The 57,020-nt window shown below is 47.6% G+C and carries 57 protein-coding genes, 7 tRNA genes, 2 rRNA genes, 1 pseudogene and 1 riboswitch (2 of these 68 only partly in view); of the genes and pseudogenes, 49 read left to right on the plus strand and 18 right to left on the minus strand.

From position 1 onward, the window contains the following. From VJ374_RS00885 to VJ374_RS00975, 19 genes are all read left to right on the plus strand, one after another. Positions 1-1,392, plus strand: a 23S ribosomal RNA gene (locus tag VJ374_RS00885) (it extends 1,526 nt beyond the left edge of the window). A gap of 46 nt (positions 1,393-1,438) precedes the next feature. Next, positions 1,439-1,554: ribosomal RNA gene (gene rrf / locus VJ374_RS00890) — 5S ribosomal RNA — on the plus strand. An 11-nt stretch (positions 1,555-1,565) separates the two neighbouring features. After that, a tRNA-Asn gene (locus tag VJ374_RS00895) sits at positions 1,566-1,640 on the plus strand. Between the two features lie 2 nt (positions 1,641-1,642). Further along, positions 1,643-1,717 (plus strand) — tRNA-Glu (locus VJ374_RS00900). Positions 1,718-1,730: 13 nt separating this feature from the next. Then, positions 1,731-1,803: transfer RNA gene (locus tag VJ374_RS00905), tRNA-Thr, on the plus strand. 38 nt (positions 1,804-1,841) lie between these two features. Next, positions 1,842-1,925: transfer RNA gene (locus VJ374_RS00910), tRNA-Tyr, on the plus strand. Positions 1,926-1,929: 4 nt separating this feature from the next. Next, positions 1,930-2,002: transfer RNA gene (locus tag VJ374_RS00915), tRNA-Lys, on the plus strand. Positions 2,003-2,008: 6 nt separating this feature from the next. Further along, positions 2,009-2,080, plus strand: a tRNA-Gly gene (locus VJ374_RS00920). Positions 2,081-2,089: 9 nt separating this feature from the next. Then, a tRNA-Ala gene (locus VJ374_RS00925) sits at positions 2,090-2,165 on the plus strand. 211 nt (positions 2,166-2,376) lie between these two features. Then, on the plus strand, positions 2,377-3,285 hold the full coding sequence (gene rocF, locus VJ374_RS00930) for an arginase (RefSeq protein WP_056064598.1): 909 nt from the start codon (positions 2,377-2,379) through the stop codon (positions 3,283-3,285). 124 nt (positions 3,286-3,409) lie between these two features. Beyond that, the gene (gene sigW, locus VJ374_RS00935) at positions 3,410-3,973 is read left to right on the plus strand and encodes an RNA polymerase sigma factor SigW (protein ID WP_056064595.1); all 564 of its coding nucleotides are present in this window, start codon (positions 3,410-3,412) and stop codon (positions 3,971-3,973) included. 16 nt (positions 3,974-3,989) lie between these two features. Further along, positions 3,990-4,610, plus strand: a complete 621-nt coding sequence (locus tag VJ374_RS00940; protein ID WP_308102266.1) for an anti-sigma factor — start codon at positions 3,990-3,992, stop codon at positions 4,608-4,610. A gap of 79 nt (positions 4,611-4,689) precedes the next feature. After that, the gene (gene cdaA / locus VJ374_RS00945; RefSeq protein WP_056064589.1) at positions 4,690-5,550 is read left to right on the plus strand and encodes a diadenylate cyclase CdaA; all 861 of its coding nucleotides are present in this window, start codon (positions 4,690-4,692) and stop codon (positions 5,548-5,550) included. After that, positions 5,550-6,836 carry a CdaR family protein gene (locus VJ374_RS00950; RefSeq protein ID WP_056064586.1) on the plus strand — a complete coding sequence of 429 codons (1,287 nt, stop codon included), beginning with the start codon at positions 5,550-5,552 and terminating at the stop codon, positions 6,834-6,836. Before cdaA ends, VJ374_RS00950 begins: the two co-directional genes overlap by 1 nt. A 29-nt stretch (positions 6,837-6,865) precedes the next feature. Beyond that, a complete protein-coding gene (gene glmM / locus VJ374_RS00955; RefSeq protein ID WP_029343107.1) occupies positions 6,866-8,221 on the plus strand; it encodes a phosphoglucosamine mutase in 1,356 nt (451 codons plus the stop codon). A gap of 411 nt (positions 8,222-8,632) precedes the next feature. Next, positions 8,633-10,429, plus strand: coding sequence for a glutamine--fructose-6-phosphate transaminase (isomerizing) (gene glmS / locus VJ374_RS00960; protein WP_329469760.1), 1,797 nt, complete (start codon positions 8,633-8,635; stop codon positions 10,427-10,429). Between the two features lie 75 nt (positions 10,430-10,504). Then, positions 10,505-11,071 carry a hypothetical protein gene (locus VJ374_RS00965; protein ID WP_329469762.1) on the plus strand — a complete coding sequence of 189 codons (567 nt, stop codon included), beginning with the start codon at positions 10,505-10,507 and terminating at the stop codon, positions 11,069-11,071. A 23-nt stretch (positions 11,072-11,094) separates the two neighbouring features. Beyond that, positions 11,095-11,862, plus strand: coding sequence for an alpha/beta hydrolase (locus tag VJ374_RS00970; RefSeq protein ID WP_329469764.1), 768 nt, complete (start codon positions 11,095-11,097; stop codon positions 11,860-11,862). 38 nt (positions 11,863-11,900) lie between these two features. Beyond that, the gene (locus VJ374_RS00975) at positions 11,901-12,500 is read left to right on the plus strand and encodes a short chain dehydrogenase (RefSeq protein WP_329469766.1); all 600 of its coding nucleotides are present in this window, start codon (positions 11,901-11,903) and stop codon (positions 12,498-12,500) included. A 39-nt stretch (positions 12,501-12,539) separates the two neighbouring features. Here VJ374_RS00975 and VJ374_RS00980 read toward each other — a convergent pair whose 3' ends face one another. After that, positions 12,540-12,713, minus strand: coding sequence for a hypothetical protein (locus VJ374_RS00980; RefSeq protein ID WP_155960197.1), 174 nt, complete (start codon positions 12,711-12,713; stop codon positions 12,540-12,542). A 129-nt stretch (positions 12,714-12,842) separates the two neighbouring features. Here VJ374_RS00980 and VJ374_RS00985 point away from each other — a divergent pair, with 129 nt between their 5' ends. From VJ374_RS00985 to VJ374_RS01000, 4 genes are all read left to right on the plus strand, one after another. After that, the gene (locus VJ374_RS00985; protein WP_308102262.1) at positions 12,843-13,403 is read left to right on the plus strand and encodes an isochorismatase family protein; all 561 of its coding nucleotides are present in this window, start codon (positions 12,843-12,845) and stop codon (positions 13,401-13,403) included. A 13-nt stretch (positions 13,404-13,416) separates the two neighbouring features. Beyond that, the gene (locus VJ374_RS00990; protein ID WP_290776627.1) at positions 13,417-13,899 is read left to right on the plus strand and encodes a GNAT family N-acetyltransferase; all 483 of its coding nucleotides are present in this window, start codon (positions 13,417-13,419) and stop codon (positions 13,897-13,899) included. Next, positions 13,896-14,789: a phosphotransferase family protein gene (locus VJ374_RS00995; protein WP_308102261.1), complete on the plus strand. Its 894-nt coding sequence runs from the start codon at positions 13,896-13,898 to the stop codon at positions 14,787-14,789. Before VJ374_RS00990 ends, VJ374_RS00995 begins: the two co-directional genes overlap by 4 nt. A gap of 64 nt (positions 14,790-14,853) precedes the next feature. Beyond that, positions 14,854-15,846, plus strand: a complete 993-nt coding sequence (locus tag VJ374_RS01000) for an NAD(P)/FAD-dependent oxidoreductase (protein ID WP_056064559.1) — start codon at positions 14,854-14,856, stop codon at positions 15,844-15,846. A 59-nt stretch (positions 15,847-15,905) separates the two neighbouring features. On the opposite strand, the gene VJ374_RS01005 is transcribed toward VJ374_RS01000, so the two are convergent. After that, on the minus strand, positions 15,906-16,238 hold the full coding sequence (locus VJ374_RS01005) for a winged helix-turn-helix transcriptional regulator (protein WP_369814222.1): 333 nt from the start codon (positions 16,236-16,238) through the stop codon (positions 15,906-15,908). A gap of 122 nt (positions 16,239-16,360) precedes the next feature. Here VJ374_RS01005 and VJ374_RS01010 point away from each other — a divergent pair, with 122 nt between their 5' ends. From VJ374_RS01010 to VJ374_RS01065, 12 genes and pseudogenes are all read left to right on the plus strand, one after another. Further along, entirely contained in the window at positions 16,361-17,215 is an 855-nt protein-coding gene (locus tag VJ374_RS01010; RefSeq protein ID WP_035411591.1) for an SDR family oxidoreductase, read from the plus strand. A gap of 74 nt (positions 17,216-17,289) precedes the next feature. Next, positions 17,290-18,144 carry a PPK2 family polyphosphate kinase gene (locus VJ374_RS01015; protein ID WP_035411588.1) on the plus strand — a complete coding sequence of 285 codons (855 nt, stop codon included), beginning with the start codon at positions 17,290-17,292 and terminating at the stop codon, positions 18,142-18,144. Between the two features lie 194 nt (positions 18,145-18,338). Continuing rightward, positions 18,339-18,764: a DMT family transporter gene (locus tag VJ374_RS01020; RefSeq protein WP_035411585.1), complete on the plus strand. Its 426-nt coding sequence runs from the start codon at positions 18,339-18,341 to the stop codon at positions 18,762-18,764. A gap of 12 nt (positions 18,765-18,776) precedes the next feature. Beyond that, positions 18,777-19,439 (plus strand): Crp/Fnr family transcriptional regulator, encoded by a 663-nt coding sequence (locus VJ374_RS01025; protein WP_056064548.1) that lies wholly within the window; start codon positions 18,777-18,779, stop codon positions 19,437-19,439. A gap of 12 nt (positions 19,440-19,451) precedes the next feature. Beyond that, a complete protein-coding gene (locus VJ374_RS01030; RefSeq protein ID WP_035411580.1) occupies positions 19,452-19,922 on the plus strand; it encodes a DMT family transporter in 471 nt (156 codons plus the stop codon). 2 nt (positions 19,923-19,924) lie between these two features. Continuing rightward, a complete protein-coding gene (locus VJ374_RS01035; RefSeq protein WP_329469776.1) occupies positions 19,925-20,626 on the plus strand; it encodes a YjjG family noncanonical pyrimidine nucleotidase in 702 nt (233 codons plus the stop codon). A gap of 107 nt (positions 20,627-20,733) precedes the next feature. Then, a complete protein-coding gene (locus tag VJ374_RS01040; RefSeq protein WP_374120248.1) occupies positions 20,734-21,171 on the plus strand; it encodes a GNAT family N-acetyltransferase in 438 nt (145 codons plus the stop codon). A gap of 102 nt (positions 21,172-21,273) precedes the next feature. Beyond that, positions 21,274-21,816, plus strand: a complete 543-nt coding sequence (locus VJ374_RS01045; RefSeq protein ID WP_312452036.1) for a sigma-70 family RNA polymerase sigma factor — start codon at positions 21,274-21,276, stop codon at positions 21,814-21,816. After that, the gene (locus tag VJ374_RS01050; RefSeq protein WP_329469780.1) at positions 21,791-23,146 is read left to right on the plus strand and encodes a DUF4179 domain-containing protein; all 1,356 of its coding nucleotides are present in this window, start codon (positions 21,791-21,793) and stop codon (positions 23,144-23,146) included. The genes VJ374_RS01045 and VJ374_RS01050 overlap by 26 nt, the downstream gene beginning before the upstream one ends. A 65-nt stretch (positions 23,147-23,211) precedes the next feature. Beyond that, positions 23,212-23,694, plus strand: a complete 483-nt coding sequence (locus VJ374_RS01055) for a GNAT family N-acetyltransferase (RefSeq protein ID WP_308102257.1) — start codon at positions 23,212-23,214, stop codon at positions 23,692-23,694. Positions 23,695-23,791: 97 nt separating this feature from the next. Continuing rightward, positions 23,792-24,859, plus strand: coding sequence for a YcjF family protein (locus tag VJ374_RS01060; protein ID WP_056064534.1), 1,068 nt, complete (start codon positions 23,792-23,794; stop codon positions 24,857-24,859). A 118-nt stretch (positions 24,860-24,977) separates the two neighbouring features. Next, positions 24,978-25,559: pseudogene (locus tag VJ374_RS01065) on the plus strand (peroxiredoxin-like family protein). A gap of 60 nt (positions 25,560-25,619) precedes the next feature. Here VJ374_RS01065 and VJ374_RS01070 read toward each other — a convergent pair. Further along, entirely contained in the window at positions 25,620-26,738 is a 1,119-nt protein-coding gene (locus tag VJ374_RS01070) for a glycosyltransferase family 4 protein (protein WP_308102256.1), read from the minus strand. A 193-nt stretch (positions 26,739-26,931) separates the two neighbouring features. Here VJ374_RS01070 and ypfJ point away from each other — a divergent pair, with 193 nt between their 5' ends. Both ypfJ and VJ374_RS01080 read left to right on the plus strand, forming a co-directional pair. Beyond that, entirely contained in the window at positions 26,932-27,774 is an 843-nt protein-coding gene (gene ypfJ / locus VJ374_RS01075) for a KPN_02809 family neutral zinc metallopeptidase (protein ID WP_056064528.1), read from the plus strand. A gap of 83 nt (positions 27,775-27,857) precedes the next feature. Then, on the plus strand, positions 27,858-28,025 hold the full coding sequence (locus VJ374_RS01080) for a hypothetical protein (RefSeq protein ID WP_155960196.1): 168 nt from the start codon (positions 27,858-27,860) through the stop codon (positions 28,023-28,025). 272 nt (positions 28,026-28,297) lie between these two features. On the opposite strand, the gene VJ374_RS01085 is transcribed toward VJ374_RS01080, so the two are convergent. Both VJ374_RS01085 and VJ374_RS01090 read right to left on the minus strand, forming a co-directional pair. Next, positions 28,298-28,666 carry a nuclear transport factor 2 family protein gene (locus tag VJ374_RS01085; RefSeq protein ID WP_308102255.1) on the minus strand — a complete coding sequence of 123 codons (369 nt, stop codon included), beginning with the start codon at positions 28,664-28,666 and terminating at the stop codon, positions 28,298-28,300. 22 nt (positions 28,667-28,688) lie between these two features. Then, positions 28,689-29,174 (minus strand): Rrf2 family transcriptional regulator, encoded by a 486-nt coding sequence (locus VJ374_RS01090; RefSeq protein ID WP_308102254.1) that lies wholly within the window; start codon positions 29,172-29,174, stop codon positions 28,689-28,691. 208 nt (positions 29,175-29,382) lie between these two features. Between VJ374_RS01090 and cydD the strand changes: the two genes are divergently transcribed. From cydD to VJ374_RS01105, 3 genes are all read left to right on the plus strand, one after another. Further along, positions 29,383-31,113: a thiol reductant ABC exporter subunit CydD gene (gene cydD, locus VJ374_RS01095; protein WP_308102253.1), complete on the plus strand. Its 1,731-nt coding sequence runs from the start codon at positions 29,383-29,385 to the stop codon at positions 31,111-31,113. Continuing rightward, positions 31,110-32,819 (plus strand): thiol reductant ABC exporter subunit CydC, encoded by a 1,710-nt coding sequence (gene cydC / locus VJ374_RS01100; RefSeq protein WP_308102252.1) that lies wholly within the window; start codon positions 31,110-31,112, stop codon positions 32,817-32,819. Before cydD ends, cydC begins: the two co-directional genes overlap by 4 nt. A 124-nt stretch (positions 32,820-32,943) precedes the next feature. Then, positions 32,944-33,582, plus strand: a complete 639-nt coding sequence (locus VJ374_RS01105; RefSeq protein ID WP_308102251.1) for a cyclase — start codon at positions 32,944-32,946, stop codon at positions 33,580-33,582. 37 nt (positions 33,583-33,619) lie between these two features. On the opposite strand, the gene kynB is transcribed toward VJ374_RS01105, so the two are convergent. Genes kynB through kynU form a run of 4 tightly spaced genes read right to left on the minus strand, consistent with a single transcriptional unit; the run spans position 33,620 to position 37,787 of the window. Then, complete coding sequence (gene kynB / locus VJ374_RS01110) at positions 33,620-34,243, minus strand: arylformamidase (protein ID WP_308102250.1); 624 nt, start codon at positions 34,241-34,243, stop codon at positions 33,620-33,622. A 13-nt stretch (positions 34,244-34,256) separates the two neighbouring features. Then, positions 34,257-35,096, minus strand: coding sequence for a tryptophan 2,3-dioxygenase (gene kynA / locus VJ374_RS01115; RefSeq protein ID WP_329469787.1), 840 nt, complete (start codon positions 35,094-35,096; stop codon positions 34,257-34,259). 23 nt (positions 35,097-35,119) lie between these two features. After that, the gene (locus tag VJ374_RS01120; protein ID WP_035411537.1) at positions 35,120-36,499 is read right to left on the minus strand and encodes an amino acid permease; all 1,380 of its coding nucleotides are present in this window, start codon (positions 36,497-36,499) and stop codon (positions 35,120-35,122) included. A gap of 10 nt (positions 36,500-36,509) precedes the next feature. Next, on the minus strand, positions 36,510-37,787 hold the full coding sequence (gene kynU / locus VJ374_RS01125; RefSeq protein ID WP_035411535.1) for a kynureninase: 1,278 nt from the start codon (positions 37,785-37,787) through the stop codon (positions 36,510-36,512). A 108-nt stretch (positions 37,788-37,895) separates the two neighbouring features. Between kynU and VJ374_RS01130 the strand changes: the two genes are divergently transcribed. From VJ374_RS01130 to VJ374_RS01140, 3 genes are all read left to right on the plus strand, one after another. Beyond that, positions 37,896-38,525: a TetR/AcrR family transcriptional regulator gene (locus tag VJ374_RS01130; RefSeq protein WP_290756060.1), complete on the plus strand. Its 630-nt coding sequence runs from the start codon at positions 37,896-37,898 to the stop codon at positions 38,523-38,525. A 49-nt stretch (positions 38,526-38,574) separates the two neighbouring features. Further along, positions 38,575-39,027: a DUF4385 domain-containing protein gene (locus tag VJ374_RS01135; protein ID WP_056064504.1), complete on the plus strand. Its 453-nt coding sequence runs from the start codon at positions 38,575-38,577 to the stop codon at positions 39,025-39,027. A gap of 67 nt (positions 39,028-39,094) precedes the next feature. Further along, positions 39,095-39,394: a hypothetical protein gene (locus VJ374_RS01140; protein ID WP_329469789.1), complete on the plus strand. Its 300-nt coding sequence runs from the start codon at positions 39,095-39,097 to the stop codon at positions 39,392-39,394. Positions 39,395-39,473: 79 nt separating this feature from the next. On the opposite strand, the gene VJ374_RS01145 is transcribed toward VJ374_RS01140, so the two are convergent. The 3 genes from VJ374_RS01145 to VJ374_RS01155 form a co-directional block, all read right to left on the minus strand. Beyond that, positions 39,474-40,670 carry an MFS transporter gene (locus tag VJ374_RS01145; protein WP_056064497.1) on the minus strand — a complete coding sequence of 399 codons (1,197 nt, stop codon included), beginning with the start codon at positions 40,668-40,670 and terminating at the stop codon, positions 39,474-39,476. A 149-nt stretch (positions 40,671-40,819) separates the two neighbouring features. After that, a complete protein-coding gene (locus tag VJ374_RS01150) occupies positions 40,820-41,848 on the minus strand; it encodes an acyltransferase family protein (protein WP_329469792.1) in 1,029 nt (342 codons plus the stop codon). Between the two features lie 29 nt (positions 41,849-41,877). After that, positions 41,878-43,623, minus strand: a complete 1,746-nt coding sequence (locus tag VJ374_RS01155) for a CDP-glycerol glycerophosphotransferase family protein (RefSeq protein ID WP_329469794.1) — start codon at positions 43,621-43,623, stop codon at positions 41,878-41,880. 316 nt (positions 43,624-43,939) lie between these two features. Between VJ374_RS01155 and VJ374_RS01160 the strand changes: the two genes are divergently transcribed. From VJ374_RS01160 to VJ374_RS01170, 3 genes are read left to right on the plus strand one after another with little or no spacing between them, the layout of a single operon-like run. After that, positions 43,940-44,653 (plus strand): IspD/TarI family cytidylyltransferase, encoded by a 714-nt coding sequence (locus tag VJ374_RS01160; RefSeq protein WP_290785888.1) that lies wholly within the window; start codon positions 43,940-43,942, stop codon positions 44,651-44,653. Continuing rightward, positions 44,650-45,675 carry a ribitol-5-phosphate dehydrogenase gene (locus VJ374_RS01165; protein ID WP_308102242.1) on the plus strand — a complete coding sequence of 342 codons (1,026 nt, stop codon included), beginning with the start codon at positions 44,650-44,652 and terminating at the stop codon, positions 45,673-45,675. The genes VJ374_RS01160 and VJ374_RS01165 overlap by 4 nt, the downstream gene beginning before the upstream one ends. A 31-nt stretch (positions 45,676-45,706) precedes the next feature. Next, positions 45,707-46,909: a CDP-glycerol glycerophosphotransferase family protein gene (locus VJ374_RS01170; protein ID WP_056064488.1), complete on the plus strand. Its 1,203-nt coding sequence runs from the start codon at positions 45,707-45,709 to the stop codon at positions 46,907-46,909. A 119-nt stretch (positions 46,910-47,028) separates the two neighbouring features. Here VJ374_RS01170 and VJ374_RS01175 read toward each other — a convergent pair whose 3' ends face one another. The 4 genes from VJ374_RS01175 to VJ374_RS01190 form a co-directional block, all read right to left on the minus strand. Then, positions 47,029-47,640, minus strand: a complete 612-nt coding sequence (locus tag VJ374_RS01175) for a nitroreductase family protein (protein WP_329469799.1) — start codon at positions 47,638-47,640, stop codon at positions 47,029-47,031. A gap of 69 nt (positions 47,641-47,709) precedes the next feature. After that, entirely contained in the window at positions 47,710-48,261 is a 552-nt protein-coding gene (locus VJ374_RS01180; protein WP_035411503.1) for a hypothetical protein, read from the minus strand. A 130-nt stretch (positions 48,262-48,391) separates the two neighbouring features. Further along, positions 48,392-50,083 carry a DHA2 family efflux MFS transporter permease subunit gene (locus VJ374_RS01185; RefSeq protein WP_290776338.1) on the minus strand — a complete coding sequence of 564 codons (1,692 nt, stop codon included), beginning with the start codon at positions 50,081-50,083 and terminating at the stop codon, positions 48,392-48,394. 12 nt (positions 50,084-50,095) lie between these two features. Continuing rightward, on the minus strand, positions 50,096-50,752 hold the full coding sequence (locus VJ374_RS01190; protein ID WP_056064483.1) for an HlyD family secretion protein: 657 nt from the start codon (positions 50,750-50,752) through the stop codon (positions 50,096-50,098). 192 nt (positions 50,753-50,944) lie between these two features. Between VJ374_RS01190 and VJ374_RS01195 the strand changes: the two genes are divergently transcribed. Then, positions 50,945-51,550: a TetR/AcrR family transcriptional regulator gene (locus VJ374_RS01195; protein WP_290748409.1), complete on the plus strand. Its 606-nt coding sequence runs from the start codon at positions 50,945-50,947 to the stop codon at positions 51,548-51,550. A gap of 41 nt (positions 51,551-51,591) precedes the next feature. On the opposite strand, the gene VJ374_RS01200 is transcribed toward VJ374_RS01195, so the two are convergent. Together VJ374_RS01200 and VJ374_RS01205 are read right to left on the minus strand one after the other, a co-directional pair. Next, complete coding sequence (locus tag VJ374_RS01200; protein ID WP_235514047.1) at positions 51,592-52,683, minus strand: diguanylate cyclase; 1,092 nt, start codon at positions 52,681-52,683, stop codon at positions 51,592-51,594. 137 nt (positions 52,684-52,820) lie between these two features. Beyond that, on the minus strand, positions 52,821-53,276 hold the full coding sequence (locus tag VJ374_RS01205) for a MarR family winged helix-turn-helix transcriptional regulator (protein WP_290748404.1): 456 nt from the start codon (positions 53,274-53,276) through the stop codon (positions 52,821-52,823). 165 nt (positions 53,277-53,441) lie between these two features. Beyond that, a riboswitch (Lysine riboswitch) is annotated at positions 53,442-53,630 on the plus strand. A gap of 131 nt (positions 53,631-53,761) precedes the next feature. Between VJ374_RS01205 and VJ374_RS01210 the strand changes: the two genes are divergently transcribed. After that, complete coding sequence (locus VJ374_RS01210; protein ID WP_056064471.1) at positions 53,762-55,243, plus strand: amino acid permease; 1,482 nt, start codon at positions 53,762-53,764, stop codon at positions 55,241-55,243. A 151-nt stretch (positions 55,244-55,394) separates the two neighbouring features. Further along, a protein-coding gene (locus VJ374_RS01215) for a solute:sodium symporter family transporter (protein ID WP_308102241.1) crosses the window boundary here: on the plus strand, positions 55,395-57,020 show its 5' portion. 135 nt of this gene lie beyond the right edge of the window; only the first 1,626 of its 1,761 coding nucleotides appear in the window; the start codon lies at positions 55,395-55,397; its stop codon lies off the right edge, out of view.

The raw sequence follows: 57,020 nt of genomic DNA on the forward strand, positions 1-57,020 counted from the left end.
AGACCGTCTGATTGGCAAATCCGTCAGGCATCACAGTCAAGGAACGATGCGGAGTCCCGTAGGGACGTAGGTCACGATTTCACACTGCCAAGAAAAGCCTCTAGTGAGGGGGAAGGCGCCAGTACCGTAAACCGACACAGGTAGGCGAGATGAGAATTCTAAGACGCGCGGGATAACTCTCGTTAAGGAACTCGGCAAAATGGTCCCGTAACTTCGGGAGAAGGGACGCTCTACACATGTAGAGCCGCAGTGAATAGGCCCAAACGACTGTTTAGCAAAAACACAGGTCTCTGCTAAATCGCAAGATGACGTATAGGGGCTGACGCCTGCCCGGTGCTGGAAGGTTAAGGGGATGGGTTAGCGCAAGCGAAGCTTTGAACCGAAGCCCCAGTAAACGGCGGCCGTAACTATAACGGTCCTAAGGTAGCGAAATTCCTTGTCGGGTAAGTTCCGACCCGCACGAAAGGCGTAACGATTTGGGCACTGTCTCAACGAGAGACCCGGTGAAATCATAGTACCTGTGAAGATGCAGGTTACCCGCGACAGGACGGAAAGACCCCATGAGCTTTACTACAGCCTGATATTGAGGCTTTGTGCATGATGTACAGGATAGGCGGGAGACGTCGAGCCCGGAGCGCCAGCTTCGGAGGAGTCACCCTTGGGATACCGCCCTTCATGCATAGAGTCTCTAACTCGCAGCCGTGATCCGGCTGGAGGACCGTGTCAGGCGGGTAGTTTGACTGGGGCGGTCGCCTCCTAAACAGTAACGGAGGCGCCCAAAGGTTCCCTCAGAATGGTTGGAAATCATTCGTAGAGCGCAAAGGCAGAAGGGAGCTTGACTGCGAGACCTACAAGTCGAGCAGGGACGAAAGTCGGGCTTAGTGATCCGGTGGTTCCGCATGGAAGGGCCATCGCTCAACGGATAAAAGCTACCCTGGGGATAACAGGCTGATCTCCCCCAAGAGTCCACATCGACGGGGAGGTTTGGCACCTCGATGTCGGCTCATCGCATCCTGGGGCTGGAGTAGGTCCCAAGGGTTGGGCTGTTCGCCCATTAAAGCGGTACGCGAGCTGGGTTCAGAACGTCGTGAGACAGTTCGGTCCCTATCCGTCGTGGGCGCAGGAAATTTGAGGAGAGCTGTCCTTAGTACGAGAGGACCGGGATGGACGCACCGCTGGTGTACCAGTTGTTCCGCCAGGAGCATCGCTGGGTAGCTACGTGCGGACGGGATAAATGCTGAAAGCATCTAAGCATGAAGCCCCCTCCAAGATGAGATTTCCCTTTGAGTAATCAAGAAAGACCCCTCAGAGACGATGAGGTAGATAGGTCACGGGTGGAAGCATGGCGACATGTGGAGCTGAGTGATACTAATCGGTCGAGGCCTTGTTCTAGCAGATGCTTGTTGATGACTTCAGTTTTGAGGGCGCGAGCCCGTCGTCTGGTGACGATAGCCAAGTGGTCACACCCGTTCCCATGCCGAACACGGAAGTTAAGCACTTGAACGCCGAAAGTAGTTGGGGGCTTCCCCCTGTGAGGATAGGACGTTGCCAGGCAATTCATTTATTCCGCAATAGCTCAGTGGTAGAGCAACCGGCTGTTAACCGGTAGGTCGTAGGTTCAAATCCTACTTGCGGAGCCAATGGCCCGTTGGTCAAGCGGTTAAGACACCGCCCTTTCACGGCGGTAACACGGGTTCGAATCCCGTACGGGTCACCATTATACTTTTTGTGCCGGTGTAGCTCAGCTGGTAGAGCAACTGACTTGTAATCAGTAGGTCGCGGGTTCGACTCCTGTTGCCGGCACTGTTTTTTCTCAATCGTATAAGTTTCCTAGACAAACTGGGGGGGTAGCGAAGTGGCTAAACGCGGCGGACTGTAAATCCGCTCCCTCGGGTTCGGCGGTTCGAATCCGCCCCCCCCCACCATGTCGAGCCATTAGCTCAGTTGGTAGAGCATCTGACTTTTAATCAGAGGGTCGCAGGTTCGAATCCTGCATGGCTCATTTCTTGCGGAAGTAGTTCAGTGGTAGAATACGACCTTGCCAAGGTCGGGGTCGCGGGTTCGAATCCCGTCTTCCGCTTTTTCTTTCGGGGCCTTAGCTCAGCTGGGAGAGCGCCTGCCTTGCACGCAGGAGGTCAGCGGTTCGATCCCGCTAGGCTCCACCAATTTTATTTAAAGATCTTAAGCGAGTTTCGTTCGTCTTAAGTTTTTTTTATATGAAATGCCAAGCATAACCAGAGTACGTACGCAAGAACACCGTGATTCCCTTCACGGTGTTTTTTTGTATATTCATGCGTTTTTTTGTTGAGTTGAACCACCTATTTGTTACCGCTTACAATACATGTAGAAGTGACTATGACATAGGGGGAATATCGAATGAATATCGCGTATATCAGCGTACCGTACCGTTATGGACAAGGAAAGCCGGGCACTGAACACGGACCTGCTGCTGTCGAAAAAGCCGGTTTGTTAGCGACACTTGAAGCACGGGGACAAGAAGCAGTACGCTACGGGGAAGCGGCTGTTTTATCCGAGGATGCGGTCCGAGAAGAAGATCCGAAGCTAAAGCGTCTTGAAGGCGTCGTCCACACGACGAATGACTTGCATCTGATTGTTCGCGATGCGTTATCAGAGCAACGCTTTCCGTTGTTAGTTGGTGGTGATCACAGCATGGCGATCGGAACGATTGCGGGGTTACGTCAGACTGTACCACGTCTTGGCGTCATCTGGTTCGATGCACACGGTGACTTGAATACACCGGAAACATCACCGTCTGGCAACATCCACGGTATGCCGCTCGCTGTAGCCCTTGGGGAAGGACATCAGCGTTTAACGGAAGTAGGAGGAACAGATGTTAAGCTGCAACCGGAACATCTCGTCTTCATCGGATTACGTGACGTTGATCCAGGCGAACAAGAACTGATTGATCGTCTTGGTATTCGTGTCTACGATATGGAAGCGATCCGAACTCGGGGGATGGACGCGATCATGGAAGAAGCGATTGCCTATTTGAAGGAAACAACGGATGCATTCTATCTTAGTTTCGATATGGACGGTCTTGATCCATCGCTTGTCGTCGGTACAGGAACACGTGTTGCTGATGGCATTTTCTTAGACGATGCGAAGACGGTGTTACAGCATTGTGCGGTAGCAGAAGATTTCATTGCAGCTGAATTTGTTGAAGTGAATCCTTTGCTTGAAGAAGGAAACGGAACCGCGGAACTTGCGAATGAACTGATCGGAGATTTACTTTTGGCAATGGAAACACATCGCTTAGTAAAATAATGGATAGAACTTGAACTCTTTTCATCGGGGTTCAAGTTTTTTTGTTACAATTTAAAAGGAGATGAAACATTTATCGGTCGACTTCGTATAAGAGATTGACCGCATAGAGCGGGGGGTATTCAAAGTGGAAGAAACGACACTACGCTTAATTGAGCGAGTGAAACAGGGAGACCGTGATGCTTTTGCGGCACTTGTTGATCTATATAAGGAAGGTGCCTTTCTTGTGGCTTTCCGGGTCTTGCGCGATCGAATGGAAGCGGAGGATGCGACACAAGAAGCCTTCATCCGTGTATTTACGAAGATCGATTCGTATAATGCACAATGGAAGTTCCGGACTTGGTTATACCGAATCGTTACGAACGTATCGATTGACCGATTACGGAAAAAGAAACCTGACTATTCTCTTGATGCTGAGATGTCAGGTACTGAAGGACTGACATTGTATTCACAACTCGAAAGCAAGGACACCTTGCCGGAGGACCAAGTGGTCGATAACGAGCAACGAAGTGAAGTCGGGGATGCGATTGCAGCTTTACCAGAAAAATACCGCGTCCCACTCGTCCTGAAATATATAGAGGATCTTTCACTAAAGGAAATCAGTGAAATGATCGAATTACCTGTCGCTACTGTCAAAACTAGAATTCATCGTGGACGGGAAGCGCTGAAGAAGCATTTTGCCAAACGATGAGAAGGAGGAACTCACCATGTCACGAGAGCATGTACATGAACGGATTCAGGATTATTTAGATCAAAACCAACCACCTGAGGAATTCGAGCGATTGGAAGCAGAGTTACGGGAAGCGGACGCGATGGACGAGTTCGAAGAGTATCGACTCCTTGATGCTCGACTGCGTCAACTTCCAGCGCCCAAATTATCGGCAGATTTTACATCCCGCGTGCTGGCACAATTGCCCGACCAGGTGGATACGCCGAGCGCTGCTTTACTGCACCAACCGCAACCGTCCCGTTTTGGAGGGAAGATGAAGCAATACCCATTGCTCGCGGCGGCGGCTGTTTTCTTACTTTTGTCGATCGGTAGCCTTGGTGGTTATATGGCACAGGAAGAACATGACTTATCTTATACAAATGCACCAGGCATCGTCGCTCAAAATGGTGAGGTCGTCGTGCCAAAAGGCGTCACGGTCGATCAAGATCTCTATGTCGAAGGCGGGAACGTCCGAATCGAAGGGAAAGTTAATGGCGACGTCATGACCGTTGACGGGAAAGCTTACACGGCGAGTGCCGGTAGCGTGACCGGAGAAATCAAGGAAATTGATCAATTATTCGAACGCGTTTGGTACGGAATCAAACGTCTATTTCAATAATCAGATGGGACGAGTCGAACTCGTCCCTTTGTGCTATAATGGAAACTGTTTAAATCAGATGAGTTAGGGGGCACGGTTGGTGAATTACTTCAGCTGGCAACCACTTCAATTTCAATTGTTGAAACTGGGAGAAAACGTACATTGGTACGATTATATTAATGATGTGATTGATATCGCGGTTGTGACGTTCGTTATTTACCGTCTCATGATCATCGTCAAAGGAACAAAAGCGGTCCAGCTCATTAAAGGGATTTCGGTCATTTTGATCAGTTGGTTCCTGAGTGGCTTTTTTGGACTCAAAACACTTCAATTCTTACTCAATCAAATTATCACCTATGGGTTACTGGGGATCATCATCATCTTCCAACCCGAACTCCGGCGTGGACTGGAACACTTAGGACGAACGAGTAAATTCTTCTCACGTAGTGCGATCAGTGATGAAGATGAACAAGTTCGAATCGTCGATGCGCTCGTATCGTCTGCCCAGTACATGTCAAAACGCCGTATTGGAGCACTCGTGACGATTGAACGTGAGACAGGACTGAGTGAATACGTAGAGACGGGCATTCCGCTTGGTTCACAAATCACGAGTCAGTTGCTGATCAACTTATTCATTCCGAATACACCATTACATGATGGCGCTGTCATCGTCCAGCAAGGCAAGTTAGCAGCTGCCGCTTGTTACTTACCGTTGTCAGAAAGTGCACATATCTCAAAAGAGCTTGGAACACGTCACCGCGCTGCAATCGGTGTCAGTGAAGTAACGGATAGTGTTACGCTCGTCGTCTCGGAAGAAACGGGTGGTGTCTCACTCGCCATCAATGGACGTCTGTACCGGGAACTCGATGAAGAATCCTTACGGACGAAGTTGCTTGAGACGATCGTTAAGGTCGAACAGACGAATACTTCCTTCTTGAACTGGATGGGGGCGAAAAAATAATGTTCGAAAAATGGTTCAATGAACGATGGTTTTTACGCATTGTTGCGGTCGTCTTAGCCGTCATGTTGTATTTGATGGTGGCAGGTTCGAATACGACAGGAAAGAGTGACGCCGCTAGTCTGTTGCCGATCGCAGGTCAAGGTTCGACGAAATTTGACGTGCCGGTCACGGTCCAGTATGATGAATCGCAGTGGGTCGCCTATAATATTCCAAATACGATGGAGGTAACCGTTAAAGGTCCATCGAGTAGCTTGACGATGCTTCGGCTTGTTCAGGATTTTGGGTTATCGATTGATTTAAAAGGACTTGACCCTGGCTATCATCGTGTCCGTGTCACAGCAACTGGCTTCGGAAAAGATGTCGAGGTGACGCCAAAGCAGGAGACGATTGAAGTCTTCCTCGATAAGAAGATTACAAAGGAAGTACCGGTACAAGTCGCCTTACTCAATAAAAACAAAATCGCTGAAGGATATGTCGCTGGGGAAGCGCAACCGAATCAACAAACCGTTGAAGTTACGGGAGGCGCAGAGAAGTTACAGGCGATTTCAGCGATCCAAGTACCGATCGATGTAACTGGTCGGGCAGAGACGTTTAAAGAGACGTTCAATGCCAAAGCGACCGATGCGAACGGGAATACGATCAATGCATCTTATCAACCGGAACAACTAGAAATCACAGTACCGATCTATAAGGAAAGTAAGACGGTACCGATCAATGTGCAGACAAAAGATGACGTCAAAAAAGGATATACCGTCGTCAAGATCGTTCCCGTTACGACGGAAGCTCGTCTATATGGAACAAAAGAAGAGTTAGAGCGTATCGGTTCCGTTGATACGGAAGCGGTCTCGCTCAAAGGATTGACGAAGACGACAGAAAAAACCGTCAAACTTGTTGAACCGGAAAATGCGACAGCGATGGATCCGACACAGGTCACCGTCAATATCGTTGTCGAAAAGGAAAATGCGAAGTCGACGACGGAAACCGTCGAGGATCGGGCAGAGAAAACGATTCCCGGTGTGACGGTCACGTTAAATGGGTTTGATGAATCGAAGTATACGATTGATTACAACCAAACGATTGATGTCGTTGTCCGTGGGAAAGAATCTGATTTAGCATCGATCGATGCGACGGATATCAAAGCGGTCATCGATGTGACGGGACTAAAAGAAGGAACGCACGGATTGCCGATTTCGTATCAGACGTCAAAAGCCTTTGATGTCCTGCGTCCGGATAATATGGATGTCACGCTAAAAGCTGTTCCGCGGACATCCGTTCCGACCAATTAAAACAAATTAGTGAAATGAGGAAATAACACATGGGTAAGTATTTTGGAACTGACGGCGTACGCGGCGTCGCAAACGTAGAATTGACACCGGAACTAGCATATCGCCTCGGTCGAACAGGTGGTTACGTGTTGACGAAACACGAAAGCACACGACCAAAAGTCTTGATTGGACGCGATACACGTGTTTCTGGTCAAATGCTTGAGAACGCACTCATCGCTGGTCTTTTATCAATCGGTGCAGAAGTCATGCGTCTTGGTGTCATCTCGACACCGGGTGTCGCGTATCTGACAAAAACGATGGATGCCACAGCGGGAGTCATGATTTCTGCATCGCACAATCCAGTTGAAGATAACGGAATCAAGTTCTTCGGTTCAGATGGCTTCAAGCTCGATGACGCAACTGAGCTTGAAATCGAAGCATTGCTCGATGAAGCAGAAGATACATTACCACGTCCAGCCGGAAAAGAACTCGGTTTCGTTCACGATTACTACGAAGGTGCACAAAAATATCTTCATATGCTTCGCCAGACATCGGATGAAGATTTCTCAGGCATCCATGTCGCGATCGACGGCGCACACGGTGCGACGTCAAGCCTCGCACCACGCCTATTCGGTGACTTGGAAGCAGAAGTATCGACGATCGGTACAACTCCGAACGGACTCAACATCAATGATGGTGTCGGTTCGACACACCCAGAACATCTCGCTGCCTTCGTTAAGGAAAAAGGCGCAGATGTTGGTTTATCGTTTGATGGAGACGGCGACCGCTTGATTGCAGTCGATGAGAACGGTGATATCGTCGATGGCGATAAAATCATGTTCATTTGCGGAAAATACTTGAATGAACTTGGTCGTCTGAAAGACAACACGATCGTTGCGACGGTCATGAGTAACCTCGGCTTCCATAAAACTGTTGAAGAAAACGGGATGACGGCACTTCAGACAGCAGTCGGTGACCGTTATGTCGTCGAAGAAATGCGTAAGAACGACTACACGCTCGGTGGTGAACAGTCGGGGCATATCATCTTCATGGATTACTCAACGACAGGGGACGGCATGTTGTCAGGCGTCCAGTTGTTGCAAATCATGAAAGCGACAGGGAAAAAGTTATCGGAACTCGCAGCTGAGATGCCGATCTTCCCACAACGTCTCGTTAACATCCGTGTCTCAGACAAAAATGGTGCAATGAGCGGTCCTGCCGTACAAGCGATCATTGCAGAAGTCGAAGCAGAGATGGCAGGCAACGGACGTATTCTCGTTCGTGCGTCAGGAACAGAACCACTCGTTCGTGTCATGGCAGAAGCCCCGACACAAGAAGCGTGTGATGCATACGTCGAGCGGATCGCGAACGTCGTTCGTGAGAACTACGCGTTACAAGAAAACTAAGCAGCCCGAAGCAGAGCGATTGCTCTGCTTCTTTTTTACAATTATTTTAGAAAAACAAATTGATATTTTTACAAAAAATAGGGATTATGCGTATTGAATAGAAAAATATCGGGAATAGTTACAAATACGTTACCTTTCTTGCTTTTTCAGATTAAAGTTCGTATGATGGTGAAGTCGGACAGAAACGGGGTCGGACAGAAACAAGAAGCGCCAGGGCTTTCTCCGTAGGACGAAAGCTGACGAGGTGGAGGTTTATCGAATGATTCGGCGGATGCCTCCCGGTACCAGATCCATACCGTAAATCGTTCTGAAATCGTCCAAGTGATTGGGCGGACAAACAGACCGATCGGGATCCTCTCAACAAGAGCCGTTTCCTCTTCAGGGAAATACTTGTAAATGGAGAGATGTAACATGTGCGGAATCGTAGGTATGATTGGACAGGTCAACACGAAAGAAATTTTATTAAAAGGTCTCGAGAAGCTCGAGTACCGCGGCTATGACTCGGCAGGTCTTGCGTTCGTCAACGACGGCGTCCAAGTCCACAAAGAAGTAGGCCGGATTGCTGCGCTACGCGAAGTCGTTCCTGCAGATGCAGACGGCACAGTCGGAATCGGACACACACGCTGGGCGACACACGGTGTCCCAAGCGTACCAAACGCGCACCCGCACCAAAGTGCGTCAACACGTTTCACACTCGTGCACAACGGTGTCATCGAGAACGATGAGCAGTTGAAAGCAGAATTGAATGTCGATCTCCTCAGCGACACGGATACAGAAGTCATCGTTCAGATGATCGAAAAGAACTTCAACGAGACAGGTGATGTCGCGGAAGCATTCCGTCAAACACTCCGCGTCTTGCACGGTTCGTATGCCCTCGCATTGATCGATGCTGAAAATCCAGACGTTTTGTACATTGCGAAAAACAAATCACCACTTCTCGTTGGTCTCGGTGACGGGACGTTCAACGTCGTCGCATCAGACGCAATGGCAATGTTACAAGTAACGGATCAATTCGTTGAGCTGCATGACGGTGAGATGATCATCTTGACGCGTGATAGCGTTACGATTCAAGATCTCGACGGTAACGTTCGAGAGCGTGAAGCATATACGGCTGAAATCGATGCATCAGATATCGAAAAAGGAACGTATGCGCACTACATGCTCAAAGAGATGGATGAGCAACCAGCTGTCATCCGCAACATCGTTCAACAATATCAAAATGAAGCAGGCGACATCACACTCGACCAATCGGTCCGTGATCTCGTACTCGGTCGTGACCGTGTCTACATCATCGGTTGCGGAACAAGCTATCATGCTGGTTTGATTGGGAAACAGTTGATTGAACAAATCGCAGGCATCCCGACAGAAGTGCACATCTCTTCTGAGTTCGGATACAACATGCCATTATTGACAGAGAAACCACTCTTCCTCTTCCTTTCACAATCAGGTGAAACAGCGGATAGCCGTGCGGTTCTCGTTGAAGCGAAGAAACTTGGTCACCCGGCACTGACGATCACGAACGTTCCAGGATCAACATTGTCACGTGAGGCGAACGCAACATTATTGCTCCACGCGGGTCCAGAAATCGCCGTTGCTTCAACAAAAGCGTATACAGCTCAAATCGCTGTCCTCGCTGTTCTTGCGTTTGACCTCGCTCAAGCGAAAGGGGTTGCTGTCAACTTCGATCTCATGAAGGAACTCGGTAAAATCTCAAGTGCGATGGAATCGGTCATGTCTCAAAAAGATCGTTTCCAAGAAATCGCGACAGAGTACTTGTCTGAATCACGTAACGCGTTCTTCATCGGTCGCGGACAAGATGCATACGTCGGGATGGAAGGTGCATTGAAACTCAAAGAGATCTCGTATATTCAAGCAGAAGGATATGCGGGTGGCGAGCTCAAGCACGGTCCGATCGCTTTGATCGAAGATAACACACCGGTCATCGCACTCGTGACACAACCACACGTTCACCTCAACAACCGTGGGAACGTCAAGGAAGTCGTCGCGCGTGGTGCAAACGCGTGTGTCATCGCAGCAGAAGGTCTTGAATTGCCGACGGATGCCTTCGTCATCCCAGCAGTCGAGCCACTCTTGTCACCGCTCTTGTCTGTCTTGCCACTTCAATTGATTTCATACTACGCGGCACTCGGTCGCGACTGTGACGTCGATAAGCCACGTAACTTGGCGAAGTCAGTAACGGTTGAATAAGAAAATAAATCGACTCCAAACGATAGGCGCGAAAGTGTCTGCCGTTTGGAGTTTTTTATATAGGAGGACAACAAGATGAATCGCTGGATCGCCGCATTTCCTAAACGATATGAACAGGACGTCCGAATCGTCCAAGCGTGTCTACCGTTTGCTTGGACGCGTTTATCACCCGGGGCGATCAAAGTAAATACAGAGCACGAACAGATACAGATTCCGACTCGCTTATATGTACCAGAGGTTGACTCGGAGCGGATTAAACAACTGACGTCGACTCAAAAAACGATGTTATTTTGCCTTTACACCCGTCACCATGATGGTCACATCCGTGAACGTTATCTCCGTCAGTTACTCAAAACAAATCAACAAGATGAATGGATACTCGTCTATATTCTTGAACTTGCTAGTGAATACGTCTGTGAAATCGTTGACATCATCGTACCTGTGATCGAGCAATGGGATCCGGAAGTGAAGCGGCGATTCGTCGAGGATGATCCGGCATACATGAAGCGAATCGAAGACCGGATGATCAGTTACTGGAATGCTTATTATCGGTCAAGTGGCGAACGACGATCTGAAGCGGACTACCCAGGCTTTCAGATTATAAAATCGTTACGGGAGAATACTTCGGTAGAGGAAGTGTGAAGAGATAAAAAGGAGGTGCGCCCATGATCACGAAATCAAAGGATCTGTACTTAGAAGGACCCGGACCTGCTGTTTTGCTGTTACATAGTTTTACTGGTAGTGCGAATGAGATGCGGGGGCTCGCTCGCTTTTTACATGTAGCCGGGTATACCTGTTACGCGCCCAATTACGCCGGGCACGGGGAATCGCCGGAGCGCTTGTTTGAGACGACGATCGAAGACGTCTGGCAGTCCGCGCAAGTCGGACTTGCGTTTTTACAAGATCGAGGACACAAAGACATCTTTTTGATTGGACAATCACTCGGTGGAGTGATGGCACTTCGACTGGCAGAACAGTCAGGATGTGCCGGACTCATCTTACTCTCGACGCCGATTCTTGAGCGGACGATTGCCGGACTTGAGCACCGCGTTCGTCGCTATACGGAACGGTATTTTCAATTTGACGATCGTTCGCCGGAGTGGATCGCAGATTTTGTCGACCGTCATTTTCCACGATCGGAAAAAGATTTACGGGCACTGCAACAGTTCATTCTCGACACAGGAGTCGTCTTGCCGAAGATCACACAGCCCATCGCTCTATTCCTTGGCGCCTTAGATGATGCGGTCTATCATGCCAGTCTCGAGCGAATCGAAACGACGGTGTCGAGCCGAGATCAGAAAAAGGTTCTTCTTCCGAACAGTAAACATTTACTGACGCTCGATCGGGACAAACAGCGTCTGTTCGAAGAAATCCTCGTCTTCTTGAAGACGCATCCGGTAGATTCCTTGAAACCATCATCTGCTGTGCAGTAGGCTAGATAGGTAAGCGATACGTGAAAGGGGAAGGGATCATGCGAATTTTAGTAGTAGGAGCAAGCGGAACGATTGGACAGGCAGTCGTCGAACGGCTGAGTGAGCGGCATGACATCATTCGTGCCGGACGAAGCGGAGCGGATGTGCAAGTCGATATTACGTCAGAAGCAAGTATCCGAGCGATGTATGAAACAGTCGGTTCTGTTGATGCTGTTATCAGTGCCACAGGTGGCGCTCATTTTGGTCCATTGACGGACTTAACAACGGAGCTTAATCAAATCGGAATCGACAGTAAACTAAAAGGTCAGGTTAATCTGGTCCTACTTGGTTTACAGTCAGTACGAGACGGAGGAAGCTTTACGCTGACGACTGGCATCATGATGGACGATCCGATTCGCCAAGGCGCATCTGCTGCGCTGGCGAACGGTGGGGTCAAAGCGTTCGTTCATGCAGCGGCGATCGAGATGCCACGAGGCATTCGAATCAACAGTGTCAGTCCGAACGTACTGATTGAGTCGCTCGAGAAGTACGGACCCTTCTTCCGTGGTTTTGAAGCCGTTCCGGCGTCACGTGTCGCGACGGCGTTCGAAAAAAGTGTCGAAGGGGCACAGACGGGGCAAAACTACGAAGTTTATTAAATGAAAAAGCAGGTAGCGAAAAATCGCTACCTGCTTTTTTTACAGACCGGATAGGATATAACGTTCGATTCCGAAAAGTAATAGAGTGATCCCGAGACAAATGAGTAAGTTGCGTACGAACCAGCGACCTGTCATCGTCCGGTTCATGATCAGTTTCTCCAGTGTCAGATTGACGAGAAGCACACATAAGAAGATGACGCCAAACCAAATCATCCAGACACATCCTTTCTTTCTTCTTAACGAATCCAATAGCTAAAAAGTTTCGCGCCCGTCAGGAGCAGGAAATCATTCAGATGAGCGGGAAGGAAACAAGCAGTCGATTTTACAAGGAGGAACATGACGATGAAACAAGCGGTCCTAGTGATTGATTTTCAACAGGAACTCGTTGACGGAAACATCGAAGAACGTCCGGTATACTTAAAGGAACAAGTTGCGCACGTCATCGAAGCGGTCGTACTCGAAGCAGACGAACGGAACATCCCAGTCGTCTTTATTCGGGATCTAGATGTCGCTGGCGGAACAGGACCCGGTTTTGCAGTCCATGATTCGATTCCCGTTCCAGCGTCCAGTGTCACGTTTGATAAAGCAGCGACGAATGCGTTTCATGGTACCCCATTGCTCGATCATCTACGCCAAGCATCGATTGAACATCTAATCGTCTTAGGTTGTAAGACGGAACACTGCATCGATACTGCGGTACGCAGTGCGACAGTACATGGTTTTGATGTCACACTCGTTGCCGATGGACATACGACGAACGGTTCTGATGTATTGACGCCGGAGCAAATGATTGCCCACCACAATCAAGTCTTGCACGGTCATTATAACGTCGAACACTTTTCGATCGTTCGTCCGTCAACGGAAGATGTCTTCACCCCAATCCACAATGACTACCGGACATGAAGAGGAGAATAAGATGATTGAATTACGAAAAATGACAGCGTCCGATTACGATCGCTACGCGACGCTCGTCCAAGATGAACGTGTCATGCGTTACATCACGGAACAGGCATTAACAGATACGGAAACGAAACAACGCTTTGAGCGAATCCTTGAACAACAGCAGCACGACCGACTCGGATCGTATCTGATTTATACCGAAGAGACATGGATTGGAATCGGGCACATGACCCGGAGTCAAACGCAACCGTTCGAAGCAGAGCTCGGTTACATGCTACTACCCGACCAGTGGGGACGCGGATACGGCACAGCCATTGCAGAGCGTCTCTTACAGTTAGCGACAGAAGAAGAGCTACAGGTCGTCACGGCGACGATTGATCCAGCACATGAAGCGTCGCGCCGTATTTTGATCGGATTAGGTTTTGAATCGACCTATGTTGGACCGATTGACGGTCTACCAGGTGAAACGCTACAGAAAATAGTGGGAACGACGGAATGACGCGAGACGAATGGATTGAACATTTTCAACTCGACGTCGCAGTATGCGCGACTGTCGACGAATCGTATAGTTCTGAAGTCGATCGTCTCGTCCTAACGGATGGTCAGGTCGTCTTCTTGAAGCGCCCGTATACGGCTGAAAAGTGGTACCGGGAACGTGGCTGGATTCATGCACTAGAAGAATTTGTACCCGTGCCGCACATCTTAGCTGAAGCAACTCCCGGGCAGACGACCGGGGCGTTCGTACTTGCTGCCTTAGCGGGACAGGCACCGATCACGATGAATAAAAAATTGGCGTACGAAATTGGTCGAACGCTCGCAATGCTGCATACGTGTACAGGAGAAGATTACGGCGAGTATACGGAAGATGGATTTTATGCCTATCCGGTTCAGGACTGGCGACGCTTCCGGAATGAAAAACTCGATGGATTCATGCCGTTCATCACGACCGAACTCGATCCCAGTTTTTTAGAGAACATCCAAACAGAGTTAGTCAGACGAGAACAGTCGTTACCGGAGCCTTCACGTCCCGTTGCCACACATTGTGACTTCCGCCTAGCAAATTTACTGACGGTAGGTGATCAAGTCACAGGGGTGATCGATTTCGAGACGACCCGCTACGGGGCCGTCGAGATGGACTTCACGAAGATCGTCCGTAATCTCAATACGTTCGGTTCCATTTACGTCACGGCATTTCAAGAAGGATACGCGACATTACACCCAGACGTGCCGTTTGAGACGTATCTAGCATACTATCGTTTGTGGGAAGCACTCACGGCCGTCGGCTGGTGCATCAAACGTGGACTAGAAGAGCACCGGGTGTTCTTTGAGGAGAACATCATGCTTATCGAGCAGGAATTACAGATGACAAGCATATCGGACGGGTATTGATTCACCCATGTCTTGGAAGAAACCTCTATACTTAGAGAAATGAGGAATATGAGGGGGAAGCGAGATGACAGGGAAACGAATCGGAATCATCGGTGGTGGACTCGCCGGAATCTTTGCGGCACGTCAATTGCAGGCAGCAGGACATGCTGTTGAAATCATCGAAAAAAGCCAGAGCGTCGGGGGGCGAATGGCGACTCGTCGGATTGATGAAGGAACAGCGGATCATGGTGCCGTCTTCTTCACGGTTCGGACGGAAGAGTTAGGACGCGAAGTCGACGACTGGCTTGAGAAAGGGTGGGTTCGTAAATGGTTCGGAACGGATTTTCCACGCTATGTCGCGACGGACGGCATGAATCAACTCGTACAAGCGATTGGTCGAGGGATTCCCGTCCAGTTGAATGAACAGGTCACGCATATTACGGCAATGGAGGACGAACTCGTCACACAAGCGACGGATCATCAAGGTGCGTATGATGCGTTACTTGTGACGGCGCCTGTACCGCAAGCATATGAACTGTTGCAGGCTTCTGATCTGGCGCTCGGAGAGGACGATCATGAGCAGTTACGCCAAGTGACGTTCGAGCCGACATTCGTGGGTCTGTTTGAAATCAAAGAGCGACTGACGATCGGGGAAGTCGGCCTACAAGACGAACAACTCGTCGATGGGATGTTAAAACTCGTCAATAATGCCGAGAAACAGATTTCGAAGACGACACTCCTGAGCGTCTATATGACAGCTCGCTTCAGTGAAGACTGGTACGAGCGCCCAGAAGAAGAGACACTCGCGGAAGTCGAGCGTCTGTTACAACAGCAACTCGGACCAGTGACGATTATCTCCCGCCAGCTCAAGCGTTGGCGTTACGCTCAGGCACGCGCAGTTTACCGGACACCGCATTTGAAACTGTCGTCACATCCACTTTGGCTTGCTGGTGATGCGTTCCTTGAAGCCGATGATGCGTCAGGACGGACGCGCGTCGAGAGCGCTATCATCTCCGGATTACGTGTCGCAGAAGCGATCGACACCCACTTACGTCAGACGGTAACAGCGACGGAATGAACGAAAACATGCACTTCTTTTCTGACTCGAGAAGAAGCGCATTTTTTTGTTACTCACGATCATTTCACCTGAAAGTGTTGTTCACTCCAAGCTGCCATGTGATCAAGAATTGGTAAAAAACTATGACCAGCATCCGTTAGAGAATATTCAACACGAGGGGGAACTTCGCCAAAGACGTGCCGTTGAATCAACCCATCCGCTTCAAGCTCACGTAGCTGACGTGTCAATGTTCCCTTAGAGATACCTGTTAATTGTTGCAGTTCATGAAAACGATGTGTCCCGTGTGTCAGGTGCCACAGCAAGATGATCTTCCATTTGCCAGCGACCATCTGTTGGACCCGAGTGACTGGACAGGCAGTGCGTTGATTGGTCGTTGTATCGAATACAGCCACATTCATCCTCTCCCATTGGTTCGTTTTGAGGGACCTAGTTTCAGATAAGTGCCTACTTTTTTTAGTGTATCACCTAGCGTATCATGAAGAACAACATCAAACTTCAAAGGAGTGGTTTCATCATGAAATGGTTAATTACAGGAGCAACCGGAAAATTAGGCGCGCGGATCGTGCAGCACCTCAGTGAACAAGTCGGCAACGAACATGTAGCGGTTAGTGTCCGCGACGTCGAAAAAGCAACAGAGCTTGCAGCACAAGGAATCGATGTCCGATACGGAGACTTTGATCAGCCCGAAACACTCGGACAAGCGTTTCAAGGAATCGATCGATTGTTGATCATTTCGACGGACGGTGAAGAGGCGACTCGGATCCGGCAACACCAAGCCGCTGTCACGGCAGCAAAAGAGGCAGGCGTCAAGCTGATCGGCTATACGAGCATCGCCAATGCGGCACACAGTACAAACGGACTTGCTCGAACGCATCGTGTCACAGAGGAAGCGATTCAAGCGACAGGTATCCCGTATGTCTTTTTCCGTAACAACTGGTATCTCGAAAATGAACTCGGAACGATTGACGCCGTCGCGCAAGGCGCAGACTGGTTAACGGCAGCAGGCGAAGGGAAAGTCGGATGGGCGTTACAAGATGAGTATGCGTTAGCCATTGCGACGGGACTGACGCTTGAGCATCCAAACCCCATCTATGAACTATCGGGTCCGTTGCATACACAAGCAGAACTCGCGACTGCAGTCGGAACAGTGCTTAACCGATCGGTCGCTTTAGATGAAGTGGATGAAGCGACATATGGTGAGCGGATGCAAGCAGCTGGCTTACCTGACTTCTTGATTCCAATGCTGACTGGTATCCAGGCAGATATCGCAGCAGGGACTCTGGCAGTAGAAAGTACTGATTTTGAAGCATTACTTGGTCGTCCCGTGACGACGCTGGAAGAGGGAGTCCGTCTCCTTTTGAAAAGATAAGTTCATCTGAACGTTTTCAGGATGAATGAGTAGGGTAAATCCCCTTTAGAAGCAATTAAAGGAGGAGCCCTACCATGAAACTGTCATCCTATCGTGTTAAGGAAGGCGAGCAAGTCTCGTTTTCGAATTACCCGACATCAGAAGAACATAAAATTTCGGAAGCAGAATTGCGAGAGAAACGGATTCCAAAAAGTGTTGAGACGTTACAAGAGTTACATTGGCGTTTGCATGCTGAAGAGAAAAATGGCGTCCTCGTCATCCTGCAAGCAATTGATGCAGCGGGGAAGGACGAGGCGATCAGCTATATCTTTTCTAACTTGAACGCACAAGGACTCCGAACGATTTCCGTCAAAAAACCGTCGGATACGGAGCAAAAACATGACTACCTATGGCGGATCCACGAAGGACTACCAGAAAAAGGGGAAGTCGGCATCTTAAATCGCTCCTATTATGAGGAAGTCATTGCCCCACGAATCCATGATTTGCTCGAGGAGGAAGAAAAGCCGGATGAGGGTGACGTGTGGCAGATGCGCTATCGTCAAATTAATGACTTTGAACGCTATCTCGTCGAGAATGGCTTCCGAGTCGTCAAGTTCTTGTTCCATGTCTCAAAAGAGGAGCAACGGCAACGGCTGTTGACTCGTCTGAAAGATCCAACGAAAAACTTCGAATTCTCGTTTAATGACATTGAGGAACGCAAGCACTGGGACGAATACCATGAGATTTTTGCTGAGCTTGTCTCAGCGACATCGACATCGTATGCACCATGGTATATCTTACCGGCAGATGACGAATGGTATTCCCGCTATATCGTCACCGAAGTCATGAATGACGTCCTGAAGGAAATTGATCCGCAATATCCAAAGCTATCAGAAGAGGATCAGGAACAGCTGGATGAAGCGATTAAACGACTGGAAGAAGAAGCATAAACTATTTAAATACACCAAATGCGATTGTTCTCTTGCTGAGAAGAATCGCTTTTTTAATACACTTAGAGTTGTATGAAATTCTATTTACTCATCATGATTTCTGAACTTCTGAACATCGCGGGACAAATGTCCTGTTCAAATCAGAAGGACTCTCGTTAAATGAGAGTATCATGGAAAAAGAGAGGAGTATGCATATGCGTGGTATCTTATTTGCGATTGCTGGTGGCTTTTTCTTAACGCTTCAAAGTGTCGCCAATGCCCGGATCAGTCAAACGATCGGGACGTGGCAAGCAGCGACGATCACTCAGATGACCGGGTTCATCGTTGCGATCCTCTTAGCGGTCGTCTTACGGGATCGTAGTTTTTCAGCGATGCGCCGTGTCAAACCGCTTTATCTAGCAGGAGGTGCCTTTGCGGCGATCATATTATTCAGCAACATGACGGCGGTCCACCGGATGGGCGTGACCTTGACGATTTCGCTCTTTTTATTGGCGCAATTAGCGCTGGCACTCTGGATTGACGGAAGAGGCTGGTTCGGCGTCATGAAACGCCGACTGCGGGGGCCGCAGATCATCGGCATCTTGATGATGGTTGCAGGCATCTTCATCTTAAAGAGCTAAGGAGGAGAAGAAGTGACGGACATTGTGAGCTATTTGGAACGGTATCAGTTAACGCATGTCTTTGATGTATCGCTACGCAAGGCGATGCACATCCAGACGTTCGCACCGGGTGAGGCTTTATGCCGACAAGGCGATGTTGCGCATGAACTGTACCTGCTCGTCGAAGGGAAATTGAAGATTACGCATATGTCGGCAACGGGGAAACGTCTCGTGTTGTCCTTCAAGCATCCGTTTGATCTCGTCGGCGATATTGAGTTTGTCCGAAAGATTGATTTGATGAACACGGTTGAGGCAGTGACACCAGTAACCGTCTTACGCATCGCCTATGCGGATTTGGAAGAGGCACGTGTACATCATTCTGCTTTTCTATTATTTTTACTCGAGACGATCACGAAAAAGTTTGAATTGAAATCGCATACGCTCAGCTTCAATCTGCTGTATCCGGTAGAAGTTCGGCTAGCCAGTTATTTGCTGTCGATGACACCTGATACGGATGCTTTTGCGAGTAAGGAACTGGTCGATGCGGCAGATTTGATCGGGACGAGCTACCGTCATGTCAACCGTGTCTTACGTCAGTTCGTCGACGATGGGTTGATTCGCAGAACGCAGCATACGATTGAGATCATTGATCGAGACGGATTGATGGAGCGCGTTGGAGAAAGCATTTACGAATGAAAGAGGTGCGACATGGTTACGGGAATCATCCTTGCTCTTTGTGGGGGCATGCTCGTTTGTATTCAAAATACGTTTAACGCAAAAGTCAAAGAACATGTCGGTGCTTGGGCGACGACGACGCTAGTCCTTGGACTCGGGTTCCTCGCTTCACTGACGATTGGTTTGATCGTCGAAGGGTCACAATTGTTTGCACTCGAACAGGCGCAAACTTGGTTTTGGTTCAGTGGGATCATCGGTGTCGGTGTCGTCCTCTGTGTGACGCAAGGAGTTCAACAACTCGGACCAAGTCGAGCGATTTCGATCGTCATGGTGTCGCAAATCTTATTTGCCTTACTGTGGGATACGCTCGGTTGGTTCGGGTTACAAGCCGTTCCATTTACGTGGACGAAAGCACTCGGTGTGTTGCTGATTGGTGGGGGCGTACTGTTATTTCAACTGGGCGGGAAAACAACAACTGTACGACAAGTACGTAAAGGAGCTTGAAGATGTTTTATACGACAGTATTATTCGATATTGACCATACACTACTTGATTTTGAAGCGACGGAACGGATTGCCTTTCGCCGCCTGCTCGAGCAACAAGATCTAACGTGGACGATTGAGCGAGAAGCGCGCTACAAGGAAATCAATCACGCGCTCTGGAGAGCACTCGAACGGGGTGAAGTGACACGTGAGGAAGTCATTCACTCGCGATTCGTGACGTTCTTTGCGGAAGAAGGACGAGAAGTCAACGGACGAGAAGTTGACGAAACGCATCGCGGATACCTCGCGCAAGGGACGGAATTGATTCCGGGTGCGACTGCCCTGTTAGAGCAACTAGAAGGGAACGTCGAGATGTACGTCGTCACGAACGGGATTTCAAAGACGCAACGCGCGCGACTTGATGGCGCCGGATTAACGGACTTCTTTAAAGCGATTTTCGTTTCAGAAGAGACAGGTTTTCAAAAGCCGATGGCAGGATTTTTCGATCATGTGTTTGCGCAGATTCCACAATTCGACCCGGCGCGAACAATCATTATCGGAGATTCCTTGTCAGCTGATATTGCAGGTGGCAATCAAGCTGGTATCGCAACATGTTGGTTTAATCCAGAAGGAAAGCCGGCAACGGATATCAAGCCCACGTTTACGATTACCTCTTTAGCCGAACTACCTGCAGTGCTTGAAAACGCAGCAGTCCTTCAACAATGAATCAAATCAGTCGATAGGAAAGAGAAGGAAAGGGGGCGATCACCGTGCAACGATGTGATCAACAGACGCTGGAGGCAACTCCCGTCTAATTAAAAGGGGAAATGAACATGATTCAACTCGTACCGGTAACAGCAGAAAATTGGGAAGCTTGTTGTGAGCTGACGCTGACAGCAGAACAGCAGGACTTCATGGAAGCGAATGTCTATTCGATCGCGCAAGCGAAGTTCGAACCAAGCCTTGTCCTTCGGGCGATTATGATGGACGATACGGTTGTTGGTTTTGTGATGTACAACACGGAACTAGAAGAACTCGACGGTTACTGGATATACCGCATCATGATTGATCAGGCGCAGCAAGGGAACGGTATCGGGCGATTAGCGATGCAAGCCCTGATTGAAGAGATGCGAATGTTACCTGCAGCGAAACGAATCGTCGTCGGCTATCGACCGGATAATCAGGCGGCGCACAGTCTGTATGCGAGTCTCGGCTTCATCGACCACGGGGACCGATTCGGTCGGGAAATGGCAGTACGATTAGACATTTGAAGGATGGAAGGACTCTTGAAACGCAAGAGTCCTTTTCTTTTGGATATTTTTTGAAACTTTTTGTGACTCGTCATGCTCTAATAAGTAAAGGGAGGGAACACGATGGACTTACGAAACGAGCACACGACACTTGTCCGCCGTGCGATGAAGCACGATGAAGCGGCGTTCGAGCAATTGGTGCTCCTACATAGCGAACAACTCTACCGAACAGCATATCTTTATGTGAAGAACGAACACGATGCCTTAGACGTCGTACAAGAGACAGTTTATAAAGCGTTCATCTCGATCGAACAAGTGAAGGAACCGAAACATTTCGTGACGTGGATCACGAAAATTCTGATCCGTAATTGTTACCGCGCGTTGGAAAAACAACAACCAACAGATGATATCTTACTTCATGTTCCGGTACAGGAAGACCGATCGCGAGACGAACACCTCGATCTCGTGCACGCGTTATCGCATCTGCGAAAAGAATACCGGGATGTCTTAGTTCTTTTCTATTTTCATGATATTCCGATGAAAGAGATTGCAAGCTTCATCGGGATCACCCTTAATACGGTGAAGACCTATTTAAAACGAGGACGCGAAGAGTTAAAAATACAGTTAGGAGGAATGGATTATGGCACAGCACGATCTACAAAATGACTACGAAAAAATTCCCGTACCGACGAACGCGTTACAAGATCGAATTCGTCAAGGAATTACGCAAGGCGTAGCGGAACGACAACACGTACGTCCGCGCCGGAAACAATACGTAGCTATTGCCGGTCTTGCAGCATCGTTGTTCGTAACGACATTCATCGTCCCACCGTTTGCTTCCGCGATGTCACACGTTCCGTTGATTGGTGGACTGTATCGTCCCTTTACAGAACAGGGGACAGTCGGAACTGAAATCGAGAAGAAACAGCTCGCAACAACAATTGATCAGACGGTAACCGATCAAGGCATTACGATCAAGGTCGTCGACGCCTACTATGATGGTACGACGATCGGGATGAACCTGACGGCAACTGGTGTACCAGACGTCAACGAAACGAAACGAGCTGCTTTTTATGAAGTGTTCAAAGGGGATAAACGATTCGAAGGTACTGAAAATCAAGAACTGGCACATTTCAAACAGGACGGTAAGGTATGGAAAGCACGAATCGAATATGATGTCGGCTTACAGAAATTAAGTGATTCCATGCAGGTGCCACTCGTGATTTCGGAAATGTTTGGTCTAGACGGAAACTGGCAATTCGAGGTTCCGGTCAAACGATTGCAAGCGATTGAACAGACGTTTAATACGACGGTGAAGAATCCTGATTATGCAGTTGATGTCACATTGAAACAGATGACAAAAGGACAGGCAAGTACGACGTTTGATTATACGGCGGTTTATCCGAAGTCATATGATTACCGAATCATATTTTCATTGTTTGATGATAGTGGGAAAGAAGTCATTCACAATTGGTCAGAAAGTACAGCCTTAGTAAGCCATACGAATACTTCATCCGAGCGAACCGATACGTCACGGCTTAGTCTAGGCAACTATGTGATTCCGAGTGGGGCATACACATTGCATCCTCAATTAAGCATTACACCTAAAACAACGTTTATTCCATTGACGACATCGTTACCTTACGCGGAGCAGAATCCAACACATCCGTTAAAAATGACGACACAAAACATTAAGATTACGGACTCTCAAGTAATCGTCGATTTTGAAACGAATGCAGTCGAAATGTTATCAAACATTAAATTGGATGCAGTGAGAAGCATGTTCTTGATTCAAGGAAACGAACCACCGGATGGGCGTGAAATCAAACCACACATCACGGTACGAGATGCGAACCAAAAGCAATTCCGAGCAACGTTTACGTTATCAGCTTCACAAATGGCATCCATTGACGAATTTTATCTGGAGACAGGTTACTCGAATATCATGACGAACACACCAATCGACTTGAAACCGATTCTGTTCACCGTCGATTAAACAGGAGACTCCTGACATGCTGTCGAACTAGAATCAGCATGTGAGCAACAAAGGAGTCTGATGAAATGGAAATACGTCAAATGACAGCGGAAGATTACCCAGAAGTCGTTCGGATCTACGAACAAGGAATAAAGACGGAGAACGCGACGTTTCGCACGGAAGCATTACCGTACGAAGAATGGACGAGGCATCACCATGAACACAGTCGTCTCGTTGCGATTGAAGGCGAGCAACTGCTCGGCTGGGTTGCGTTGAGTCCATTTTCTTCGATTCCAGCATACGCTGGTGTCGCTGAAATCAGTCTTTATATTGCAGAAGAAGCACGCGGTAAAGGTGTCGGCACTCGCTTGATGGAAGACGTCATTGCAACAAGTGAAGCAGCAGGCATCTGGACCCTGCAATCGCAAGTCTTTCCGGAAAATCATGCGAGTCTGCGCCTTCATGAACGTTTTAATTTTCGCGAAGTTGGTCGCCGGGAGCGAATTGGTCGGCTCGGAGGCAGATGGCGCGATACGGTATTGCTCGAGCGACGCAGCACATATCTCTAAAATTCGGCAAGTGGACGCAATGTTCCCTTGCCTTCTTTGTGTTGAAAGCAAGGGATAACGGGAAAAGACAGACAGCAAAAGAAGGGGAGGGATCACGATGGATGATTTTTTTGGTGAGGGACTTGAGACCAATCAACAAAAGCGGAAACGCAAACTGGAGGAAATCTTTGATCAGTCGTTTGAATCGGAGCGCCGGGATTTTAATCAATCGTTGGAGCAGGACGTGACGGTTGCTCTGATCGGAGATGTCAATGCGGGAAAATCCTCGACCTTGAACGCAATTCTTGGTCGCGAAGTCGCAACGGTCGGAGCACGCCCAGGTGAAACGGTCCGCATCGATCAAGTAAGGCAACATCCGGAAGATAAAGTCATCTTTGTCGATACACCGGGACTAAATGATGCCAATACACAGAACTCGGAAGCGACATGGACGTATTATCAAAGTGCCGATGTCATCCTTTATTTTTTAAATGCGGCAGGTACTGTCTTGTCTGAGACAGAGACGAAGAATTTCCAGAAAATCTATCAACATAACCAAAATGTCTTGATCGTTGTCACGAAGATGGATGCGACGGATGATGTCGACACGATCGTTCGCCATATTGCAGAAAAACTACCAGGACCAAAAATCATTCCCGTATCAGCACGAGAAGGAACGAATATTGATCGGCTCCGCCGGGAGGTCCTCGATATCTTAAAAAAGTTCGACAAGGATAATGTGTTCGTTCGCCAGATGGATCCGACCGTTCGCGGGAAGATCGCCAACAATTGGATCGTGGGTGCCGGAACAGCTGCTGGTGCGATCGGTGCTGTCCCGTTTCCAGGAGCTGATATCATTCCGTTGACTTCAATTCAAATCGGCTTGATGCTCAAGTTATCAAATCTGTATGAACGGCAGTTATCCAAGGAGAGTGCCAAAGAGTTGCTTGTCGTGACAATCGTCGGAAACTCCGGAAAGACGGCTTTTCGACAAATAGCGAAACTGGTTCCGGGATATGGTGCCGTCATTGCTGCGGGAGTCGCTTCGACCGCCACCCTTGCACTCGGATACGGAACGAAATATGTCTATGAGAATAAGCTCGAATTAACACCGGAACAACTAATGGGGTTCGTCAAACGATTCCGAAAGAAGGCGGAGGAGTCGTCAGAAGAGACAAACGAGTAATCTCCTTGCTATTCCATACAGCAATGAAGGGGGAGAACATATGACACGACTACTCGAAGAAATCAAACAATATCAATCGAAATTCCGACAAAAGGCACCTGCTGAGAAACAACGGTTGATGGCGGAAGCGACAGCTGAACTGGCTGCTTCTGGAGTCGTACAAGGTCTAGGTGTCGGTGACACAATCCCACACTTTACATTACCCAATGTATCTGGAGAACCAGTCGCAATCGAGACATTACTCGAGCAAGGTCCTGTTATCTTAACGTTCTACCGGGGTGGCTGGTGTCCGTACTGCAATCTCGAGCTTCGCGCGTACGAACGGTAAATCGACCGAATCCGCGCTCAAAGAGCGACTGTCATTGCAATTAGTCCGGAGACAGCTGATTTTGCTGAGCAAACGGCGAATAAGAATGCGTTAAGTTTCCCTGTCTTAAGTGACGTTGATTTACATGTATCCCGTCAATTTGATTTGGTGTTCGACTTGCCAGATTATTTGATTGAGATTTACAAAGCATCGGGACTTGATGTAGCGAAGCACAATGGAAATGAGGATTGGCAGTTACCGAAACCGGCGACGTTTATCATTGATACGAATGGTGTGATTCGTTTCGTAGAAGTGCCGTCCGATTATACGAAACGCGTTGATCCAGAACACATCCTCCAAAACCTTGAACAGAATAAAAAGTATGAAGATTGACTTAAACGGTCTGGCTTCTCTCTACTTGTTGGGAGAAGTCAGACCGTTTGAAGTTTCCCTTTATTTTGTATCAAGAAGTACTCGTCTCAGCCATTCTTGAAATTTGAGATCAGTCTGTTGCCAATCCATTGCCCGTGCAAAATGATGAGCGGAGATGCGAATGGCTTCGTACTCCTCTGGATCTCGGAAGCAAGCTCGCATTTCGGCAGCGAGTGCACCAGGTGTTTTGTTTTTAGCCATGTAGCCTGTCATGCCGTACTGAACGGCGTCTCGTACACCAGGAGCATCATATACGATGGATGGTGTTCCGACCGCCGCCGCTTCAATAATAGAAAAACCTACGCCTTCACGTATGGAAGGGAAAAGGAGAGCGGTGGCACGACTCATCATGCGGCGCGTTTCTGTTTCAGTGACTGAATCGTAATATGTGATAGCATCCTTCACTTCTTTAGGAAGGGGAAGTGTAAGGTATTGCAAAAGATGAGAGCTGTTACGAATACCAATCAGCCAGAGGCGTGTCTCAGGAAACTCACGTTGGACCATGAGGAATGCCCCAATCGTATCTTGAAGTTCTTTTTCGTTCAGACGGTTGATATATAGAAAGGTTGGAACATGTTCTTTTAACTCCCATTCCTGTTCAGACCACGGGGAAAAGGAAAGTCCTGGCGGCAACATCGTGATATGACTGTTAGTAAAACCAGCACTTTGTAGTTCATCTACAACAGAGGGGCTGACAGTCAAGGCATGACTATCTTTATACCAGCTTAACCGTCGAGTCTCTGTCCATTCGCCAAGCTTTGAAAAAGGAAAAACAAGTGTCGTCGACCAACGCTCACGAATCAATTGATAAAGAAATAAAGTTCGTTTATGACGTGGAACATAAAGTGGTGTGAAGAAATGAAACCCATTCAAATGATCCAGAACTAAATCAATCGTTTTAGCATAAGACCAGTAATAATAAAGTGCATATGGAATAAGAGAAGCTGTCGTACCATAACGGAGGTAAGTGATACCATCTCGATACTCCGTCGGTGATCCGCCCTTGAATGAGACAGACAAATGGGTAACTCGGTAGGTAGTACTGACACGCCGCAACATTTCATGAATAAAAGTTTCAGCTTCTCCGGCTTGTGGATGTCGAGCATCACGCCAAGATAAAAAAAGTAGATGAGGTTTCATGTCGTACCTCCTTTGCGTAGAAAAAATTGGATCCGAAAGATCGGTTCTGCTAATAATCTTCTCTAAAGTAGAAGGATATTCCTAGAAAATGCATCAAATCAATAGACTTCTGTTTCATCCATGATGTCCTGAAGCGTTACGTATAAAAGCTTTTGGGTAAAGAACAATAACGAAACGGGTAGGAGGAAAGCGCATGAAATGGAAGGGAAGAGAACGGAGTTCGAACGTCGAGGACCGGCGGGGAATGGGTGGGAAAGGAATCGCCGGTATCGGCGGTGGTGTCGGGATCATCCTGCTGATCGTCATCACTTTGATGGGCGGTAATCCAACTGAACTACTCGGAGACTTAACCGGTGGGGATCAGCAAAATACGACGTATGAGGAAACAGCGCAGGAAAAAGAAGCAGCGGACTTCGTCTCCGTCGTCTTGGCCGATACGGAACGAGTCTGGACGAAAGAATTTAAAGAAGATGGTAAGACCTATAAAAAACCGACACTCGTCTTATATACGGATCAAGTTAGTTCGGCTTGCGGACAAGCAGGGAAGTCCGTCGGTCCCTTTTACTGTCCCGGTGATCAGAAATTATACATTGATTTAAGCTTTTATGATGAACTGCAGACGAAATACGGAGCACCGGGCGATTTTGCGATGGCGTATGTCATTGCGCATGAAGTAGGGCATCATGTCCAGACGTTACTTGGAAAATCGGATGAGATCATGCCACTTCGAAAGCAAATGAGTGAGGAGAAGTTCAATAAATACCTCGTTCGATTCGAGCTACAGGCAGATTATTATGCCGGCGTATGGGCGCATCACGCGCAAGGAGAAAACTTGCTCGAAGAAGGCGATCTTGAAGAAGCGTTGACAGCAGCCAATGCTGTTGGGGACGATACGTTACAAGAGAAAGGACAAGGATATGTCGTACCGGAAAGTTTCACTCACGGCACATCGGCGCAACGAGAGCGTTGGTTCCAAAAAGGCTTTGATAACGGCACGATCGAAGGTGGAGACACATTCAAAGCGAAGAATCTATAAAACGAAGTAAAGACATACCTTTTGAAACATTTTCCAGTCGTTTCCGTAAAGAAGAGAGAAGGATTCAAAGGGGAGTGTCGAAGTTGAAGCACATCAGTCTATTTTTGTTGCTGTATACGGCTGTCGTCGTATTGACGTACATCGTGTCACGATTTGCGCCAAACTTGTTGGTCTACATGGTTTATATCGCGATTGCGTCGTTACTCGTCATCACGGGCTATTTATTGAAACGGCTTGTACTGAAACGTTAAATACCAAAAAGGGGCTGACTCACATGTCGTCCTCTACAAAGATAAGGGTGGCAGAATGATGATCTGCCACCCTTATTTCGTAAAAAAAAGAATGACGCGTCACACGCCACTCCTACAGGAAAAAGCGCATTATGCGCTGCCAGAGACAAATAAGACCCGCTTTCCTGCTTGAATGAAGCAGGAAAACTGGCTTGTGTCTCGCCTGAGGAAAGGGGGTGAAAAGACGCGTCATTCTTTTTTGAGTCAGCCTCTTTCGCTATTTAAAAGCAATCTTATGAACGGAACATCGTCGGATCATCTGGAACGTTCTCCAGGTAAGTGATCCGTCCGTTTTCATCGAGACGTGCGATATCTTTTCCGTCCTGCGTGAAGACGCTACCGTCTGCCCGTTTTCCGCAAACTGCCCAGCGTGTTTCATACGTTCCTGGTGTTGTTTCTTCCCAGCCGGCGTACATGTGCTTAATATCCTGATTCGCCGTGAACACATGACGGACGAATTGTTTCCAGGCGTCGATGCCGTGCTTTGGTTGTCCGTTCAGAACGAACGTGATGTCTGTCGTAAACAAGGAAACGAGATCCTCGAACGCTTGTGCGTCCGTGCGTGACGCGTCGAATAAGTCGAAATAACGATTCAATACCATAGTAAAAACCTCTTTCTGTTCATTAAAAAAGTGTCATCATCCGATCTGTGATTAACGCATGCAACCGTTCTAAATGTTCCGGTGGACAGGAGGTATCGATTGCTTGACGGATCGAGCCGATTGATTCGCGCTTCAACGTCGATTGCCAAGCATCTTCTGCCTCTGTCATCAGATTCGAGAGCAGACCGATCTCCTGTTCCTGAATCCCCATCAAATCTTCAAAGACACCACTTGACGCGTACAATGTCTGTTTGCCCTCAATGGCTTGATAGACATCGAAGATTTGAATTTCTTCTGCCGGACGTCGCAAGCGAAAGCCCCCTTTGACACCAGGTACGGAATACAACAGATCCGCCTGAACGAGTTTTCGTAAGAGCTTTTGGAAATAGGTCGGTGAAGCACCGAGTTGCTGACTAATGAACTCACCGGACAAAACGGCGCGCTCCGGCAGGAAGGTTAAGAGCAACATCGCATAAACGGATTGCTCGACTCCTGTTTTCATTTGCATAGAAAGACTCCTTTCGTTAAACGTGGATAATGTATATCCATAATAGTTCGATGATGAAAAATTGTCGAATGATATGCTCTCACAAAACCGTCACACCTTTTCGACAGCATCTGCATAGCATCCCCGTTCCGGATTCGGTATACTAAATGTACGATATGTGAAAATATTCACTAAAAGTCGTTCACACTTTGTGAAAGGACGTTTGTATATGAATCCATTAAAAGGAATCGTCCAGATTCCACGTAGTATTCTCATTCAATTCATCATTGCGGCTTTCTTAATGGGGGTCGCGGTCGTCGGTCAGTCATACGGCATCGTGTTGACGGTCGATCGCATTTTCCTAAAAGAACAACCGTTTGAAGCCGTCATTCCTTTACTGCTCGTCGTTCTCGGGATGCTGTTGCTCCGAGTCGCTGTGACGTATTGGAACGGTCGTCTCGGTACGACGTTATCGGCACACATGAAGCAGGCGCTTCGGGAAGCACTCGTTGCGAAATATACGAGTCGCTCAGTCGAGATGATGCTACAAGGGCAAGCGGGACAGAAGGTCAGTGTCTTGCTCGATGCAGTAGACGAGATGGACAGCTACTATAGTCAATATTTGCCGAAAGTCGTCCAGACGACGATCGTTCCCTTGATGGTCTTGATTGCGGCATTCAGCTATGACTGGATCACGGGTCTTGTCATGATGATCACGGCGCCGTTCATTCCGTTGTTTTACATCATCATCGGCATCATGACGCAAAAGCGGGCCGATGCTCAACTCGAGAAGATGACGGCATTCTCAGGAACGTTCCTCGATACGTTACAAGGACTGACGACCTTGAAGTTATTCGGTCGCGCGAAACGACAGCGTGACGTCATCGAAAAAAGCAGTCTCGATTTCCGAGATGCGACATTAACGGTCTTGAAGCTCGCCTTCTTGTCGTCATTGATGCTTGAGTTCGTCTCGATGCTCAGCATGGGAATGATTGCACTTGAAGTCAGTCTGCGTTTGATTCTGTTTCAAAGCATCACCTTTATCCCAGCGTTCTTGATGCTCGTGTTGGCACCAGAATACTATCTTGCCTTAAAAGAGATGGGGGCTGCTTTCCACACGGGACGCGGTAGTGTGGCAGCAGCGAAACAAATCGCAGCCGAATTGACGGCAGACGATCGTCCTGTTGCATTCGGTCAATCGGAACTCACGATGAATCGTCCACCACAAATCGTCTTGGATGAAGTCGGCTTTACGTACCAAGAAGGACGTTTTGCCTTGCAAGATATCGGGCTTACGATTGAGCCGTATCAAAAGGTAGCGTTGATCGGTCGCAGTGGGGCCGGTAAATCGACCGTCTTGCAGTTGATTGCCGGACTCGCGAATCCACAAGAAGGACGGATTCTACTCGACGGAACCGAGCGCGGTCAGGTGGAGGAAACAAGCTGGTTCCGTCAGTTGAGCTACATTTCTCAACATCCGTATCTGTATGCCGGAACGCTGGCAGAAAACATCGCGATTGGTGAGCTTCGTCAAGCGACGCCGGAAGAGATTTTCGAAGCGGCGCAGGCGGCAGGGCTCGAGGAGTTGATTGCGACGTTGCCTGAAGGGATCGACACGGTGATCGGAGAAGGTGGACGCGGTCTATCGGGTGGCGAAAAACAGCGTGTTGCGTTAGCACGAGCGTTCTTGAAACGACCGAACGTCGTCGTCTTTGATGAACCGACGACTGGACTTGATGTCAAAACGGAGCGACTGCTCCAACAAGCGATTGAGCAACTCGGACAATCGGCAACGGTCATCACTGTCGCGCACCGTTTGCATACGATTGAACGATCGGATCAAATCGTCGTTCTCGACGGCGGACGAATCGTCGATCGTGGCACCCATGATGAATTGCTTGGTCGCGATTCGGAATATGCGCGGATGCGTAGCGTCCAGAGAGGGGAGGAAACACGATGAAGGAATTATTAGGAGTCTTTCGGTTGATGGTGCATCAAAAACGCGATATCGCCTGGTCGATCTTCTTCGGTGTCCTCGCCGGTGTGACAGCGGTCGGTTTATTCGCAGCAAGTGGTTACCTGATTTCAAAGGCAGCCTTGTTGCCACCGATCCAGACACTCGCCGTCTTGATCGCCCTGCAAAAAGTGTCGAGTCTGACGCGCGCCGTCAGTCGGTATGCGGAACGTTACTATTCGCACCGGGCGACGTTTACGATCCTTAGTGACATCCGAACGTCATTTTACCGTCGTCTCGAGCCGCTTGCGCCAGGGATTTTTGGTAAGTACCGCAGTGGTGACTTACTTGCGCGGATCGTCGGGGATGTCGAGAGTCTACAAAATACGTTCTTACGTGTCCTCTATCCACCGATCGTGTTACTGCTCGTTTTCTTCTGTACGATTTTTTTCGTCAGTTTCTTCTCATGGACGATTGCCGGGATTCTGTTGCTTGGTTTAATTTTGACCGGTTTCTTGATTCCGGGATGGTTCGCGTACCGTGAACAACGCTTCGCCCGTTCAGTCCGTGTTCGACGTGGTGACTTGTCGACAGAAGTGACAGAGTTATTCCAAGGCTATCGTGATTTGAAGATTTACCAACAGCTCGACCAAAAGGAACAGGACTTGAATGCCGTCGCGAAACGGTATGTCGAGGAAGAGAAACGTAATGGTTTACACGCTGTCTCGAACCTGGCCTTAAATACGATGGTGACGTTGATCATCTCTTGGCTTGTCCTCGGTGTGGGTGCCTATCTCGTCGCAAGCGGACAACTCGAGGGAGTTTTCCTCGCTTTACTCGTCATGACATCGCTGACCGTCTTTGAAAATGCGGCACCGATGGCGATCTTACCCGGCTTTTTTGAAGATAGCCGCCATGCTGCGAAACGACTCGATGAAGTCGTGACTGAGCAAGAGGAGCCGACGTACGCTCCGTTCGTCCTCGATCAGGCACCGTCCTTTGAAACGAATGCGCTGACGTTTACGTTTCCTGATGCACCCCGTCCAGTCTTACGTGACGTCACTGTTTCGATTCCGGCTGGTAAGAAGACGGCAATCGTCGGAGCGAGTGGTTCCGGGAAATCCACGTTACTTCAATTGATGTTACGGATGTATCCGACGGACGGATTAACGATTGCTGGACAGGACAGTCAGACGGTTGATCCGGAAGGACTCTGGCAGCACGCGAATGTCGTCCTGCAACAAAATCACTACTTTTATGGAACACTTCGTGATAATCTACTTCTCGCAAACGAAGCAACGACGGACGAAGCGATGCGACAAGCACTCGATGATGTCGGATTAACGACATTCGAGTTGAGTGATCGTGTGTTTGAAAAAGGAGAGAACTTATCCGGAGGAGAAAAACAGCGGCTAGCGATTGCCCGCGTGCTCTTGCGAGAAGCATCGCTTTACTTGCTTGACGAACCGACGTCCTCCGTTGATGCTTTGACGGAACAGATGATTCTCAAGCGACTGTTTGCGCGAGCAATGGACGCGACACTCGTCCTCGTCAGCCACCGCTTAGCGGGTCTTGAAGCGATGGACCAAATCATCGTCATGGATCAGGGTCACGTCATCGAAGTCGGAACGTATGCCGAATTGATGGCACGACAAGGGGCGTTTTATGAGTTAAAACAAGTCGAGCAGTCGGTGTTTGCTCCGATTGGATAAAAAGTATGGAAGGCAATGAATCAAGTAAGGTTCATTGCCTTTTTTATTTACCTTGGAAAAACTGAAAAGACATGACAGTCTACTTCTGAAATGGTAAAGTCTAGAAAAAACGTAGGGGGATTTCATGCATATCACACAATCATCCATCGTCGTCGATCAGACGACCGTTTCATATGATCATTTTCAAATGGGATCCAAACAGGTCTGCTTCTTGATTTCGGGAGCATCGTACGTATACGACCATCCATACTTTTACTACAGTCGAATGGCATTACTCGCGCGAGGCATCGATGTCATCTGCATTCACTATGTGACAGAAGATCTATTTTCAATGTCAGACGCTGAATCAAATGCCTGCATGACGCGCCGGGTTGACTCTGTCGTCTCGGAAGTGCTGACAAAGCATCCATACGAAAACGTTCAGTTTATCGCAAAATCGTTAGGCACGATTCCGCTTGCCGCGTTACTTGCTAAGCCGAGTCTACAGACAGCGCGCTTCGTTTTCTTAACACCCGTCCTAAATGAAGTGGTCGAACAAATCGCCACATCGACGCAAGCTGGACTGATCGTCATTGGCACGGCCGATAAGTTTTATGATGAGGCAGCACTTGAAACGTGTCGGACATCACAATTAATGATCGATGTTATCGAAGGAGCGAATCATTCACTAGACCAAGGATTTGAGGTCGATTCGTCACTTGCAGTTCTCGGACATGTCATTCGTCAGATCGAAGCCAGTCTATTCGAACCGCTACATCAGTAAAAAATCCGTCCAGCAGAGAGGCTGCTGGACGGATTTTTTAGTATGGACGAAGTAAGGCGCGAACGGGACTACCATCGCCGTCGACGAGCGGGAGCGGGACGGCATTCAAGTGGTAATCACCAGGCGTGATCGCATCGAGGACGAGTCCTTCGAGGATATGGATTCCATGCTGTGCCAGTGCGTGATGGGCTGCCATTTCCTTGCTATCAATCGCATCGACGCTTGGTAAGTCAAGACCAATCAGCGAAATCCCGAGTTCTCCGAGACGTTCAGCAAGACTTGGTGTCAACACAGGAATCGTCTCTGGGAAAGTCGATTTGTCGATCCAACCATCCGTTTTGATGATCAAGCGCTGGACGTCATTTAGCTCAAAGCCATCTAAATCAGCGGCTGTGATTTCTGTACGCCCTGGTAAGTAAATGACACGCGCATGTCCGATATAGAGGTTTGGATCCAGGTCGATGATTTTTTGTCCAGCATCATCAAAATGAAACGGCGCGTCGACATGGGTACCGGTATGCAGACTCATCGTAACTTTGCCGACGTTAACGGAACCGGTGTCTGCCTTATTCCATGTCAATGTCGCTTCAAACGGTGTATCCCCCGGCCACGTCGTGACGTGACGATCAAGTGGTTGTGAAACATCAATCCATCGTGTCATCGTTTCATCCTCCTCATAATGTCGTGCGGACCGACCACAGTTCCGGGAAGAACCGGTGGTCGAGCACACGCCGTAGATAACTGACACCAGACGAACCGCCCGTTCCTGGTTTTTGTCCGATGATCCGTTCGACGGTACTCATATGGTTAAAGCGCCACATCTGTTGCTGGCTTCCGATATCCAGTAGTTTTTCACCGAGTTCATACAGATCCCAGTATTGCTCGACATCTCGATAGACGCTTGCCCAAGCGGCCTCGACACTTGCATTCGGCGTCCAGTCTTCCGTGACATCACGCTCAAGGACGGACTCGTCGATCGGTAGTCCATGACGCGCCATCGCCCGGATCGTTTCATCGTAGATGCTTGGTGTCTTCAAGTCTTCGAGCATCATCGGATAGAGTGTTTCATCATGTGCATAGACTTTTAGCATCTGCTCATTCTTGAAACCGAGCGCGAATTCGATTTGACGGTTTTGATACGACTGAAAACCGGACGAATGACCGAGCGCGTCACGGAATTCCAGATATTCGGCAGGGGTCAAGGTCGACAAGACATTCCACGACTGAATCAACTGGTGCTGAATCTTTGAGATCCGTGCGAGCATCTTAAACGATGATTCGAGATCATCGTTTGCAACGGCTTGCGTCGCTGCACGCATCTCATGCAGGATCAGCTTCATCCATAGCTCGCTCGTTTGATGAATGATGATGAACAGCATCTCGTCATGATGCCCCGATAAGCGATGTTGACTCGTAAGCAATGGATCCAGTTGCAAATAATCCCCGTAGGACATATCTTTCTTAAAATCCGTTTGAATCGATGCTTCAATAGACGTAGGATCTGTCTTTGTCATTCCCATTCATCCCCTTTATCGAGTTAATTCAGTTTTCGTTTTTCAGCGGTCTTCAGTTGTTCTGGATGCGCCCGTTTCCAGAAGAAATAGGCGATAGATAAGAACACTAACCACGGTATACCAAACTTCAAGACGATTTGGAAATCTGTGAACCATGTCGTCAGGACGAGTGCGAATAACAACAATGCACCGAGGGCCGTCAGATACGGATAGCCCATCATCCGAACCGGTAATGTCCGTCCACCTTCACGTTCCCAGGCTTTACGGAAGTACAAATGGGAGATGAAAATCATGAACCACGTGAAGATCGCCCCGAACATCGAAATCCCCATCATGAACGGATAAGAGACGCTCGACTGACTGCTGATGATCGCTGCGAGAAAAATGCCGAGTGTTGATAAGGCGAGTGCAAAGAGCGGTACACCTTTTCGATTTAAACGACCAAATACTTTTGGCGCATACGTTGCCTTGGATAATGAATACATCATCCGTGTCGAAGCATACAGCTGACTGTTCATCGCGGAGAGCGCTGCTGTCAGGATGATGAAGTTCATGATACCGCCTGCATATGGAATTGATAGCATCTCCATTACTTTGACGAACGGACTTTGATCGACGCCGCCTGCTTGTTGCCACGGGACAATCATCAACATTAAAGCAATCGTGACGACATAAAACGTCGAGAGACGGAAGACTGTCGCTTTCAATGCTTTCGGTACGGCAACGTCCGGGTCCTTTGCTTCACCGGCAGTGACAGCAATCAATTCCGTTCCGAGGAAACTGAACAGGGAGATGAAGATCGCAATCCAGAGACCCGAGAAGCCGAATGGCATGAAGCCACCATCATTCGTGAAGTTTTGTGGACCGATCTCAGGGCTCGGACTACCGATGACCAAGTAAGCACCAAGCAGGATGAACAGTAAGATGGCACTAATCTTAATGACCGAGAACCAGTACTCAAAGGTTGCGAACGTATTGACTGTCGTAGCATTGATGTAAATCAACGCGGCAGCGAATACGAGAATCCAGACGACCCCGGGAACGTCCGGGAACCAGTATTTCATATAGATGGCGATCGCACTAACTTCAACGCCGATTGCGAGAACGTTTGCGATCCAGTACGAATAGCGGACGAGAAAACCCGCGTACGGACTAATGTATCGTTCGGCAATCGTACCGAACGAGCCAGATGTCGGATGAGCGACCGTCATTTCAGCCAGACAGCCCATTAAAAGTAGGACGATGAAGGCGCCGACTGCGTAACTGATCAAAACGCTCGGTCCAGCAAGCCCGATTGCAAGCCCACTTCCGAGGAAGAGACCGGTACCGATCGCGCAGCCCATTGCAATCATCGTGAGTTGGCGTGTCTTGAGTTCACGCCGTAGTTCAGTAGGTTGTTCCATGGTGTACTCCTTAAGCAACGACTTCGCGTTCATTCGCGAAACGTTCGTATTCTTTATCTTCCATGATTCGTTTAAGTGTCGCGACGACGTCATAGACATCGGTAAACGTGTTGTAAAGCGCGACGGGTGCTAGACGGACAATGTTCGGTGCCCGGAAATCGGGGATGATCCGATTTTCCTTGAGTGCTTTACAGATCCGCGCCGCTTCCGGGTGCTCGAGGCTGAGATGCGCCCCACGGCGTTTATCGTCAATTGGATTTCCGATGACGAAACCGTACGGTATGAGTTCCTGCTCGACAAGGTCCATCATGTACTGCGTCAGGGCGAGTGACTTCGTTCGGACGGCTTCAATACCGACTTCGTCAAACATCTCTAACGCACCGATTTGTGGGGCGAGACTTAAGACGTGTGGTGTTCCAATCTGGAAGGCACCTGCGTGCGCGGCCGGTGTCATCGTGTGATCCATGTCAAACTGCTTGTCCTTGCGCGAACCGAACCAGCCCGTCAGCCCAGGCAACGTTCCGAAATGACGTTCGTGGACGAATAATCCACCGACTGTTCCAGGACCGCCGTTCAAGTGCTTGTAATTACACCAGTAAGCAAAGTCGACGCCCCAGTCATGGAAAGCGTGCGGAACGGCTCCGACGGAATGACAGCCATCAAAACCAATCAAGATGCCGCGGTCGTGTGCCGCTTTCGTTAAACGCTCCATATCGAGAATCTGTCCGCTTCGGTACAGCACCGCCGGCAAGACAATCAAAGCGATATCGTCTGTCATCGCGGCAATGATATCGTCCTCCTCTAAAAAGCGACCATCATGACTTGGTACTTGGACGAGATGTGTCTCCGGATCCAGTCCGCGTAAACGAAGCTGACTTTGTAAAGCATAGATATCCGACGGGAACGTCAGCGCATCCGCTAAAATCTTATCTCGTCCTTCTGTTGGTTGGAAGAATGTCGCGACGAGTTGATGTAGATTGACGGTCGTCGAACCGGTGACCATGACTTCTTCCGCTTGTGCGCCGACAAGCGGAGCGTTGAGGGCAGCGAGACGTTCTGATAATTCGAACCAAGGATGACGTCCTTTCATCCAGCCGTCGATTCCGAGTTCTTTCCAGTCTGATAGCGACTCGAGCAACGTCTTCTCGGCACGCTTCGATAATAAACCGAGCGAGTTTCCGTCCATATAGATACTACCCGGTTGCAGATAAAACTCATCACGATAGGTGGACAATACATCTTGATCGTCCCGAGCAACGGCATCCGTCCGTTTTGCTTGTAATGTCATACGTCATCCTCCTCAAATGAATACTCAATCAATTTTGACAAAAGCGTAGCAAACAAATTGACATTGTGTCAATATTATCGAATAGAGAAAACAAAAGGAGTGAAGGACATGTCATCTTCTCAACCAGAAAAAATCGATAAACGGCATCTGCGCACAGTGCGGACACGCGAAAAACTGTTGAGTGCGGCACGTGACGTCTTCTTAGAACAAGGGTTTCAAACGTCAACGATTTCACAAGTGATCAAACAAGCTGGCGTCGGCTACGGAACAGCCTACGTGCATTTTGAAGGGAAAGATGAGTTGCTCGTCGTCCTGATGGAAGATGTCATGAGTCGCTTCCATGCGATTGCGGAACGAACATTTGAACCGACGACGTCGCTAGAGGCAAAGGAACGTATCGTGACGCAAGCTACGGATTTCTTACGTCTCGCGGAAGAAGAACGAGCGATGCTACGGATCGTTGAGCAAGCAATCGGCGTCTCTTACATCGTCCGTGCGAAATGGAAAGCGATTCGAGAACGCTTCATTGATCGGATCAGTCAGGACATTCAATATGCTCAGGAGACAGGACTCGCGCGACAAGATGTCGATTCGAAGCTCGTCGCCCGTGGCTGGTTCTTCGCGAACGAGATGTATTTATTCGAAGTCGTCCGTGAAGAAGCAACAGCGACGATTGAAGAGATCGCACACGTCTTAGCGACGATTTATACGCAAGGACTCTACCGGATCGAGGATTGATGAACGGACAGGAAGGGAACGTTTCAAAGTAGAAGGGAGCGTGACCGGGATGGCGTTTGATTACGATCTCGATTTCAAGACGACGGATTTTCGTAAGGAGCCGGAAAAGTACCGGGTCGGACGCGGAGAGCAAGGCGTTTTGCTCGTCGAACCATATAAAAGTGAGATCTTGCCGCATTGGCGTTTTAAGACGCCGGACATCGCGAAGGAATCTTCCGAGAAAATTTATGAGATGTATTTAGCTTATAAAGAAGACGGAGACTTCGTCGGTATGGATATGGCGCGGAAGTTCATTCAGATGGGACATACGCGCGCACGACGTTACGCGAACTATAAGGGTGGGCGTAAATATAAAGATAAAGAGACCAAAGAATTGCACACGCGCGAGATCGACGAAGAAAAAGCAAAATCTGCGGCTATCTTCCAAGAAAAATGGGATTTGATCCGGGCAGATGAAGAATACCTTGAACTTAAACGTGCGCATCAAAAGCAGTACGGATAAGTCATTTCAAAATAAAGGGAATCCATTCAAACCATGCGATACTGAAAAGAAAACGGGAGGCCTCGGTATGAATCGTTGGTGGGTTCCGCTGTATCCGATTGGTCTGTTTTTACTGGTCGATCACTTTTTCTATGATATTTCATTGATATGGCTTATCATGCTTGGTATTGTGAGCATCCTTTTAAGTATCCGTCCGAAGCGACGATCCTTTTCGTCATATCGTCCGTTAATGATTGGGACACTTTTGATCGGCTGTGGTCTGATACCGTGGTTGACGCTGGATTTTACAGGAATCGTCTTCGTCTTCTTGTTAACAGAAATCGTTGCGAAACTGCTCGTGTCAGGAACAGAGGAACAATCCGTATGACGTGCGAATATCGTTAAACGAAATAGCCTCGACTGCTCTGTCCGATGGGATGGAGCAATCGAGGCTATTTTTAATGCGTTTAAGAACTCTGTTCGACTTTGGCAATCAGTCGTGATTGACGTTTTTGCCAGATGAACGATCCGATGAACGTCACGACGAGGAAGATCAGACCAAGTGCGAATGGATAGAGAATGTTGACGTCATACAGTACACCGGCAAGCGTTGGTCCGAGCACGTTCCCGATGCTCATATAGGCATTGTTCATTCCCATAGCAAAGCCTTGCTCATTACCAGCGAGCTTTGAAATCATCGTATTCAAGACGGGGCGTAAAATCGATGTCGCAAGGAAGATGACGAGGGTAATCGCAAAGAATCCACCGTAACTTGATGTCAATAATGACAACAGGAAGCCGAGTGCTGCGATGAACAGGAACAGGTTCAGGACCTTTCCTTCGCCTAAATTACGGGATAACTTATCGACGATGAAGATTTGAGCAATGACGCTGATGATTCCAGTTGACGTCACCATGATCGCGATGTCCTTCGGTGAAGCACCGAATTGATCATCAACGAACAGACCGAGTACCGATTCGTATGCCATGAGACCAAAGCTCATGACGAGTGTAATGACGAGCGGTACGAAGTACGGTTTTTTAAACGATGTCCCCAGTTTCTTAAGCATCGACCCTTCATCTGGTGCCATCGCTGTTGCATCGTGTTGTTCGCTTTCTTGAAGTAACAGGACGCTGAATAAGACAGCTGCACCCGAGACGATCGCTGAGATGAGCAACGGCAATTTTAAGTCATACTCGGCAAGGAATCCACCGATTCCTGGACCGATGACGATCCCGAGTGACATCGCAGCTGAGACATAGCTGTTTCCTTTTGCACGTTGATCCATCGTCGTGATGTCCGCAACGTAAGCAAAAATCGCTGGAATCAGAAGGGCGGCACCGGCACCACCGATTGCGCGCGAGATGTAGAGAACCGTGACAGAGTTTGAGAAATAGAAGACAAACATCGAGAGCGTCAAGCCGATCAATCCATAGATGATCATCTTACGACGACCATATTGATCTGCCCATTTACCAGCAATCGGTGACATGACGAGCTGTGCTCCGGCAAAGATGGCAATCATTAATCCAGCCGCCGTTCCACCTTGTCCAATCGACGCTAAGTAAGCGGGTAGAATCGGAATGATGATCCCGAAGCTCCCGACCGCAATAAACATATTGATCATGAGGACCGTTAATTTTTTTCGTTGATCCGCGTGCAAGGGGACCCCTTCTTTCGACCCGCTTTTTGTAAGCGGTTATTTGTTTCACCTTCATTATCTTAGATTCAAGCTAAAGCGTCTGTCAATGTAGACGAGTCGATGATTTGAAAAAGACTCTATCCTTCAAGAAGGATAGAGCCGGTTCAGACTTATTGTTCTTTTTTGAATAACCATTTGACGTTCGGTGACAGCAACGGTCGGAAAATCGTCACGATAGGTCGACTCGACAGCAACCAGACGAATCCGGTAGCGAGTAAGAAAGAAAGTCCAATCAATAACAGTGGTGACTCCGTAATGGCTGGTGGAACCGAATCGCGGAACAAACGAACGATGAACGAGTGGATCAAATAGATCGCGAGCGTCTGAATTCCGATCTGGTCGAACCGTTCACCGAACGACCGATGCGGTACGAGCAGGAGAACGGAGAAGATCATGATAGTGCTGATGGCGTAAAGAAACAGTTGGATTGCCACTCCCTTGAGGAGCGGGACTTCGAATTCACCATACGTATCGCGGTAAAAGAGCCAGACCGTGTCAAACCCGTTTTTTGTCCAGAGAATCATGAAGACGGCAATCAAGAGTGAGATGATCAGTCCGGTCAACCGCCCGATCGGTGCTGTCATCTGTTTTCGCCAGCCGGTATCAGTTAACCAGCCACGCTCCTTGACGAGATACCCCATCAAGAAGAACGGATAAAAGCTGACGACTTTTTGTAATGATAGGAAGTTCGTGATCGAATCTGGATTGGCGTTGATCAATAAGGCGAATAAGACACTGACGATCAGCGGAAAACGCATCGCTAGAAAAGCCGGTGTGACGGTCTGCCAAATGATAATGCCGAGCAAATACCAAAGCGTCCAGTTCGGAACGAGTGGATGAAGTAATCCATCGAGCATTTCCCGTAAGGAGTCATCCTGCGTGTAAGATAAATAAATTTCGTGAATCGACTGCCAGAGAAAATAGAGAACGACGAACGCGATGATTCGTTGTGGTCGCGCTTGTTTGAAGAAATAGCCACTCATGAAGATAAAGGCTGGCATATGCAACAGGTAAATGACGTTATACGCCATCTTGACGACATCATTTCCTGGTAAGTCACGGAACGTCTCGATCAAGTGACCAAAGACAACCGTGAAAATGAGTAGCACTTTATAGTTTCCAAGCCAATGATCGTACATAGGAGCGGTCACTGGTTTGATAGCAGTAGTCATTTTTTTTCACCAAGCAGAATTTGATCGACGAACCGGGCACTTGATTTCCCGTCCTGATGCTCGAAGAAGTACTCCGCGAATGCTTTGACGTTGTGCATTTCGAAGTCTTGATTTTTAATTCGCTCAATCAACTCTTCTGATGTCTTGACGATCGGACCAGGTACGAATTCCTCAAAATCATAGTAAAAATCGCGTTTTGAGATATAGTCTTCAAGATCGTACGCAAAGAACAACATCGGTCGATTCAATAGGGAGAATTCGAAGCACGTCGATGAGTAATCCGTGATTAAAATGTCTGAGACGAACAGCAATTCATTGATTTCACGATGATCCGTCAAATCAAGGAAGAAGTCGGCATAGACTTCAGGAATCTCCATCCGACGACGGATGAACGGGTGGAGTTTTAGGACAAAGACATACTCCTCATGAAGTGCTTCATACAATGCATCAAGATCCAGCTGATCAAAATCATAATAAGCACTCTTCGCACCATTTCCTCGGAATGTCGGAGCAAACATGATGACTTTCTTTTGTTTGAAGATTGGATATTCCTCATAAATACGTGCTTTCGCTTCCTCGATGAACGGTTGATCGAAGAACATATCCGTCCGAGGAATACCGGTCGCGATAACTTGGTCTTCCCGTAAACCAAAACCTTCTGCGTAATGACGGGCGACATTATGAGAGCTAACGATCGCTTTCGTGTAGTTCCGGTGACTGAGCGAGTTCGCACTTGGACCACCTGGTTTTCCGAGGCGACTGTAACCGAACGTCTTGAAAGCGCCAACGGCATGCCAGACTTGAACGAGGTCACTACCTTTACGAATATTCAACGGATAGATCATCGGATAGAAATCATCGACAAGAATCGTCTTTGCTGTCGCTAAGTGATACGGCAGCGCAAACTTATCACGCCAATCACGGCGAGACTGGAGATTCGGTTTGAAGAACGTCTTCACGTCGAGATTGAGATTGCGCCGCTCGACTTCATCCAAGATATAGGCGAAGTTACCACTAATATCGCTTCGTGAGTCGGAAGCGAGGATGACTTTATTCTCTTGGATCGGTTGGGTCCATTTCGTGACGTTATAAATCGCCTTGAACGTAAAACGGCGGAACTTGAACGCCCGCTTTTTCATGTTTTTCTTCCATTTCTTATACCGATCGATGACTTGAACTAAACGTTTCGATTCGCCTTTTTTCAGGGAATGGAAACCTAAAGAGTTGCTGTATTGTGAATACTGCACGACAAGTTCGTACTCAAGTAAGATCAACGCGTTACTATGTTTCGTATCAACGCGGTAAGCGATAGGAATGAGTGAACGTGTATCACCAAAAGGCGCTTCATGTAAGATCGTCTTTCCTTGCACGATGGCGAAAAAAGCATCAAAATAACCCATCGGCAACGGACGACCCGTTGGTGTAATGTGGTTCAAATTTAATTCGCCTGTAAAGGACTCTTCCGTCCAGTCTCCTTCAAATGGAAATCGGCAGATGAACGTCCGTTTATTTCGTTTGTTCCGAAAAACGATGGCACGTTCGAGTGGTACCGATACTTCAACAGGTTCAGACTGAATATAGTCGTCGACCGGTTCCTCGGAATCAGTTTGATGCGATATAGAATTTTCAAATAATGTTTGTTCGGCGTGCAAAAAATCAGTCAATCCGCTTAAACGTGCTTCGAAACGAAACGTCGTTCCGGCTAATTCCAAGTAGGTGACCTCGGCATGTAAAGTAGGCATAAGTGTCTCTTCTGTCAAAACCATCTCTCCTCGCTCGAATAATTACATTACATTTACACAATAACGATAAAATTTTAAAATGCAGTTGAACATAGTATAGTGAAACTAGAAATCACCACTCATTATATCGTGAGACATTAAAATTAATAGGAATTTCTTTATTTTTTTGTGTTTTTGTAAAATAACAGTTTAATACAGACTGGATCATTACAGATACCCTGAACGATAGGGAGAGAAAACCGACATACGATTATTTCATAAGGGAGGGAAGCAGGTCGTCTCGTGCGGAATAGGTAACGAGACACTGCGTCAGAAGATGATTTATGCAGCCATTTTAGCTGGAGGAAAAGGAACACGAATGGGGAATGTCGATCGCCCGAAACAATTCTTATCGATCGGAGAACGTCCGATCATCGTCCATACAGTAGAAAAATTTTTGTTACATGAAGATTTTGACCGCATCATCATCGTCACACCGACTGCTTGGATTAACTATACACGCGATATTTTGGAAAAATACATCGGAAAAGATGACCGTCTTGTCATTACACCGGGTGGACAAGATCGAAATGAATCAATCATGGCAGCGGTGAACTGGATTGAAGAGAAAAACGGTCTATCTGAAGAAGACATCATCGTCACACACGACGCCGTCCGTCCGTTCCTGACGCACCGCATCATCAAGGAAAACATTGAAGCGGCGCAAGAATTCGGTTCATGTGATACGGTCATTTCTGCAATTGATACGATCGTCGCGTCAACGAACGGCAAAACGATCACGGATATTCCAGTACGGGATCAAATGTACCAAGGACAAACGCCACAAAGCTTCCAAATCACGAAGTTAAAATCGCATTATGGGTCGCTTTCAACGGAAGAACGGGCGATTTTGACGGATGCGTGTAAGATTCTTCTTCTGAAAGGAGAAGATGTGGCGCTCGTCACAGGAGAACTGTTCAACATTAAAGTGACGACACCATATGACCTACGGATCGCAAATGCTATCTTGAAGGAGCGGATTCATCAATGATTAATCAAGTCTATCAACTCGTCGCCCCGCGTCAGATCGAAGTGACGTATGATGAGCGGTCTTTGAATACCGATCGTGTCGTCGTACGTCCAACATATTTATCGATTTGTCACGCCGATCAACGCTATTTCACAGGTAGTCGTAGTGCGGAAGTATTGGCGAAAAAATTACCGATGGCGATGATTCATGAGGGAATCGGAAAAGTCGTCCATGATCCAAGCGGTACATTCAAGAGGGGAACACTCGTCGCGATGGTACCGAATACACCGACAGAAGATGATGATATCATCGGTGAAAACTATCTGCGCACGAGTCGTTTTCGTTCGAGTGGATATGACGGCTATATGCAAGACTATGTGTTCTTGAAAGCGGATCGCCTTGTTGAGGTACCGGTCGATCTTGATCCTGAGGTCGCGGCATTCACTGAACTTGTCAGTGTATCGGTCCATGCCTTGACTCGCTTTGAAAAGATTGCGCACCCGCGCCGTGAGACGTTCGGTGTTTGGGGAGATGGAAATCTTGGTTTCATCACGGCACTTTTGTTGCGTAAATTATATCCGGAAGCAAAACTACTCGTCTTCGGTAAAACCCAGTCGAAGCTCGACTACTTCTCGTTTGCGGACGAGACATATCACATCGACCAGATTCCAGCTGATGTCTCCTTCAACCACGGTTTCGAATGCGTCGGTGGAATCGGTAGCCAATATGCGATCAATCAGATGATCGATTACATTATTCCAGAAGGCACGATGGCTTTGCTCGGTGTGTCAGAAGATGCCGTCGCGATCAACACGCGGATGATTCTTGAAAAAGGACTGCGTGTCTACGGATCAAGTCGAAGTACACCGGCTGATTTCGCACGGACGATGGAATTGTATCAAACTCATCCGGACATTCCAGCCTATCTATCGAATCTGGTTTCGGGCGTATTCCAAATCCGACAAATCGAAGATATTCATAAAGCGTTTGAAAACGATTTAACGAATCGCTTCGGAAAGACGGTCATGGAATGGTGCATGTGATGATATGCGCTGAAAAAGAGGAGAATCGTCTATGAAACAAAAAATTCGGTTATTGCAACGACGGACGGTCCACTATTTGCTTGCTATGACATATTGGTTGACGAAGCGACTGCCGATCCAATCAAAGAAAGTCGTTTTTGCGACCTATCGTTCCGATCGTCTCGTCGATAACTTTCGTGCCGTCTACGATGAACTAGAGCGACGCGATTTAGGATATGAATACGTTTTTTTGTTGAAACGATTTCCTCAATCGTTGGTGGGACAAATTCAATACGTCTTCCACATGATGCGAGCGACGTATGAATTAGCGACTGCCCGTTATTTCATCATCGATGATTATTATTATCCTGTATATGTCTCGTCCTTACGGAAAGGAACAGAAGTCATTCAGTTGTGGCATGCATGTGGTGCCTTTAAAAAGTTCGGCTATAGTGTTCTTGATAAATCCTATTCGCCGGATGACGATTATTTGAAGATGGTCCAGATTCACCGGAATTATAGCAAGGTCTATGTTTCCGGTGAAGCCTGCGTCGCACCATATGCGGATGCTTTCGGAATGACACAGGAACGGATTTATCCGTTAGGGGTTCCACGGACGGATCAACTACTGAATACAGTACGCCAAGCCCGTGTGCGAGAAAAGTTGTATGACCGATATCCAGAATGGCGTAAGAAACGAATCATCTTACTCGCTCCGACGTTCCGTGGAAACGGACAGACGACAGCACATTACGATCAAGAGCTCGATTTTGAGAAGTTTCGTCGTGAGCTTGGACCGGATACAGTCCTCTTGCTTCGCATGCATCCGTTTGTTCTTAATCCACCAATCGTACCGGACGCGTATTCGGATCAAATCATTAACATGACAGACTATCCGGACATCAATGATCTGATGCAGATTGCGGATATTCTGATCACGGATTATTCATCTGTCATCTTCGAGTTTGCCTTGTTGCAGAAGCCAATGATTTTCCTTGTTAACGATCTGCAGTCGTACAAAGCAGAACGCGATTTCTATTTCCCGTATGAATCCTTCGTACCGGGGCCGATTGTCTCGACGTTCGAAGACGTCATCGCTTGGATTAAACGCGGGCAATTCGATACGCAGAAGATCGAGACGTTCGCGAATCAGTTCTTTACGTATCAGGACGGGGAAGCAACCAAACGAATTGTCGATCATTTGTTATATGACACGATTCCGGAAGCACCTGTCTATACGAAAACGCCGGTATGAACACAAAAAAACGTTCCGATTGCGTCTCCATTTGGGGAGAGAGACGTCATCGGAACGTTTTTATTTTGAATTGGGGCTTGATTGGCGCGAGCAGGGGTAGCTCGCAGAATGCGCACCTCTTAAAAGTGCGTCAACTTGTCCTTCAGGGACGTTCTCGGTTTGACAGGTGGAACGAGGGCTGGCCAGCCGATTTGAATGACGCCGAGAACCCGTTCATTTTCTGAAGCGTGAACGATTGAAGCATATTCTGGTGTAAACCAATGTTTTCCGCTCTTCCAGCAGCAACCAAGGCCGCGCTCTGTCGCCACCAACTGTAGATTTTGAATCATGGCAGCTGTTGCGAGTGTATCCTCTAGCTGTTGATCCGGTGTCCCTTGTACCTGACAAAGTACTGTTAAGTAAACCGGGACTTCCCGTAATTTTCGTTCAGCCTGTTGACGTTGTTCAGATGTTTTCGTCTCGAATTGACCACGCGCTGTCAGTAACTCCATCAAAGCATCGACGTACCGAGTTTGTCCCTCTTCGATTGCGAGAACAAAACGCCAAGGTTCTCGTAATTTATGATTCGGGGCATACATCGCCGTTTCGAGTAATGCCTCTACTAATTCGACTGGAACTGGTTGTTCCGTATAAGACCGGATGGACCGGCGTGTTTCAATCACTTGTTGGACATGCATCCGTTTCATCTCCTCACTGAGTACTTTTTCACTATAGATGATAACGATTATCATTGTCAATGTTATTTGTCAGAAAACAAAAAGACGATTCCTAAGAAGAAATCATCTTTCGTTGAATTTGTATTAAGAGGCTTTTCGTTCCTCTTCTTGAGCAACAGTCGTTAGTTTCTTTTTCATGAGACGAATCCGGTACAACGCAAATAAATAATGGGCGAAATAAATCGTGAATCCCAGGAAAAGCGTTAATGCTACATGAATCTGAACGCCAGGAACAGCATGAAGCTGAATGAAGAGCAAGACAGCCATTGCCATCGTATAGAGCACCATTTCCACCGATTGTGGCATGACGCGTTGACGTTTTAGGAAAAAGGAACGCATGAGTGGTAGGACGACGAGACTGACGAGACGATCGACCAGACCGATGACGAGCACACTGATCACCATCGCTAAACCATTTTCAAAAGTGATTAATCGTGGAAAAACAAGATATGTGACGAGTAATAGTGGTCCAACTAACAAAAAGATTGAAATCGAGGCACGTGCAAAGACGAAGAGCCCGTTGACACTTGTTAAAAAGGCGCGAAAAATCTTTTGCGACCAAGGCGATGGTCGACCGACTTGCCAAGCAAAACAACAAGCAAAGATAAACGCATAAAATTGCAGAAAGGCAACCATAAAGCATCTCCTTTAGATATGAAACTCATTGTCCCTAGTGTATCGATTTTAAGAGAGAAGTGCAAAGAAGAACTTTTCACGAAGTATAGCAAAAGACCAGCTGATATGACATCAACTGGTCCTTCATGAATCAATCCAGATTTGGTTCTTTTTTTCCGTGCAAGAAGAAGGACAGAATCAATGCGAGCGCAGATAAAACGGTCGCAATCCAGAACGCGTCAGTGATCCCTTGGATCGTTGCTTGTTTTGTCAGCATCGTAAACCAACTCGTTGAAGCAGCTTGTGAGCTACCCAGCTGTTGTCCAAGATCGTTTAAATGTTGCGAAAGCGTCGGGTCGAGCGTCGTGAACTGATTCGCATCGTCTGCCAAGTGAGCCGTCGTTTGACGGGTCATGACGGTGACGAGAATTGCCGTTCCGATGGAGCCGGCGACTTGACGAAGTGTGTTTTGGGTTGCGTTTCCGTGCGGGATCATCTTCATCGGTAAAGCGTTCATACCGGCAGTCATGATCGGCATCATGATGAATGCCATACCGAATGACCGAAGCATGTAGATGCCCATGATGGAATAATACGACGTATCCATGTTTAATTGCGTCAATTCCCATGTCCCGTACGTCATCAACGTCAAACCGAAGATAGCGAGCGGTCGAATACCGAAGCGGTCAAATAAACGACCGGCAATCGGTCCGGTGATTCCCATGATTAGTGATCCGGGCAAAAGGAGAAGACCTGAATCGACCGGTGAAAAACCGCGAATGCTTTGAAGGTAAATCGGTAAAAGCAACATCCCACCGAACAACGCCATCGTGACGATGACATTGATGAAGAGGGTAAATGAAAATTCTGGAACCTTCAAGACGCGAATGTTTAACATCGGATCTTCCATCGACAGCTCACGCATTGCAAAAGCAGCAATTCCAATTAAGCCGATGACGATCGTGCTGATGACGATCGGGCTATCCCAGCCGTCATTCCCGGCTTCACTGAATCCATAAAGGAGACTGCCGAACCCAATCGTACTGAATAATACACCAAGTGCATCAAAAGAAGGTTTCGAGAGTGGCTGTGTCAGGCGGAACCAGGCCGTACCGAGTAGCAATGTCACTAATCCAAAGAACGACATCGCATAAAACATGACGTGCCAATCATAGTTTTGGATGACATATCCCGTGATCGTTGGTCCGACTGCTGGAGCGAGAATCATCGCGATTCCGAGCATTCCCATGGCAGCGCCACGCTTATGCGGTGGGAACAATGTCATGAAGACATTTGATCCGAGTGGCATCAAGATACCAGCACCTGCCGCCTGAACGACACGCCCGATCATCATGACCGGGAAGTTCATCGCCATCGAACAGATGATTGATCCAAAGAAAAAGAGTGTCATCGACGCGAGGAACAACTGGCGGAACGTATAACTGCGCATTAAAAAAGCACTGATCGGAATCAAGATCCCGTTGACGAGCATGAAACCTGTCGTCAACCACTGGGCAGTGGACGTCGACACGTTGAAGTCATTGATTAGAACCGGTAACGCGACATTAATCAACGTTTGGTTCAAAATAGCAATGAACATACCAATCAGTAAGACCGTCAGTACTTTCGGAATACTGACGTTTTCAGTCGATACTTGTTTTGAAGGTGCTGCGACTGGTGGTGTCACGGTCATCGTCGGTTCCGTCTCGAGGGACTCCTCAAGTGTCGGTCCGTCAGTGGCCAGTGCGATGTCGGATTGACGATTCCGGCGGGCGATCCAGTTGACGCCGATGATGATCAGAATCGTGAACGCACTATATCCGAACAAGAAGGTAGTAGACATGAACGTCCCTCCTTAATCCTTATGAATGCGGACGGTCACATTCATACCAGGTCGAATGTCGAGTGATTTTTCTTGCGAGAGTGATACTTTAACTGGAATGACTTGTGCGACTTTCGTGTAGTTCGCATTTCCGTTTGAAGAAGGCATCATCGAGAACGTCGAAGCTGTCGTCATTCCGATCTGTTCCACTTCACCAGAAAGTGTCGTGTCAGGATAGCTGTCGACATACACGTCAACGGTTTGTCCGACTTTGATTTCATCGATTTCTGTTTCTTCGATGTTCGCTGTGACCCAAAGGTCGTTTAAGTCAAAACCATAGGCAAGTGGTGTACCGGCTGCGACGAAGCCGTTCTTTGTCGCCATCGACTGAACGATCGTTGCCTTCGCAGGCATCGAAACAGAAAGATCTGTTGGTTTTTGTCCAGCTTGCGCAGTCATGATGTGACCAAGTGTTGCACCGCTGTCGAGCGATTCGCCTGTTTTAGCAGACCAGTCCGTTAATTTACCAGCGCTTGGGCTAGCAATCGTTATCATTTTGCCATCGATTTTCGCATTGTCTGTTTTGACATAGCTTGTTGCTTGATCGTAATAGTAGTATCCGACGACCCCACCACCGATCAAAACGATGAGTGTAACGATATTAATGATTAATAATTTTTTCATACTCATGGGTGTGTTAGCATCCTTTCTTGTGTACAATCGATTCAAAAAAAGTACTCCTCTGGGGGGAGGAGTAATTAATATAGTTAATTATATGGATAGTTAGATAACAAACAACCAACAATTTCCGACAAAATGTTGGAAAAATAAATGATAACGGATTCATTTTTAAAAAGATGATGGAAAAGGAGTGAAATGCACATGAAAGAGAGCCGTGATCCACGACCAAAACGGTCACGTGACCGTATTACGATGGAATTGTTTCGTTTACTGAAGACAAATAGCTTTTCGAGCATCACCGTCAAGATGCTGACGGATGGGGCGGGTGTGAACCGCTCGACCTTTTATGCGCACTACACAGATAAATATGATTTGCTTGACCAAATCGTTGAGGAACAGATGATGGCGCTCGAACAAGCGATTCGGATTACAGGTACAGGCACTGTATTTCCGACAGTCGAACAGGTCAGTCGTTATTTTGCTCGTTTGTTCATTCACATTGAAGAAAACGAATTGTTTTACCAGACGATGCTCGTTCAAGGTCCTATCAAAACGTTCATCTCACGTTTTCTTGATACGTTGAAAGAAAATTATCGCCTCGTCTTTCGATCTCAAGTCGCAGAAGATGCGACTTTCGTCGATCGGGATTTGTTACTGAACTATGTCATTGGTGGACAGTTAGGATTATTGATTTCCTGGTTGCGAAACGGTCGACCATATTCATCCGCATATATGGCGGAGCAATTGAGCCGGATGATCGTCTTTGGAACGGTTGAAAGCATCGGTTTTCCGAAAGAAACGGAATAAGGTCATAGAAAAAGACAATCCCGCTAGGAAGTGTCTCGTATTCAAGCTTGTCGGAAGGCAAGTTCCTTCGTATAAATCGTACTTCGGTTTCGTCCGCTTTCTTTTGAGTAATACAACGCTTTATCTGCTTGTTGTAATGCTTCAAGAGACGTATGGGAACCACTAGAATGTGCAATCCCAAGCGAAATCGTGATTTGCAGATCAGGTACGTCTGCCGTCGGGAACAGGTTGCGTGCGACTGTCATCCGAGCCAACTCTGCGATTTTTTGAGCTTCTTTAGCTGTAGTGCTTGGTAAAATGATCAAAAACTCTTCACCACCGTACCGTCCGACGAGGTCATCCGGTCGTGTTAAGGAAGCGAGTGTCATGCCGAGTTGACGTAGGACATCATCCCCGGCGTCATGACCATATGTATCATTGACGTGCTTGAAGAAGTCGATATCAATCAAGACAAGTGAATACCCTTGATCCGTTGAACCGACAAGTGACAGTGAATCATCGAGACGGCGCCGATTGGCAAGTCCAGTCAAAGCATCCGTCATCGCTAGTTTTTGTTGATACTGAATGTTTTCGAAGTGACGGCGTAATTCCGTCAGCAGTCGAAAAGCAACAAAGCCAGCCAATAGATTAAAGAAGATATAAGCGATTGAAATTTTAAAGAATGTCGACCAGCTGTTTGTCAGGATATAGATGGCAGGTAACGAATAGAGAACACCAATTGACACCAATAATTGAAAATGGCGTGTCGAGACATGAACGAATCGACGTACGATTCCGATCGTCGTAATGATTAAGACGATAATCAGTGTGGACAGATAAAAACCCTCCATTTGATCGACGGGTGTCAAAAAGTAACGTGTCCCGATGATCATTATACCGGCGACGATGGCGCTCGGGAAACCACCGAATAGCATAGCGATCGCGACTGGGATGATTCGTAAATCCACACGGGCGACATCGATCTGAATGCCATTGAACATCAACAAAACTGCAATCAGACCACAGACAGTTCCCAATATGAGGCGTGTACTCCAGCTGGAATTCAGCGAAATACGTGGTCGATTCCGAAATGGTAAGAATAAGAGAGTAATCGTCGTGAACAGTAGACAAAAGTTAATGATGAATTGATTCATGATGGACAACAAATCCTCCCAACTCCCCCAGCTAACAGATTTCCATATATATACTCCAGTATACTCATCTAGGTAACGGTTAGACAGAGGTAAATGTTTAGATAAAACATAAAAAACGGTAGAAAATCTACCGTTTTTTATGAAGACGAAGTGAGCGTATCCTCATCCATCGTCAGTAAAATCTTATCGAAGACGCGAATCATCGTTTCCAGTTCTTCTTCTGTTAAAGTTCCGAAGCGATCTTGTAAATAGTTTCTTCGGACGACCTCGAGTTCCCGAAAAGCACGCTCTCCGTCATCCGTCAAAGCGAGGACAATCGAGCGACGATCTTCCGTCGAACGCGTCCGTGTGACATATCCTTGTTTATAGAGCTTATCCGTTAAAGCAGTGACTTGACTCGTCGCCAGCTCAAATTGTTCCGCAAGAAGTGTCGGACGCTGAGGACCGTTTTCTGAAAGACTTCGTAAGATGAAAAATTCGCTTCGGGTCGCTGTTCCTTCAAATAGTCGATTAAGTTCACGTCGCAGGGTACGAAGAATGACACGCATTTGTTCCTCGAGTCGGTAAGTCAGCAAATCACGTTCCTGTGGCATGCAAGCAGCATCCTTTCTCTCAGTGGACTTCTATCATTTAGTGTACTAAACATATCGGATTTTTACCATCTACTACCCCAGATTCAAAAAAGGCAATTGACAATTTCGTGGCGGTTTGTGTAATATGGCGTAGTAATAACTAATTTAATTCAGTTCTCACTCAACCAGTGGGATGGAGGTTGCAGTTCTTAAGAGTACGGTTACGGATGTCGTCAAGCGACAAATGAAGTGACCTGAAAGGAAGAATTGCCGAAATCAATCATCGCTTTGAAGATGATCGATTGGGATTAGATCGAATAGGTCTAATACTGTCACAAGTCGGGTATCACTTACTTGTGGAGAGCTATCTTTCACGACGGTAGAATGAGGCGCATTCATTTTATTATGTTGCGTTCTCATCTTCCATCTGGAAGATGAGGGCGCTTTTTGTTTTTTCATTCAAAAAGTGTCCTCTCAAAAAATCTAAACAGAGAGAAGCGAACGAAATGAACAAACTAGATGTGAAACAAACAACAGATTCGACAGCCGAAGGATTAAAACGTGGATTACAAGCCCGTCATATGTCGATGATCGCCATCGGTGGGGCAATCGGAACAGGACTTTTCATCGCGTCCGGTGCTTCCGTTGCAGCAGCAGGACCAGGTGGTGCACTCCTATCGTATGCAATCGTTGGTCTGATGGTCTACTTCCTAATGACGAGTCTTGGCGAAATGGCGGCGTATATGCCTGTCGCCGGATCCTTCTCGACATACGGGACAAAATTCGTCGATCCATCATTCGGCTTTGCACTCGGTTGGAACTACTGGTACAACTGGGCGGTCACGATCGCAGTTGAGCTCGTTGCAGCACAAATCGTTATGACGTATTGGTTCCCGGACGTTCCTGGATTTTACTTCAGTGCCTTATTCCTTTTACTCATGATCGGCTTGAACTACTTCTCCGTTAAAGGTTTTGGGGAAGCGGAATATTGGTTCGCCATGATTAAAGTCGTCACTGTCATCGTCTTCTTAGTCGTCGGTGTTGCGATGATTTTCGGTGTCTTTACATCGGAGCCACCGGTTGGCTTTAAAAACTTTGCTCTCGGGGATGCGCCGTTCGTCGGTGGTATTCCTGCCGTCATCGGGATCATCCTCGTTGCTGGATTCAGTTTCCAAGGAACGGAACTAGTCGGAATTGCCGCAGGTGAATCGGAAAATCCGAAAAAAAACGTTCCAAAAGCAGTCAAACAAGTCTTCTGGCGCATTTTACTCTTCTACATCCTTGCGATTTTCGTCATCGGTATGCTTATTCCGTATACGAGCCCGAACTTGGTTTCCAATGACATCACGGACGTTGCCGTTAGTCCGTTTACGCTCGTCTTTGAAAAAGCAGGTCTTGCGTTCTCGGCAGCACTCATGAACGCCGTCATCTTGACATCTGTTCTATCTGCTGGTAACTCAGGTATGTATGCTTCCACACGGATGCTGTATACACTTGCTCGTCAAGGAGATGCACCAAAGTTCTTTGCAAAAGTGTCGAAAAATGGGGTACCGCGTAACGCCTTGCTTGCAACAGGAGCAATCGGTGCGCTCTGTTTCTTAACATCGATGTTCGGTGGACAAGTCTATCTGTGGTTACTCAATGCTTCAGGTATGACAGGATTCATCGCATGGCTCGGAATTGCGATCAGTCACTATCGTTTCCGTAAAGGATTCCTTGCACAAGGTCATTCGTTGAAAGATTTACCTTACGTGGCACCAGCGTTCCCGTTCGGTCCGCTGTTTGCATTCGGTCTTTGTTTCCTTGTCATCGTTGGTCAAAACTATGCAGCATTCCTTGCTGATCGAATTGATTGGGTCGGGATTGCCGCGACGTATGTCGGAATTCCGTTGTTCCTTGCCTTCTGGTTAGGACACAAATTCAAAAACCGGACGTCGATTGTTCGTTACGAAGAGATGGACTTCCCAGAACATCCACGTCAATCGTAATCAACTAGCCGCCTTCTATTTATAGAAGGTGGTTTTTTGTTCCTAAAAAAGAAAACGTTTTCTAAAATATAGTTTTGAAAAAGTATAAAAAAGGAATCAATGAATACATATTTGAGAATAGGAATTTTGAAAAAGAGAGGGAGGGAGATACATGACTACATCTGAATTATTTTTTACATTAGGTTCTGCAGCATTTTTCATGTTGCTCGTTGCCTACATATCGTACCGGTTGACGCGCGGGAAAACACAAGGTGTTGATGAGTACTTCTTAGCAGGTCGAGGGCTAAGTGGCGTGTTCATTGCCGGCTCGTTACTGCTGACCAATTTATCAGCAGAGCAGTTGATTGGGCTCAATGGGCAATCCTTTATGGGGAACATGTCAAGTATGGCATGGGAAGTCACAGCGGGCTTTGCTGCGATCATCATGGCCATCTATCTACTTCCGAAGTTTCTTGGACTTGGTATCTCGACGTTACCGGAATACTTAAGTCACCGTTATGATGAGACGGTTCGTCGGATGACAGTTTTACTCTTTTTACTCGGATATATGTGTGTCACGATCCCTTCAATGCTGTACTCAGGTGGGATTGCTGTCTTGCAGTTGTTCGATGTCCCTGAGTTGTTCGGCCTCAGCTATACGCAGTCCCTCTGGTTAGTCGTTTGGGTCGTCGGGATCATCGGAGCGATTTATGCGATTTTTGGAGGACTACGTGCGGTGGCTGTCTCCGATACGTTGAATGGGATCGGACTCGTCTTCGTTGGATTCTTAGTTCCAGTACTTGGCTTTATTGCGCTTGGTGACGGGAATCTCCTTCAAGGGATGAAGACGATTGCAACTGTGCAACCGGAGAAGCTGAACGCAATCGGAAGCTCAACCGATGCCGTTCCGTTCTTCTCGATATTTACGGGAATCTTATTCGCAAATTTATTCTATTGGTCACTAAATCAATATGTCATTCAGCGTGTGCTCGGCGCAAAGGATTTAAAAGAAGGTCAAAAAGGAGTCTTAATGACAGGATTTTTGAAGTTGTTAGTTCCAGTCTTCATGCTGATTCCTGGAATCATTGCTTATCACTTGTATGGAAATACACTGACGAGCGGTGATTTATCATATCCTCGACTGATTACAGAATTGCTGCCAGTCTCGATGATGGGATTTTTCTTAGCTGTCTTACTCGGAGCCGTCTTCAGTTCGTTTAACTCGCTTTTAAACAGTATTGCAACACTTTTCGTACTGGATGTCTATCAGCCAGTGTTTGCGAAAGAGGCAAGTGATGAACATCTGATTCGCGTTAGTAAATGGTTTGGAACGATCGTTGCCTTGATTTCTTTCATCATTGCGCCGTTCTTAATGTATGCACCGGACGGCTTATGGAGTTTAATCCGACAATTCACAGGATTTTTCAACATTCCGATTCTTGTTATCGTATTAATGGGGATTTTCATGAAACGAATCCCGGCGATTGCAGCGAAAATCGTCATCATCTTTCACGTGTTCGCATATTACTTATTCGTCTTCGGTTTCAAACAACTGTTCGGTTGGGATCATGGCATTAGCTATATTCATGGGTACGGTATTCTACTCGTGATTGAAGTATTGTTCATGGTATTCATGGGGTATCGTTACCCAGCAGTCCAGTCAAAAAAGGTCAATCGACTACACTCTGTCGAGCTCATTCCATGGAAATTCGCGATTCCAGTCTCAATCCTATTATGTACATCTATCGTTTGGACGTACGTTTTGTTCTCAAAGATCGGACTAGCTTCGACAGTAGGC

The organism is Exiguobacterium sp. 9-2, from assembly GCF_036287235.1.
Lineage (GTDB): Bacteria > Bacillota > Bacilli > Exiguobacteriales > Exiguobacteriaceae > Exiguobacterium_A.

Excerpts from the sequence above, each read along its gene's own strand:
- rocF (WP_056064598.1), top strand. The coding sequence starts at position 2,377 with ATGAATATCGCGTATATCAGCGTACCGTACCGTTATGGACAAGGAAAG.
- VJ374_RS00940 (WP_308102266.1), top strand. The coding sequence starts at position 3,990 with ATGTCACGAGAGCATGTACATGAACGGATTCAGGATTATTTAGATCAA.
- VJ374_RS00950 (WP_056064586.1), top strand. The coding sequence starts at position 5,550 with ATGTTCGAAAAATGGTTCAATGAACGATGGTTTTTACGCATTGTTGCG.
- glmM (WP_029343107.1), top strand. The coding sequence starts at position 6,866 with ATGGGTAAGTATTTTGGAACTGACGGCGTACGCGGCGTCGCAAACGTA.
- glmS (WP_329469760.1), top strand. The coding sequence starts at position 8,633 with ATGTGCGGAATCGTAGGTATGATTGGACAGGTCAACACGAAAGAAATT.
- VJ374_RS00965 (WP_329469762.1), top strand. The coding sequence starts at position 10,505 with ATGAATCGCTGGATCGCCGCATTTCCTAAACGATATGAACAGGACGTC.
- VJ374_RS00970 (WP_329469764.1), top strand. The coding sequence starts at position 11,095 with ATGATCACGAAATCAAAGGATCTGTACTTAGAAGGACCCGGACCTGCT.
- VJ374_RS00975 (WP_329469766.1), top strand. The coding sequence starts at position 11,901 with ATGCGAATTTTAGTAGTAGGAGCAAGCGGAACGATTGGACAGGCAGTC.
- VJ374_RS00980 (WP_155960197.1), bottom strand. The coding sequence starts at position 12,713 with ATGATTTGGTTTGGCGTCATCTTCTTATGTGTGCTTCTCGTCAATCTG.
- VJ374_RS00985 (WP_308102262.1), top strand. The coding sequence starts at position 12,843 with ATGAAACAAGCGGTCCTAGTGATTGATTTTCAACAGGAACTCGTTGAC.
- VJ374_RS00990 (WP_290776627.1), top strand. The coding sequence starts at position 13,417 with ATGATTGAATTACGAAAAATGACAGCGTCCGATTACGATCGCTACGCG.
- VJ374_RS00995 (WP_308102261.1), top strand. The coding sequence starts at position 13,896 with ATGACGCGAGACGAATGGATTGAACATTTTCAACTCGACGTCGCAGTA.
- VJ374_RS01000 (WP_056064559.1), top strand. The coding sequence starts at position 14,854 with ATGACAGGGAAACGAATCGGAATCATCGGTGGTGGACTCGCCGGAATC.
- VJ374_RS01010 (WP_035411591.1), top strand. The coding sequence starts at position 16,361 with ATGAAATGGTTAATTACAGGAGCAACCGGAAAATTAGGCGCGCGGATC.
- VJ374_RS01015 (WP_035411588.1), top strand. The coding sequence starts at position 17,290 with ATGAAACTGTCATCCTATCGTGTTAAGGAAGGCGAGCAAGTCTCGTTT.
- VJ374_RS01020 (WP_035411585.1), top strand. The coding sequence starts at position 18,339 with ATGCGTGGTATCTTATTTGCGATTGCTGGTGGCTTTTTCTTAACGCTT.
- VJ374_RS01030 (WP_035411580.1), top strand. The coding sequence starts at position 19,452 with ATGGTTACGGGAATCATCCTTGCTCTTTGTGGGGGCATGCTCGTTTGT.
- VJ374_RS01035 (WP_329469776.1), top strand. The coding sequence starts at position 19,925 with ATGTTTTATACGACAGTATTATTCGATATTGACCATACACTACTTGAT.
- VJ374_RS01040 (WP_374120248.1), top strand. The coding sequence starts at position 20,734 with ATGATTCAACTCGTACCGGTAACAGCAGAAAATTGGGAAGCTTGTTGT.
- VJ374_RS01045 (WP_312452036.1), top strand. The coding sequence starts at position 21,274 with ATGGACTTACGAAACGAGCACACGACACTTGTCCGCCGTGCGATGAAG.
- VJ374_RS01050 (WP_329469780.1), top strand. The coding sequence starts at position 21,791 with ATGGCACAGCACGATCTACAAAATGACTACGAAAAAATTCCCGTACCG.
- VJ374_RS01055 (WP_308102257.1), top strand. The coding sequence starts at position 23,212 with ATGGAAATACGTCAAATGACAGCGGAAGATTACCCAGAAGTCGTTCGG.
- VJ374_RS01060 (WP_056064534.1), top strand. The coding sequence starts at position 23,792 with ATGGATGATTTTTTTGGTGAGGGACTTGAGACCAATCAACAAAAGCGG.
- VJ374_RS01070 (WP_308102256.1), bottom strand. The coding sequence starts at position 26,738 with ATGAAACCTCATCTACTTTTTTTATCTTGGCGTGATGCTCGACATCCA.
- ypfJ (WP_056064528.1), top strand. The coding sequence starts at position 26,932 with ATGAAATGGAAGGGAAGAGAACGGAGTTCGAACGTCGAGGACCGGCGG.
- VJ374_RS01085 (WP_308102255.1), bottom strand. The coding sequence starts at position 28,666 with ATGGTATTGAATCGTTATTTCGACTTATTCGACGCGTCACGCACGGAC.
- VJ374_RS01090 (WP_308102254.1), bottom strand. The coding sequence starts at position 29,174 with ATGCAAATGAAAACAGGAGTCGAGCAATCCGTTTATGCGATGTTGCTC.
- cydD (WP_308102253.1), top strand. The coding sequence starts at position 29,383 with ATGAATCCATTAAAAGGAATCGTCCAGATTCCACGTAGTATTCTCATT.
- cydC (WP_308102252.1), top strand. The coding sequence starts at position 31,110 with ATGAAGGAATTATTAGGAGTCTTTCGGTTGATGGTGCATCAAAAACGC.
- VJ374_RS01105 (WP_308102251.1), top strand. The coding sequence starts at position 32,944 with ATGCATATCACACAATCATCCATCGTCGTCGATCAGACGACCGTTTCA.
- kynB (WP_308102250.1), bottom strand. The coding sequence starts at position 34,243 with ATGACACGATGGATTGATGTTTCACAACCACTTGATCGTCACGTCACG.
- kynA (WP_329469787.1), bottom strand. The coding sequence starts at position 35,096 with ATGACAAAGACAGATCCTACGTCTATTGAAGCATCGATTCAAACGGAT.
- VJ374_RS01120 (WP_035411537.1), bottom strand. The coding sequence starts at position 36,499 with ATGGAACAACCTACTGAACTACGGCGTGAACTCAAGACACGCCAACTC.
- kynU (WP_035411535.1), bottom strand. The coding sequence starts at position 37,787 with ATGACATTACAAGCAAAACGGACGGATGCCGTTGCTCGGGACGATCAA.
- VJ374_RS01130 (WP_290756060.1), top strand. The coding sequence starts at position 37,896 with ATGTCATCTTCTCAACCAGAAAAAATCGATAAACGGCATCTGCGCACA.
- VJ374_RS01135 (WP_056064504.1), top strand. The coding sequence starts at position 38,575 with ATGGCGTTTGATTACGATCTCGATTTCAAGACGACGGATTTTCGTAAG.
- VJ374_RS01140 (WP_329469789.1), top strand. The coding sequence starts at position 39,095 with ATGAATCGTTGGTGGGTTCCGCTGTATCCGATTGGTCTGTTTTTACTG.
- VJ374_RS01150 (WP_329469792.1), bottom strand. The coding sequence starts at position 41,848 with ATGTACGATCATTGGCTTGGAAACTATAAAGTGCTACTCATTTTCACG.
- VJ374_RS01155 (WP_329469794.1), bottom strand. The coding sequence starts at position 43,623 with ATGCCTACTTTACATGCCGAGGTCACCTACTTGGAATTAGCCGGAACG.
- VJ374_RS01160 (WP_290785888.1), top strand. The coding sequence starts at position 43,940 with ATGATTTATGCAGCCATTTTAGCTGGAGGAAAAGGAACACGAATGGGG.
- VJ374_RS01165 (WP_308102242.1), top strand. The coding sequence starts at position 44,650 with ATGATTAATCAAGTCTATCAACTCGTCGCCCCGCGTCAGATCGAAGTG.
- VJ374_RS01170 (WP_056064488.1), top strand. The coding sequence starts at position 45,707 with ATGAAACAAAAAATTCGGTTATTGCAACGACGGACGGTCCACTATTTG.
- VJ374_RS01175 (WP_329469799.1), bottom strand. The coding sequence starts at position 47,640 with ATGATAATCGTTATCATCTATAGTGAAAAAGTACTCAGTGAGGAGATG.
- VJ374_RS01180 (WP_035411503.1), bottom strand. The coding sequence starts at position 48,261 with ATGGTTGCCTTTCTGCAATTTTATGCGTTTATCTTTGCTTGTTGTTTT.
- VJ374_RS01185 (WP_290776338.1), bottom strand. The coding sequence starts at position 50,083 with ATGTCTACTACCTTCTTGTTCGGATATAGTGCGTTCACGATTCTGATC.
- VJ374_RS01190 (WP_056064483.1), bottom strand. The coding sequence starts at position 50,752 with ATGAGTATGAAAAAATTATTAATCATTAATATCGTTACACTCATCGTT.
- VJ374_RS01195 (WP_290748409.1), top strand. The coding sequence starts at position 50,945 with ATGAAAGAGAGCCGTGATCCACGACCAAAACGGTCACGTGACCGTATT.
- VJ374_RS01200 (WP_235514047.1), bottom strand. The coding sequence starts at position 52,683 with ATGAATCAATTCATCATTAACTTTTGTCTACTGTTCACGACGATTACT.
- VJ374_RS01205 (WP_290748404.1), bottom strand. The coding sequence starts at position 53,276 with ATGCCACAGGAACGTGATTTGCTGACTTACCGACTCGAGGAACAAATG.
- VJ374_RS01210 (WP_056064471.1), top strand. The coding sequence starts at position 53,762 with ATGAACAAACTAGATGTGAAACAAACAACAGATTCGACAGCCGAAGGA.